The sequence below is a fragment of the Myceligenerans cantabricum genome, assembly GCF_054777735.1.
Map to the genome: position 1 here is coordinate 288358 of NZ_BAAHAJ010000011.1, position 57671 is coordinate 346028.

Sequence of the window (57671 nt, forward strand, 5' to 3'; positions counted from 1 at the left end):
TGGTCATCCGCTCCTGCACCTGCGGGCGCCGGGCGAACACCTCGACGAGCCGTGCGAGCTTGCTCAGTCCCGTGATGGCACCGTTCGCGTTGGGGATGTACCCCACGTGGGCGACGCCGTGGAACGGCACCAGGTGGTGCTCGCACGTCGAGTAGACCTCGATGTCCTTGACCAGGATCATCTCCTCGTGCCCGAGGTCGAACGTCGTCGTGAGCACGTCCTCCGCCTCCTGGCGCAGGCCCGAGAAGGTCTCCGCGTACGCACGGGCGACGCGCGCCGGGGTGTCCTTCAGGCCCTCGCGGTCCGGGTCCTCGCCCACGGCGAGCAGCAGCTCCCGGACCGCGGCCTCGGCGCGGACGGCGTCGTACGGCGGGACGTCCGCCGCCCGGCGCACGCCGTCCGTCGCCGACGGGGCCGAACGCTTGCTCACTGGGGCGCCACCGGGTCGTCCGGATCCTGCGCGCGGCCGGTCGTGAGAGCTTCGGTCGTACCGTTCAGCGTCACCTTCGCGACCGGGCCGGTCACCGGGCCTCGCGTGTGCACGGTGCGCTGCTCGCTGGAGAGCCAGACGGTTCGCGCGTCGCGCTTCACGACCGGCGCGAAGATCTCCTCGAGCTCCTTCTGGTTCAGCGTCTCCGTCTCCAGGAGGCGCAGCACGAGGTCGTCCAGCACCTCGCGGTACTGGGTGAGCACCTCCCACGCCTCGTCGTGCGCGGACTCGATGAGCTTGCGCACCTCCTCGTCGACGACGCCGGCCACGGCCTCCGAGTAGTCGCGCTGGTGGCCGTAGTCACGACCGAGGAACGGCTCGCCGCTGCCGGTGCCGAGCTTGATCGCGCCGACGCGCTCGCTCATGCCGTACTCGGTGACCATCTTGCGCGCGGTCGCGGACGCCTTCTCGATGTCGTTGCCGGCACCCGTGGTGGGGTCATGGAAGACGATCTCCTCGGCCACGCGGCCGCCCATCGCGTAGGCGAGCTGGTCCAGCAGCTCGTTACGGGTCGTGGAGTACTTGTCCTCCAGCGGCATGACCATCGTGTAGCCGAGGGCCCGGCCGCGCGGCAGGATCGTCACCTTGGTCACCGGGTCGGTGTACCGCATGGCGGCCGCGACCAGCGCGTGCCCGCCCTCGTGGTACGCCGTGATCTTCTGTTCCTTGTCGTTCATCACGCGCGTGCGCTTCTGCGGGCCGGCGATCACACGGTCGATGGCCTCGTCCAGGGCACGGTCGTCGATGAGCTGGGCGCCGCTGCGCGCGGTGAGCAGCGCCGCCTCGTTGAGCACGTTGGCCAGGTCGGCGCCGGTGAAGCCCGGGGTCCGGCGGGCCACCGCGTTGAGGTCGACCTCGTCGACCATCGGCTTGCCCGCCGCGTGCACCGTCAGGATGGCCTCGCGGCCCTTCAGGTCCGGGGCCTCGACCGCGACCTGCCGGTCGAAGCGGCCCGGGCGCAGCAGGGCCGGGTCCAGGATGTCGGGCCGGTTCGTCGCCGCGATGAGGATGACGTTCGTCTTGACGTCGAAGCCGTCCATCTCGACCAGCATCTGGTTGAGGGTCTGCTCGCGCTCGTCGTGCCCGCCGCCCATGCCGGCGCCGCGGTGACGGCCGACGGCGTCGATCTCGTCCACGAAGATGATCGCCGGGGAGTTCTGCTTCGCCTGCTCGAACAGGTCGCGCACGCGGGAGGCACCCACGCCGACGAACATCTCGACGAAGTCCGAGCCGGAGATCGAGTAGAACGGCACGCCCGCCTCGCCGGCGACGGCGCGCGCGATGAGGGTCTTGCCGGTTCCGGGGGGCCCGTAGAGCAGCACGCCCTTGGGGATCTTCGCGCCGACGGCCTGGAACTTCGCGGGCTCCTGCAGGAACTCCTTGATCTCCTGGAGCTCCTCCACCGCCTCGTCCGAGCCCGCCACGTCGGTGAACGTGACCTGCGGCGTGTCCTTGCTGACCAGCTTGGCCTTCGACTTGCCGAAGCCCATGACGCGGTTGCCGCCGCCCTGCATGCGGGACAGCAGGAACCAGAACAGCAGGCCGATCACCAGGAACGGGATGAGCACCGAGAACATGGAGCCCCAGAAGCTCGGCTGCGGCACCTCGGAGTCGTACCCGAGCTCCGGGTCCGAGGCCTTGACGGCCTCGGTGATCTCCTCGCCCTGCGGCTCGACGTAGAAGAACTCGACACTCTTGCCGTGCTCGACCTCTTCCTGGTCCTCGCCCTCCTCGGCCGTGAAGTCCTCGGAGAGCTCGAGCTCGACCCGTTGCTCGCCGTCGACGACGAGCGCCTTGGTGACGGTGTTCCCGTCCAGCAGCTCCAGGCCCTGCTCCGTGGTGATCCGTGAGACGCGCGGCTGCAGCAGGGATGTCAGTGCCAGCGAGAGCACGACAAGGGCCAGGACCACCCAGATGATCGGCCCGCTCAGAAACTTCTTGATGTTCATCGGTAGACGGGGCGGGGCCCCGCATCCCTCCGCTCGAGGCAAGTGTTGTCGTTCGAAACTACACGGAAACCCTGAGGGCTTCCGAAGCGTTTCGCCCAGAGCGCGGCGCGCTCCGTTCGTCGCGGCGCCGCTTTCCCCCCGACCCCTGCGAAGGGGCCGGTCCCCCCGGAGTCAGCCGCCACAGTACTCACGTTCTCGGCTTTCCCGGCGTGCTCTCGTCAGCCGCCGTAGACGTGCGGCGCCAGAGTGGCAACGAACGGCAGGTTCCGATAGTTCTCGGCGTAGTCGAGACCGAAACCCACCACGAATTCGTTCGGGATGTCGTACCCCAGGTACTTCACCTCGACGTCGGTCTTCGCGGCGCCGGGCTTGCGCAGCATCGAGGCGATCTCCACGGACGCCGGCCCGCGCGACTTCAGGTTCGAGACCAGCCAGGACAGTGTCAGGCCGGAGTCGATGATGTCCTCGACGATGAGCACGTTCCGTCCGCTCAGGTCGGAGTCCAGATCCTTGAGGATGCGGACGACGCCGGAGGACTTCGTCCCCGACCCGTAGCTCGACACCGCCATCCAGTCCATCTCGATGGGGTGGTGCAGGCGCCGTGACAGGTCCGCCATCACCATGACCGCGCCCTTCAGAACGCCGACGAGGAGCAGGTCCCTGCCCGCGTAGTCCTCGTCGATCTTCGCTGCCATCTCGTCCAGTTTCTTACCGAGCTCCTCCTCCGTCAGGAGGATCTTCTCGAGGTCGGTACCGACGTCGGACTGGTCCACTGCTCACTCCAGGGTTCGGGATCCGTGCACGCTGTGGGCGCAGGAAAAGCCTGCCACACGCGCGCTCCACCCGTGCCCCACCCGGGAGGTGGGCGGGTCCTTGTCCACTCCACGAGACGACGAGCGCGTCGAGCGCGTCGACGTGGCGCGCGGTGGTGGGCGCGGTGGTGACCTCGTGCGCCGCCAGCCGCAGCGCCCGACGCCGCAAGGCCGCGGGCGCGGCGGCGAGCACAGTGACGTCGAGCACAACGGTGCCGCCGTCGCCGTCGGGGTCCGGAGCCGTCGGACGGGCCCGGCCCAGGAGGTCCGCCGCCAGCGTGTCCAGCGCGTCCGTGTCGTCGCGCAGCTGGGCCGCGCTGCGGACCAGGGCCTCCGCGGCCCCGGGACCGAGCACGTCCTCCAGCACGGGCAGCACGATCCCGCGCACCCGCGACCGCAGCGGTGCGCCGGCCGCAGCGGGACCCGGCACGAGGTTGGTCGGATCCGTCCAGTAGTCCAGGCCCGACGCCGCGCACACCGCCTCGGTGTCGGCTCTCCGCAGCCCGAGGAACGGACGCCGGTACCGCCCCCGTGCGGCCGGCATCCCCGCCAGCGACCGCGCCCCCGCGCCGCGCGCGAGCCCGAGCAGCACCTGCTCCGCCTGGTCGTCGAGGGTGTGCCCGAGCAGCACGAGGTCGGCCCCGGTCTCGCCCGCCGCCGCGTCCAGCGTCGCGTACCGCGCGTCCCGCGCCGCGGCCTCGAGACCGCCCCGGAATCCCCCGGCCGACCCGGCGCCGCCGTCGTCCGCCGTCCTCCGGCGCACCAGCACCCGGCGCACGAGCACGGGGTCCAGGCCGAGGCCGCGGCACTGCCCGGCGGCACGCGCGGCGACGTCGTCGGACCCGTGCTGGAGACCGTGGTCGACGACGACGGCCCCGGCCCGCACCCCGTGCGCCCTGGCCCGCACCGACCGCCCCACCCGGGGCGCCTCGTGGGCCAGCGCTGCCGCGAGCGCCAGGCTGTCGGCCCCTCCGGAGCAGGCCACGAGGACGGTCGACCCGGCCGGCAGCCCGGCCAGCACGTCCCGCACGGCGGCCCGGGCCCGCCGCAGCGCAGGGTCGATCTGTGCCATGCGATCAGCCCACCGGGCCGAGGGCGAGCCGGCGAGGGGTGCGGCGGGCGGCGCGGGCGGGCATCGGGGTCACCCGTGGACGCGCCGGACCCAGGCTCGGGGATCCTGGATCTCGCGGGCGTCTGGAAGGTTGGCCCGTCCGGCCCAGACCGCGTTGAGGCCGTCGCGCCCGACGGTCCGTTCCACGGCCCGGACGAAGGCCGCGCCGTCACGGTACTGGGCGAGCTTGGCGTCCATGCCGAGCAGCCGTCGGAGGACGACGTCGAAGGCGGGCTTGTCCGCGCCGTCGCGCCGGCGTTCGAACCGGGCGCGGATCCGGCGCACGGACGGCACGACGGACGGGCCGACGGCGTCCATCATCACGTCCGCGTGCCCTTCGAGCAGGGCCATGACCGCGGTGATGTCGGCGAGCGCGTCCTTCTGGGCGGGGGTGAGGAAGCCGTCGACGAGCGTGTCGCCGCGGCCGCGCAGCGCGTCGAGGACGGCCGAGCCGATCGTCTTGATCTTGTGGTCGATCCGGGCCTTGGCCAGCTCGGCCGACGTGCGTGTCAGCTCGCTGACGAGGCCGCGGGTCCGCGTCCGGAGGTGGTCGGCGAGCCAGGGTGCGACGGCGAACTGCCAGGCGTGCGTCTGCTCGTGCAGGCACACCCAGAGGCGGAAGTCCTGGGCGGGGACGCCCATGGCGGTCTCGGCCTGGAGGATGTTCGGCGCCACGAGCAGGAGCCGGCCGGGGCCGCCGCCGGGCACGTAGGGGTCGAACTGGCCGAGGACGCGGCCGCTGAGCAGCGCGAGCACTGCTCCCACCTCGGCGGCGCCGGCGGCCTGGACGGCGGGCCCGAGGCCACGCGGGACGACGTCCTCGATCCCGTCGACCAGCGTGGCCATGGACTGCGTGTTCGCCCGCGCCCAGGAGGCGCGGTCCACGACGACGACCTCGGCAGGGGCAGGGCCGGGCGTGAGGCGCGTGACCTCGTGCACGTGCTCGACGGCGGTGTCGGCGGCCGCACGCAGCCCGCCGACCAGGTCGTGGAGTCGCTGATGCGGGGCGATCGGGCCGGGTGGGGCGAGGCGGGCGGCGATGCGTGCCGCTGTCGGCCAGTCGACGGCGGAGACGGACGTCGTCATGGCCGGTGCGGACGACATGAGCAGGGCGGGGCGCGGCCCGAGGCGCGAGGCGCGCACCGGGACCAGCAGCTGCGGAGGCGGCGCGATGTGCTTCACCGGTCCACCGTAGGTGATGCCTGACACCGGTGGACGCCCCCGCCCGGTCACTCCGGCGCGGAGTAGCTCGCGAGGGAGTCGACGAAGTCGTCGTAGACCGGGATCGCGTCCTCGGCGTTGCCGGGGATGGAGTCCGCGAGCACCACGAAGACGAGCTGGCGCTGGTCCGCGGTGACGACGGTCCCGGAGAGCGCGCGGGTCTTGCTCAGGCTGCCCGTCTTCGCCCGGACCAGGCCGCGGGCGGCGCTGTCGCCCGTGAACCGGTCGTACAGGGTCCCGTTCAGCCCGCCCACCGGCATGCCGACGGCGACGTCGCGGAGCGAGGAGTGCCGGGGGTCGATGGTGAGGCCGACGACGTCGGCGAGCTGCCGCGCACTGAGGCGCGAGCCGTCGCCGAGGCCGGAGCAGTCGTTGAGCCGTGCCCCGTCGAGGTCGACGCCGAGCGCCTCGACGGCCGTCATCACGGACTCGGTCGCGGCCTCGGTGGAGCCGGGCGCACCCGCCTCGACGGCGACGAGCCGGCCGACCACCTCGGTCATCGTGTTGTTGGAGGTGTGCAGGAAGAACTCGGTGATCTCGGCGACGGGCGCCGACTCGACCGCGCCGATCGTCTCGGCGCCCTCCGGGGCGTCGGCCCGGGCGATCTGCGCCACCTCGACCCCGCGCTCGCCCAGCCGGTCGGCGAAGATCTCGGCGGCGCGCCGCGCCGGGTCCTCGACCCAGGGCCCGCTGGCGCTGTAGACGTCCCCGGCGAGGCCGATGTTCACCCCGACCGGGGCGGCCTCTCCGATGTAGGCCTTGTTCGCGTTCGCGACGGCGGGCGCGATGCCGGGTCCGCTGAACAGGCTGTCGTCGAGCGCGAGCCGCACCTTGCTGGTGCCGTCGACGTCGAGCTCGGCCGCCACCTGGTCGGCGAGGTCGCCGAGGCCGGCGCGCCCGTTGATCTCGTCCGGGCTGCCCGCACCGGGGGCGAGCATCATGTCGCCGCCGCCGACGAGCGTGATGGTGTCCTCGTCCCGCACGACGGTGGTGGACAGGGTCCGGTCGGCCAGGGGCGACGACAGCGCCGCGACGGCGGTGAGCACCTTCTGCGTCGAGGCAGGGGTCATGGGCCGGTCCTCGGAGTCGGCGCCGAGCGTGTCGCCGGTGATGGCGTCCGTGACGACGACGCCGACCCGCGAGCCGAGCCGCTTGTTCCGGACGAGGGCGCCCATCCGGTCCTCGACGTCGTCGACGGCGGGGGCAGGGGCGGACGGCGGGAGCGCCGGGAAGACCGGCTCGGGCGGCGGCGCCTCGACCGCGCCGGGCGCCGTCGGGAACGGCTCGGCCTCGGGCCAGGGTTCGGCGGTGGTGAGCATGCCGGGGACGACGTCGAGCGCGTCGAACGCGAGATATCCACCGAGCAGGGCCAGAAGGACGACGACGGCTGTGCCCGGCCGCGCTGACCTGGTCATCGACTTCCCTTCGCCGTCACGTCGAACCCACGACCAAGTCTAGTGGAAGCAAAGCCCGCGCTGGTCCAGGATGCCTGGGGGCATTATGCCGAATCCGGCGAGTGGGACTCGCCACATGTTCGCCACCTGGACCCGTCGGTGCACCTCCACCGTGGCAGACTGGACGCGCGAGGCACCGCTGCCGCGCGAACCAGCCGCACCGGGGCGCGATGCCTGGGGCGATCCCTTTCGACGAAGTGGAGCACGAGGCGTGGAGTTCGACGTCACGATCGAGATCCCCAAGGGTCAGCGGAACAAGTACGAGGTGGATCACGAGACCGGGCGCATCCGCCTCGACCGCATGCTCTTCACCTCCACGCGCTACCCCGACGACTACGGCTTCATCGAAGGCACCCTCGGCGAGGACGGCGACCCGCTCGACGCGCTCGTCCTCCTGGAGGAGCCGACCTTCCCCGGCTGCCTGATCAAGTGCCGCGCCCTGGGCATGTTCCGCATGCGCGACGAGGCAGGCGGCGACGACAAGGTCCTGTGCGTGCCGACGGGTGACCAGCGCGCCGCCTGGCGCCAGGACATCGACGACGTCTCGGACTTCCACCGCCTGGAGATCCAGCACTTCTTCGAGGTCTACAAGGACCTGGAGCCGGGCAAGTCCGTCGAGGGCGCCCACTGGACGGGCCGCACCGAGGCCGAGGCCGAGATCGAGCGCTCGTTCCAGCGCGCCAAGGACTCCGGCTACTACAAGCACTGAGGCCGACGATCGGTCACGGCCGGCCTGCGGAGGGCATCGCTCCCGCGAGACGCAGGTCCGTCTCCCGGAGGGCGACCCCCGGCATCACGGCCTCGATCATGCGGCCGTCGCCCGTGTACATCGCCACGTGGTAGATGCTCTGCGGGTCGGACGGGTCCGAGCCGTAGAAGATCAGGTCGCCCGGCCGCAGCTCGGCGTAGTCGATCTTGCCGACGGCGACGTACTGGGACCGCGACGTGCGCGTGATCCACTCACCGGCGTACAGCCACGCCTCGGACGTCAGGCCGGAGCAGTCGTAGGCGGTCGGCCCCTCCGCCCCCAGCTCGTACGGCGCGCCGATCTTGGTGCGCGCCCAGCCGACCGCCACCTGGCCCTGCTCGGCCGAGCCTGCCCCGGGGGCGGGAGGCTCCGGCGCGGGGCCGGGGTTCGGCGGAGGTTCCGGCGCGGGTGCGGGCCCCGGGGCTGGGCCGGGCGCCGGTTCGGCGGGGGCCTGGGCGGCGGAGTCGCCGCCGGAGGAGTCACTGTCTGAGGAGTCACTGCCGCCGGAGGACTCGCCGTCGCCGGAGGGCTCGCCGTCACCCGAGGCACCGTCGTCCGCTCCCTCTTCCTCCGCCTCGGCCCGCGCCGCGTCGAGCGCCGCCCGCGCCTCGGCCTCCTTCTCCGCCTGCTCGGCGGCGGCCCGCGCCGCGTCGCGCTCCCGCTCGATACGGACGCTCGAGTCGCGCAGGTCCGCGAGCCGCTCGATCAGCACCGTCCGGTCGCGCTCGGCCGCCTCGGTCCGTTCCACGAGGTCCGCCGCGGCCGCCTGCGCCGCCTCGAACGCCGCCTCGGCCGCCGCCTGCGCCTCGGCGCGCTGCTCGCGCGCCGCCGACCACCGGGCGTCCGCGGACTCCGACGCCGCCCGGGCGTCCGAGTACCCCGCCAGCGCGGTGGCGAGCTTGCGGCGCACGGCCCGCTCGGCAGCGTCCCGACCGATCAGGTCGTCCACGTTCTCGGCGTCGAGCACGACCTCCAGCGGGCCCAGTGCGCCGTCGGCACCTCCCCCGCGCTGGGTCGCCCGGTAGACCTCGGCGAGCCCCGCACGGGCGCCGGCCTCGGCGTCGCCCGCACGCCGCGCTGCCTGTCGCGCGGCGCGGACCTCCGCCTCGGCGACGTCGAGCGCCAGCACCGCGTCCTCGTGGTCTGCCGCCGCCATCTGTACCCGGACCTGCGCCGAAGCGAGCTCCTCGCGGAGGCCGGCCAACGCGGCCTCGGCCTCGGCGACGTCGAGCTCGCCGGCCCGGACCGCCTCGCGCGCCTCGGACGCCTCCTGCGCAGTCGGGCCGTCGGGCAGGTCGGTCTCGTCGCCCGACGCGACCGGGCCCCACGGCAGAACCATCGCGAGCACGAGCACGAGCACCGCGAGGACGCGCCACCCCAGGTGCCCGACCCGGCCCCGGCCCTCGCTCGTACGGACCCACCACGCCATGACTCCCCGGACGCCACCGAGGGTCCCCATCGTCTGATCCGCGGCCATGCTTCCCCCCCCTGGCTCGGTCACACAGGACGCGGCGCCCGACCACTGCGCACATCTTGTGCACGACGGCGTGTCGTCTTGCACACGCCCGACTCAACGATCAGGTTCACCCGACTTCTCCGATCCCGCACGCCGAACCGCCAGGTTCCCGCGTCTCGAATCCTGGTCTCACCATGCGGTTACGCCTTTCTTCGGCGGTCGGGGACGCGGTACCGTGCGCGGCATGACTCGTCGAATGTGCAGCTGACACCAGCGCACCCCGGACGCTTGCGGGCGTGTGCGCACGCATCCCGCCCCCGCACGAGAGCCGCAGGAGAGTCCATGTCGATCGAGGCACACCACTTCCTCCCCGCCGTACCCGGCCCTGAGATCGACGTGCCGTTCCCGCCGCACGCGACCGGGCTGAGCGCCCCGGTGGCCCCGCCGCGCCCGCCCGGCCAGATGCCGGTCCCGGCGAGCGGCGCCTGGCGCGAGGGCGACCAGCCCGGCCGGCGGCAGTTCGCCGACCTCGGCGCCTTCGACCTGGAGGCCGGCGGGCGGCTGCCCGCCGTGCGCGTCTCCTACGAGACGTGGGGCGAGCTGGCGCCGGACTGCTCCAACGCGGTGCTCGTGCTGCACGCGCTCACCGGCGACAGCCACGTGACGGGCGACGCCGGCCCCGGGCACGCCACCGCCGGCTGGTGGCAGGACCTCGTCGGTCCCGGCCTGCCCATCGACACCGACCGGTACTTCGTCGTCGCGCCGAACGCGCTCGGCGGGTGCCAGGGAACCACCGGCCCGGCGTCGACGGCGCCCGACGGGCAGCCCTGGGGCGGCCGCTTCCCCTTCGTCACCACCCGCGACCAGGTCGCGGTCGAGATCGCGTTGGCCCGCGAGCTCGGGATCGACGGCTGGCAGCTCGTGGCCGGCGGATCGATGGGCGGCCTGCGCGCCCTCGAGTGGGCGGTGCAGGGCCCGGAGGCCGGGATCGACGTGCGGAACGTCGCCGCCGTCGCGACGACGGCGCAGGTGGGCGGGGACCAGATCGCCTGGTCTCACCCGCAGCTCGCAGCGATCCGCGCGGACGCGGGCTTCCGCGAGGGCGACTACTACGACGCGCCGGACGACACCGGGCCGCACCGCGGACTGGCCATCGCGCGGCAGATCGCGCACGCCACCTACCGGACCTCGTCCGAGCTCGACACGCGCTTCGGCCGCCTCCCGCAGGGCGGTGAGGACCCGTTCGACGGCGGCCGGTTCGCCGTCCAGTCCTACCTGGACCACCACGGGGACAAGCTCGCGCGGCGCTTCGACGCGAACTCGTACCTGGTGCTGACGGGGTCGATGAACTCCCACGACCTGGGCCGGGACCGGGGCGGCGTGGAGCTCGCCCTGTCGGGGATCACCGCGCGGACGCTCGTCGTCGCCGTCGACTCCGACCGGCTCTTCCCGCCCGGGCAGTCCGCCCGCCTGGTCCGCGGCATCCCGAACGCCGACCCGCTCCGGATCATCACCAGCGACTACGGCCACGACGGGTTTCTCGTGGAGGGTGACCAGCTCGCCCCGATCGTCGCGGAGTTCCTCGCGGGGTGAGTCCGGACGCCGGGCCGATGTCGGTGTCCCGGCCTAGATTGTGATCGTCACCGCACTTACGACGAGGAGACGATCATGGCCAGGCTCAATCCCTACCTCAGCTTCACGACCCAGGCCCGCGAAGCCCTCGAGTTCTACCGGTCCGCGCTCGGGGGCGACGTCGAGATCACACCCTTCGGCGACATGCCCCTGCCGGACCTTCCCGACGGTGCCGAGGACCTCGTGATGCACGGCTCGCTGGCCACCGACCAGGGCCTCACGATCATGGCCGCGGACTCGCCGGAGGGCATGATGCCTTACGAGGCGCCGAGCGCCGGTGTCCAGGTCGCCCTCACCGGCTACTCCACCGACCACGACTACATCGCCGCCGCGCACGCGCAGCTCTCCGAGGGCGCCAGCGACGTCCTGCCGTTCGAGAAGGCGCCGTGGGGCGACTTCTACGGCCAGCTCAAGGACAAGTTCGGCGTGTCCTGGATGTTCGACTGCGGCACCCCCGAGAGCGAGGCCGCGGCAGCCCAGCAGGGCTGACAGGGCTCGCCCTGGCCACTGGAGCAGCGACTCGCGCGACGCAACCGCTCCGGCGTACCGGGACGACAGATAGGTTGGCCGCATGCTTGCCGCGTTCGCGAAGTCCTTCTCGTCCGATGCGCCGCTCACCGGGCTGGAGGTGGGGGACGCACCGGAGCCCGCGCAGCGGGAGCACTGGACCACCGTCGATGTGCGTGCGGCGAGCGTCAACCACCATGATGTCTGGTCGCTGCGCGGTGTCGGGCTGCGTGCGGAACAGCTCCCGATGATCCTCGGCACGGACGCGGCGGGCGTCGCGCCCGACGGTACCGAGGTGATCGTGCACGGCGTGATCGGGGCGGACGGGCACGGCGTCGGGCCGCGGGAACGGCGCACGCTGCTCAGCGAGCACCACCCGGGCACGCTCGCGGAGCGGGTCGCCGTCCCGACGGCGAACCTGGTCCCCAAGCCGGCGGAGCTGTCCTTCGAGGAGGCCGCGTGCCTCCCGACGTCCTGGCTGACCGCCTACACCATGCTGTTCACCGCGGGCGGCCTCGCCCCGGGCGACAGCGTCCTGGTCCAGGGCGCCGGCGGCGGCGTGTCCACCGCCGCCGTGCTGCTCGGCGCGGCGGCCGGCCTCGAGGTGTTCGTGACCTCCCGCTCCGAGGAGAAGCGCCAACGAGCGCTGCCCCTCGGTGCTGCGGCGGCGCTGGCTCCGGGCGAGCGCCTGCCGAAGCGGGTCGACGTCGTGCTGGAGTCCGTCGGGCAGGCGACGTGGCAGCACTCGGTGCGCTCTGTCCGGCCCGGCGGCACGATCGTGGTGTGCGGGGCGACGTCGGGCGACGCAGAGCCCGCGGAGCTGACCCGCATCTTCTTCCAGGAGATCCGCGTGCAGGGCGTCACGATGGGACCGCGTGACGACCTGGCCGCCCTGGCGAACTTCGTGACCCACGCGGACGTCCGCCCGCTCATCGACGGCGTCCACTCCCTCACGCACGCGGCCGACGCCTTGTCCAGGCTGGTCGAGGGTACCCAGTTCGGCAAGCTCGTCCTCACCCCGTGAGGCCATGACCCCGTGCCCCCGCGGGGGCACGGGACGGGCGGGACGAGCCGGGCGCAGGCCGACCCGCACCGTGCACTCGTCGGTCGTGCACCCAGCAGTGCGGCGGGCCGCCCCGGGCCGGGGCGGTCAGACGAAGCGTTGCTGGAACGCCTCCGTGAGGCTCGGGCCCTGCTCGCCCACCCGCCAGACGGTCCAGCCGTCCGCCGTGTAGGAGCCGGACGCCGCCGTCGCCGCCGTGTCCGGGTGGCGGTACTGGCCGCCGTCGGCGAGCTCGATCACGCCGTTCGGGTGCAGGACGCCTTCGTAGTGCTGGTTGCGGCGGGGACGGGACCAGACGATCCGGGTGGGCGCGCCGAAGCTGCGGGCCAGCGCCTCCAGGTCCGGGTCCTCCTCCTCGTCGAACAGCCCTGGGGTGTTCGACCGGATGGACTCGTCCGTCGGGACGGGCGGGACCTGTGCCTCGGGCGCCTGCCCCGGGAACGCGGGCTGCGCACCGGGCATCCCGTAGTCCGCCTGCGCGGGCCCGCCCGGCTGCGGCGCGCCGAAGCTCGGGTCCGCGGACCAGTCGTACACGGCGTCCGGTTGCTGGGCGACGGCGTACGCCGGGTCCTGCGTGTACCCGGCATAAGCCGGGTCCTGCGTGTACCCGGCGCCCTGGCCGTCGCCCCAGGCCTCGTTCTCGGGCCAGGCCTGGCTGTCGATGACGGGAGGCTCGAACGGGACCGACTCGACCGGGCCGAACGACCCGCTCGGGTGCCCCTCGTGGAGCGACATCGCTGAGAACATCGACTCCTGGGCGGGTGGGTCCGCCGGCTCCGGAAACGGAGTGGGGCCCGACCCCCCGGGGTATGCCGAGGGTGCGGAGTCCGCTCTGCCGGGGAACGTGGAAGGGGCGGACGTGTCCGGGAACCCGGCACGTTCGGACGGGGCAGAGAACGCGGACGGATCCGCGGCACCCCGGAACACCGACGGTTCGGACGGGGCCGACAGCACGGACGGCTCCTCCGGAGCCGCGTATGCCGCGAACCCGGAGTCCTGCCGCGCCGTCGGTGGCTGCCAGAGCTCCTCCGCGGGCGCCGGGCCGGGCCCAGGTGCGACGCCGGCGGACCTCTCGGGCGGCAGCGGCACCGGGGCATGATCGGTGAACGACCCGCGCACGCTCGTCGGCGTGTGGTCCGCGAAGGCCGGCGGCGGGTCCCCGGCCGCCGGAGTCTGCGGCGCGCCGGGCTGACCGTCGGGCGCCGAGGCGAACCGGTCCGTCCGCGAGCGCCGCCTGACGGGCGTCTGCGCCGGCTTCTGGACCCGGGGCACCGTGTCCGACGACGGGTGCGACGGCTCCGGCGACGGGTGCGGCGCGGTCGCCTCGCCTGACGGCGTGGCCGACCGGCCGGGCATCGGGGCCGCCGCTGACCGGCCACCCGCCTGTCCTGGGCGCTCCGCGGAGGGGCCGGGGCGCTCCGTGGAGAGCGGCGCCGGCGTCGGCCCGCTCGCCTGCGTGGAGGCCTCACGCTCCGCGATCGCGCGACGGGCGGACCGGCTCTGCGGCAGGGCGCGGTCGCTGCCCGAGCCCGTCGCTGCCTCCGTGGCCGGCGGCTGTTCACCGCCCCGGGACAGCGATCTGCGCAGGCCCCTGGCGGCGTTCCCGGCCCGGCCGTCCGCGGGCTGCGGCTCCGCGCGCGGGGGCCGGTCCGCGGAGGCAGGCGCGGGGTTCCGCGCGCCGCCCGCCCGCGACTCGTGGGCGACGACCGGCATCTTTCCCGTCAGCGCGTACCCGACCTTGACGCCCTCCGCGAAGGAGTTGGAGTCGGCACTCTGGGAGGTGAACATCGGCGCGGACGCGACGTTCTCGGGCGTCACGTGCTCCGGCTCGCCTCCCCGGGAGATCGACCCGCCACGATTCACCTGCCGCGGCGAGGGCAGCCCCGGGGGCAGATGGATGACCAGCGGGGACACGTCGAGGAAACGGCGTCCGTCGTCGGACTTCACGACGTCCATCTTCAGGACCTCCACCGGCATGGTGGGCTGGCGCAGGAAGTCGACGGCGTTGAGGATCTCCTGGGGCGCGTTCTGGCAGATGATGATGAGGCGCGCGCCGCCGCCGCTCTTGGAGCTGCTCGACTGCGTGATGGGGACGGTGTCGTAGAAGTCGGCGACGTCGTGCGCGAAGTTGTGCTGGCCGCCGTGATACCGCGACGCGAGCTCGCCCCGCGTCAGGCGCCCGGCGGCACCGGCGTGGTCGAGGGCCAGCGTCAGCGTCGACTTGTCGAGGTCCCCGACCAGCTCCACCACGACGGGCAGCCCGGAGGCGTCGAGCGCCAGCAGGTGCGGTTCGTCGGGCCCGGTGCCCTGCGCGACCGGGAAGACCTGCTCCCCGAGAAGGCCGTCGATGTGCGACTCCACCACCCGGTGCGCCGAGGTGTGCACGCCCGGTTCACTGCCCGGTCCGCCACCCGAGCCCTGCACGAGGAAGGGCCGCGTGGCGTCGACCTCGAACAGTGGCATAACGATGTTCTCCCGGATCCTCGGCCATGGCCCCGGTGACCATGGTCCGCAAAATCTTACGGCGCGAGCTGTGGTGACCTGAAACACGTCTCGGTGAAGGTCCCGTGACTCTTGTCACCCGTCTACTCCGTGCGTATCTTTTGCCCCATGTTCACGCTCCTCGATGCTATGCCCGTGGTTCCGCGACCGCTCTCGCCGGTCGTGAACCAGCAGGGCCGGCCGGGGAGGCGCGACCAGACCGCGGCCTGATGTGGCCTGCGCTGGCCGCCGGTGTGGTGGCGGGGTTCGCCGTCGCCCTCCCGGTGGGTGCGGTCGCGACGTATCTCGTGGGCCTCGCCGCGCGCACCTCGTGGCGCGTGGGCGCCGCCGGGGCCCTGGGCATCGCGACCGTCGACGGCGGCTATGCCCTGCTCGCCGCACTGTTCGGCACCGCGGTCACGAGCCTGGTCGTGCCCGTCGAGACCCCGCTCCGGATCGCCTCGGCCCTGATCCTGGTCGCACTGGCCCTGCACGGCGCCCGCACGGCGCTGTCGGCGACGCAGCAGCAGGAAGACCCTGCCGGCTCGGCGCACCCCCGCAGACCGCCACGCACGCCCGTGCTCACCCCGGCACGGTCCTTCGCCCGGTTCGTCGCGATCACCGCCGTCAACCCGGCGACGCTCCTGTTCTTCGCCGTGGTCGTCGCCGGAGGCGCGCTGCTGCCCGACGACGGTGCGGGCGCGGGCCTCGCGCTCGAGCCGTCCGGGCTCCGGGTGGCGGTGACGTTCGGGGCCGCGGCCTTCGTGGCCTCCGCGTCCTGGCAGCTGCTGCTCGCCCTCGGCGGCACGCTGCTGGGCCGGACGCTGTCGGGGCCGCGGGGCACGCTGGTCACGGCGCTGGCGTCGTCGGCCCTCATGGTGGTGCTCGCGGTGGTGGCGCTGCTGGGGTGATGATCCCCGCCGGGAGCGGCTCGGACGACGGTCGACCGGCGATCTGCTCCAGGACACTCAGGCTGGGCCTCCCGGCACGCAGCCCGGCGCCGGTCGACCCGGACCCGCCGTGGTGCACCACCGCGGACATCCGCGGGAACAGCCGGTCGTGCGGGGCGCCCTCGATGAAGAGCACGTCGCGCGACGGCGCGGCGCCCGGACGGCGGAAGTCGTTGATCATGCCGCCGTACAGGATGTTCGCGTCCCGGGGCCGCTGAGCTCCGGCATGGGGTCCTGGACGACGGCGAGCATCTCGGAGCCGGCGGGGTGGTGCGTGATCGTGCCGGGACGGCGGCCGGTGGGTGGCGCGTCGCCGGCGGGCACGCCGGCGCCGGGGACGAGGTCGGCGAAGCCGTCCGGGGCTCAGGCGGACGGGAAGCGGGCGTAGCGGCCGACGGCGGCGCGGACGTCGGCCGGGAGCTCGCGCCAGTCGTCGACCGTGTCCAGGTCGACGGCGGTGCCAGGGCGGCTTGTCGTCACGACCTGCAGTCCCAGGCGGGCCGCCTCCGCCTCGTGGGCGGCACGGCTGTCCGGCCCGAACCGGAAGCGGAACCCCCGGCCTGCCACTCCTGCGTCCAGGAGCAGCAGGTTCGTCCCACGGCCCACCCGGTCGGTCGCGACCACGACGTCGGCGGTGCCGGCCCGGCCCACGGCCGCGCGGTCGGCCGGACGTCCTACGGTCGTGCGCGCGGGGTGGGGCCCGCGCGCGTGGTCGGAGTGGCGACCGCTCGGGCCGGCGGCCGACCGCGCGGCCAGGTCCGCGACATCTGCCGGGGTGAGCGCGGGAAGGTCCGCGTGGGCGACCAGCAGGGAACGGCGCGTGTCGCCGCCGGGTCCGGTATCCGCCGCGCCGGCCCCGAGGGACTCCCGGGCCACGTCCAGCGCGGCGTTCAGCCCGGGCCGGTCGACCGGCTGGGACAGGAGCACGAGGTCACCGACGTCGGACAGCTCGCCGAGCGCGGAGCGCGCGAACCCGACGTCCGCCGTGACCACCACGACCTGCTCCACCGCCGGTGTCGCCAGCAAAGTGCCGACCACGTGCTGGGCCAGCACGGTGACGAGGGCGCGGCGGCCGTCGTCGTCCAGCACCGACGCGAGCCGCGACTTCCCGGAGACGCCGTCGCGCAGCGGGACCACGGCGGTCGGCCCGCTCACCCCAGCAGCTCCCGGGCGAGGCGCTCGCGCCCCTCGGCGCCGCCCATGACGGTGTCGGTGACCTGGACCTCGAGGCCGAGGTCGGCGATCGGTCCGGCGAGGTGCGCGTCGCGCTCGTCGATGCACAGGACGTCGGCCAGGCCCACGTAGAGCCGCGCGACACCCAGCGCCGAGACCTCGTGCCCCAGCGACTCCAGGATCTGCGCGGCCGGCCCCTTGATCGCGGCACCGCCCACGATGGGGCTGACGGCGATGCGGCGCGCGGCTGTCCCGGTCAGGGCCTCGCGCACACCGGGCACCGCGAGCAGCGGGTCGATCGACAGGAACGGGTTCGACGGCGCGAGCAGCACCAGCTCGGCCTCGCGCAGCGCGTCGATCACGCCCGGTGCGGGCCGCGCCGCCTCCGCGCCCTCGAAGTGCAGCCCGAGCACCTCGTCGGCGTGCCGGTGCCCCACGAAGTACTCCTGGAAGCCGAGCCGCCCGGACGGGGTGTCGACCAGCGTGGCCAGCGGCTGGTCCGTCGCGGGGAGGATCCGCGGACGCACCCCGAACGACTCCGCGAGCTGCGCCGTCACCTCCGACAGCGACGCTCCGCCACGCATGCGCGCCGTCCGGACGACGTGCGTCGCGAGATCCTTGTCGCCCAGGGTGAACCAGGTGTCCTCGCCGAGCCGGGCGAGCTGCTCGAGCGTCGCGTACGACTCCCCGCGCAGCCCCCAGCCGCGCTCCTCGTCGTTCAGGCCGGCGAGCGTGTACAGCACGGTGTCGAGGTCAGGCGAGATCCACAGGCCGTGCAGCTCGGTGTCGTCGCCGACGTTCACGACGACGGTCAGGGGATGCGGAGGATGCGGGTCCACGGAGCCGGAGACCGCCGCCGGCCCGTCCGGCGACGGTCGCAGCGCCAGGTCGAGACCGTGCGCGAGGCGGGCACCACCGACACCGCCGGCCAGGAGAGTCACTCGTTCCACACCCTGAGCCTATGCGCCGCGGCACCCGCCCGTTCACAACAGGACCGGCTGCCCGCGGACCGGAGCGAAGCCCGGCGTGCCACGATGGGGAAATGACACTCTTCGCGTTCTCCGTCGCTCCGATGACCGGGGGCGAGTCCGTCTCCACCGCCGTGGCCGAAGCGGTCCGCATCGTGCGGGAGTCCGGCCTGCCGAACCGCACCACCTCGATGTTCACCGAGATCGAGGGCGAGTGGGACGAGGTGATGCCCGTCATCAAGGCCGCGACCGATGCCGTCGCCGCCGGTGGCCACCGCACCTCGCTGGTCGTCAAGGCCGACATCCGGCCCGGCGCGGTACCGGGCCAGATCGACAGCAAGGTCGCCCGGGTCGAGGAGAAGCTGACGGCCGACGACGAGTCGCCCGGGCACGGCTGACCCGCCGGAGCCCCCCGCGGCGGGCCGGCCGCGGGACCGGACCGGCACGCCCCTACAGCCGCTCCGCGATCAGTTCCACCAGGGCCTTGCCCTGGACGTCCGCGAGGTGGTCCGCCTGGGTGCGGCAGGAGAAGCCGTCGGCCAGGTAGATGTCGCCCGGACCGGCCTCCCGCAGCGCGGGGAGCAGCGCGTTCTCGGCCACCGCGACCGACACGTCGTAGTGCCCCTGCTGCATGCCGAAGTTCCCGGCGAGCCCGCAGCAGCCCGCGAGCTCGTTGATCTCCGCGCCCGCCGACCGCAGGACCGCCCGGTCCGCCGCGAAGCCCATCACCGAGTACTGGTGGCAGTGCGGCTGCACGACGGCGGTCACCCCGTCCAGCGACGGCATCTCCCAGTCCGGGCTCGGCGCCGGGAGCGGGATGCTCTCCTTCGCACCCTCACCGGTGAGCAGCTCCGCCATGGTCACCGCAGCCCGCGACACGGCCAGCGCCCGCGGGTCGTCGGGGAAGAGGTCCACCAGGTCCGAGCGCAGCACCGCCGTGCACGAGGGCTCCAGCCCGAGGATCGGGATCCCGTTCACCGCGTACGGCCCGAGCACGCGCAGCAGGTTCTCCAGCCGCCGCCGCGCCCCGTCGAGCTGACCGGTCGAGATCCAGGTGAGCCCGCAGCAGGCGCCGTCGTCGGGGATCACGACGTCGTAGCCCATCGCGGTGAGCACCTCGATCGCGGCCTGCGGTACCGACGGCGCCATCGAGTCGCTGAACGAGTCCGCCCAGAGCACCACCTTGGGCTTGGCGGCGAGCCGTGCCGCGGTCTCGGCCTCGTGACCGGGCGTGCCGCCCACCCGCAGGCCGGGTACGCCGGCGGTCGCGCCCCCGCGCCGCCACCACTCGCGGAACGGCACCTCGGCGAACTCCGGCACCTTGCGCCGTGGGTCCATCCCGCCGGCGCGCAGCACCAGCTTCTGCACCCACCGCGGCTTCAGGACCGTGTTGACCAGGCGCGCGAACGGTCCCACGAGCCGCGCCCAGCGCGGCAGCCAGCCGAGCGCGTAGTGGTCGATCGGCCGGAGCCGGCCCTGGTAGGTGCGGTGCAGCACCTCGGACTTGTACTGCGCCATGTCCACGCCTGCCGGGCAGTCGGACGAGCACGCCTTGCAGCTCAGGCACAGGTCGAGGGACTCGTGCACCTCGGGCGCCGCGAGCCCGCCCACGAGGTTCCCGTTGACGGCCTCCTGCAGCACCCGTGCGCGGCCACGGGTGACGTCCTTCTCGTCGCGCGTCGCCTGGTAGCTGGGACACATGAACGATCCGGCGGAACCGCCGGGCTCCGGGACGACGCGGCACTTGCCGACGCCCACGCAGCGGTGCACCGCGGAGGTGAGGTCGTGGTGGTCGTGCGCGAACCCGAAGCCCGTGTACCCGGTGCGGGCCGCCGGGCCGCCGGTCAGCGTGGCGATGATGCCGGTGATCGGCGTGCGTGACGGCGTCGGCCGGGCGGCGGGACGGCGCAGGTCCTGGTCGATCGCGCGGGGCCGCACGACGACCCCGGGGTTCATCAGGTCCTCCGGGTCGAACAGCGCCTTGAACTCCTCCATGAGCCGGATCGCCTCGGGCGAGTAGATCACCGGCAGGAGCTCGGAGCGGGCGCGGCCGTCGCCGTGCTCTCCGGACAGCGAGCCGCCGTACTTGGCGACCAGCTCGGCGGCGTCGGACAGGAACGTGCGCAGGATCGAGCCCGACACCTCCAGCGGGACGTCGATCCGCAGGTGGACGCAACCGTCGCCGAAGTGCCCGTACGGCAGGCCGTCCACGCCGTAGCGGTCCATCAGGGCCTGCAGGTCGCGCAGGTAGGCGCCGAGCTTCTCGGGCGGGACGGCGGAGTCCTCCCAGCCGGGCCACGCCTGCTCGCCGGCGGGCGTGCGGCCGGCCAGGCCCGCGCCGTCGGCCCGGATCTGCCACATGCGGGCCGCGTCGGGACCGGCCGGGAACACGGCCGTCGCCAGGGCCGACGACGCCTCCGCGATCGCCTGCGCCCGTCCGAGCGCCTCGGCCTGCGTCTCGCCGCCGACCTCGATCATCAGCCAGCCGGCGCCCTCGGGCAGGTCGGGGACGGCCTGCGCGCCCTTCGCCCGGCGGACGACGTCGACCAGCCGGGCGTCCAGCCCTTCGATCGCGAGCGGGCGGTAGCCGAGGAGGGCGGGGACGTCGTCGGCGGCGGTCGCCATGTCGGGGTAGCCGAGCACGGCCAGGGTCGGCGCGCCGGGGACCGGCACCAGGTCGAGCGTGGCCTCGAGGACCGTGACGAGGGTGCCCTCCGTGCCGACCAGGGCACGGGCCAGGTGGGAGCCGTTCTCCGGGAGCAGGTGCTCCAGCGAGTAGCCGCTGACCTGGCGGCCGAAGCGGCCGAACTCCGTGCGCAGGAGGGCGAGGTTGTCCCGGACGAGCTCCTTGAGGCCGGGGACGGCCGCGAAGTCCGGGTCGCCGGACCCCGCGACGAAGCGACGCCCGCGGCCGTCGACCACGTCGAGCTCGACGACGTTGTCCGCGGTCCGGCCGTACGCGACGGCGTGCGGGCCGCACGCGTTGTTGCCGATCATGCCGCCGAGAGTGGCGCGGTTCTGCGTGCTCGGGTCGGGGCCGAACCGCAGGCCGTGCGGCTTCGCGGCGGCCTGCAGCGTGGACATGACCGTGCCGGGCTGCACGCGCGCGGTCCGGGCGTCGGGGTCGATGTCGAGGACGTCGCCGAGGTGCCGCGAGAGGTCGAGCACGACGCCGGGGCCGACCGAGTTGCCGGCCACCGACGTCCCGGCGCCCCGGGCGGTGACGGGCACCTCGAGCTCGCGGAGCAGGGTGAGCGCGGCGACGACGTCGTCCGCCGACTCCGGGAAGGCCACCATCTCCGGGACCACCCTGTAGTTCGAGGCGTCCGTGGAGTACTCGGCACGACGACGCGTGGAGTGGTCGACCGTACCGGACACCGCGGTGCGCAGCGCGTCCGCGACGGCCTCACGGGCGACCGCCGCGGCGTCCTGCGCCTCGGCCTCCGCCGCGAGCCGCACCTCCTCCTCGGCGATACGGCCGGCACTCGTGGCGTCGACGTCGGCGGGGGCCTGGGCGCGGCGGGTCTGCGAGGGCACGACGGTGATTCTCGCACCCCGGACAGGCAGTTGGCTGCAAGGAGTGCGCCGTTGCTCCGGCAGGCCGGTCTCGCACGCGGTCGCCCGCGTGCAGGATGTCCCCATGGAGTTCCAGGAGGTCGTCCGCAGGCGGCGCATGCATCGCCGGTTCACCGATCAGCCCGTCCCGTCCGGGGCCGTGGACCGGATGGTGCGCAACGCCGTGCGCGCGCCGAGCGCGGGGTTCAGTCAGGGGTGGGCGTTCGTCGTGCTCGACGAGCCGGCGGACCGGGACCGGTTCTGGGCGGCGGCGGCGCCGTCCGGCGGCGAGCGCTCCGACCGGGACATGTCGGCGTGGCTGGCCGGGATGCGCACCGCGCCCGTGGTCATCCTCGCGCTCGCCTCGAAGGCCGCCTACCTGCGGCGGTACGCCGAGAAGGACAAGGGGTGGGAGGACCTCGACGAGTCCCGCTGGCCGGTCCCGTTCTGGCACGTCGACGTCGGCATGGCGTCGCTGCTCATCCTGCAGACCGCCGTCGACGAGGACCTCGGCGCCTGCTTCTTCGGCGTCCCGCCGAGCGAGTCCCCGGCCGTGCGTGCGGCGCTCGACGTCCCGGAGGAGTACGAGATCACGGGCGCGATCGCCGTCGGCCACCCGCAGGAGGGCGGCGCGGCGGGCTCCCCCACCCGCCGCACCCGCAAGCCCTTGTCGGAGGTGGTCCACCGAGGCCGCTTCGTGCCGGGGTAGCCACCTGCCCGCCCGGTCCACCACCTCGACGGGACCAGGACGGGCCGGTCCCTGGCCGCCGGACCGTGGCGACGGCGCGAGAGCGCCCGCGGCGGCTGAGCCCGGCGGCTCAGGAAGGGCACGGTCAGGACTCGAAGGTGACGTCCAGGGTGATCTCGTCCACACCGGCGAGAGCCTTCGAGACCGGGCAGCCGGTCTTGGCGGCCTCGGCGGCCGCCGTGAAGCCGGCCTCGTCGATGCCCGTGGCGTACCCGCGCACGGTCAGCGCGATGGCCGAGATCCGGAAACCGCCGGCCGGGTCGGGCGTGAACGAGACGTCGGCACCGACCTCGATCTGCTCCGGCGTGGCGCCGGCGTTGCCGAGCTCGCCGGCGAACGCCATCGAGAAGCACGAGGAGTGCGCGGCCGCGATGAGCTCCTCGGGGCTCGTGACGCCTTCGGCGTCGACCCCGGCACGGCGCGGCCAGGACACGTCGAACGTCGCGGCGCCCGACGACGTGAGCTCCACCTGGCCCGACCCCTCCGGGAGGGTGCCGTTCCAGGCGGTGCGGGCAGTACGGACAGACATGAGGGCTCCTTCTGCTCGGTGATCGGTACGGGCGGTCCGCCGGGAACCACCTGGCCGCCGATGGACTCGGTGCCACCGACCAGGTAGTTCCCGGCGCAAGGTCTCCGCCCGAGCAGTCCGAACCTATCTCCGCGATCAGCGTCCCGCGAAGTCCAGCAGGTCGTCCCCGACCGCGACCACCGACCAGGTGCCGCCGTCACCCACCATCTCGTACGCCGGGAGCAGCACGATCGCGCCGTCCGTCAGCGCGTGCTGCGCCAGGCCCAGCCGTGCACCGGTGATCGTCACGTCGCGCACCGGCCAGGCGATCGCGGCGCCGGGATCGAGCGTCGCGGGCGGTCCGCCCGCCGTCGTCCCGTCCGACGACGACGACGACAGGTCCCGCATCGTCCGCACGTCTCCCTGCGCGGCGCCGAACCGCGCGTCACCGAGCCGGTCCACGGCCTCGCGCTCCGAGACCACCGGGTACGTGCCGAGCTCCGTGACCGGGGCCAGGAACCCGTTCAGCGCGGCGAAGCCGGCGTCGGACCCGGTGCCGGACACCGTCGCCGACCACTGCAGCCCCGTCCGGCGCCCGTCGAGCCGGTGGAGCGCGGTGACGCTGGTGCCGTGGCTGCTCGGGTCGGCCTCCAGGTCGTACGCGTCCACGTCGACGTCCAGCGCCTCCATGAGGCGCCGCAGCTCGTCGGTGGCCTCCGCCGCCGACGGTGCTCCGGCGTCGCCCTCCGGGCAGTCCGGCGCCTCGCCGCCCTGGCTGTCGGGCGCCACCGCCGGGTCGCTGCCCGACGTCGAGCCGGACGAGCCGCTGCCGGCCGCCCCGTCCTCCCGGGGCACGGGCAGCTCCTGCGGCAGAGCGGGCTCGACGATGCCGCACCGCCAGGAGTCCGACCCGGGGTCGGTGAACATCACCGAGGTACGCCCGTCGGCGGCGAGGCGCACACCGGCACCGGTCCCGTCCTGCGGGCCGACCACCCACGCGCCGCCCTCCTGCCGGGCGTCTCCGCGCACGCCGAGCGCCCGCGCCGTCCGCTCCGCCATGTCCCGCGTGTACGCCGAGCCTGCGTCGAGGGCGTAGGCCTCGTGCTCGGTCTCCGCGTCGGACAGACCGGCACCCGGGTGGAACACCGTGCGCGACGGCACCGGGGGATACATGAAAGTGCCCACCGCCGTGTCCGGCCCGACCTCCTGCTGCGTCTCGGGCGCGACGCCCGGCGCGCGCTCGGGCTCGCCCGCGGAGTCGTCCATGGTAGTGCCGCCCGTTCCCGCGCCCGGCGTACCGAGCTCGATCGGCGCCGCGGCGGAGTCCGCCTCGGACCCACCCGCACCGAGCGTGAGCTCCAGCCCGTTCGACCCGGCCGCGTACCCACCGCCGCCGACGGCGATGAACCCCGCCACGGCCGCCGCCACCAGGAGCGGCCCCCGCCGACGCGACCGCCGACGGGCGAGCTCGTCCGCCCCGGTCGTGCCGGTGCCGCCCGTCCCGGTGGTGTCCGGCGACGGGCGCCCGCCGGGCGCGCTCGCACTCGCCGCCGTCTCGCCCTGCGCACCCGTGGCGCCTGGCGCGTCCGTGCCGATCAGGGCGTCGATCTTGGCCCGCAGCACTCCGGCGGCCGGCTCGGGCGCATGGTGCGCGGGGTCGGCGGCACGGAGGCGGTCGAAAGCGTCGTCGTTCATCGCAGTCCCTCCGCGCTCCTCGTCGTTGTCCAGGGGTCGGGCTCCGGTTCCGGATCCAGGTGTGGTGCGCCCCGGCTCGTTCTCTTCCTCACCCGGGTATGTGTCGTCACGCGTCATGGGCTTGCTCCTGGGTGAGCCACGCCTCACGGAGGCGGGAGCGGGCACGGGACAGCGCGGCGTCGGCGCCGCCCCGGGAGACGCCCAGGACCTCGGCGAGCGCCGCGCCGTCGAGCCCGTCCCAGGCGACGAGCAGGAGGATCCGCCGGTCGCGGGGGCTGAGCGAGGCGAGAACGGTGCGCACGACGTCGTCGTCGACGGCCAGGGCCTCGGGGTCGACGTCGTCCGGCTCGTCCGGGACGATCGCGACCGGCAGGGCGCGGATCTTGCGGCGGTGGTTCGCGAGGACATATCCCGCGGTGCGGTAGAGCCAGGGCAGCTCGGCGCCGTCGGGCACGTCACCACGGCGACGCCAGGCGGTCGCGAGGACCTCGGCGGCGAGATCCTCCGCGTCGCTGGTGCGCGCACCGCCCGTGGCGGGCAGACGCCGCACGAAGTAGCGGAAGAGCGCCCGGTGGTGCGCGTCGAAGAGCGCGGCGAACCAGGCGTCGTCGTGCGGGGGCGGCCCCGGACGGGGTACGCCGTCCGGGGGCGGCTCTTGAGTGTCTCCCATGCCTTCACTATGTCTGACCTGTCCGTCCCCTTGCACGGGAGCCGCGGCCGGGCCCTCGGCGATGGCGAACCTGCTCGTTTAACGTTATCGAAAACGTTTGCCAGAATCTTCGACCTGTGCTTAGGTAGCGGACAAACCTCTCCATAACGACTGCCAACGACGGCACGCCACGGAAGGACAGGATCAACGATGACCCGACCACTCACCCTGCGCCGCAGGACCTTGACGCGAGCAGCCGGGCTCGGCGCACTCGCTGCCATGGTGCTCACCACCGGCCTGGCGGTCACCTCCGCCCAGGCCGCCGGATCGACGCTCCACGCGGCGGCCGACGAGTCCGGCCGCTACTACGGCACCGCCATCGCGGGCTCCAGGCTCTCCGACTCGCAGTACACGACCATCGCGAACCGTGAGTTCGACATGATCACGGCCGAGAACGAGATGAAGCTGGACGCCACCGAGCCCAACCAGGGGCAGTTCAACTTCTCGGCCGGCGACCAGATCGTCGACTGGGCGCTCAACAACGGCAAGCAGGTGCGCGGCCACACGCTCGCGTGGCACTCCCAGCAGCCGGGCTGGATGCAGAACATGGAGGGCTCCCAGCTCCGCCAGGCGATGCTCAACCACGTCACCCAGGTCGCCACCCACTACCGCGGCAAGATCCACTCCTGGGACGTGGTGAACGAGGCGTTCGCCGACGGCAACAGCGGCGCCCGCCGCAACTCGAACCTGCAGCGCACGGGCAACGACTGGATCGAGGCCGCGTTCCGCGCCGCCCGGGAGGCCGACCCGAACGCCAAGCTCTGCTACAACGACTACAACACGGACGACTGGAACCACGCCAAGACGCAGGGCGTGTACAACATGGTCGCGGACTTCAAGAACCGCGGCGTGCCGATCGACTGCGTCGGTTTCCAGGCCCACTTCAACTCGGGCAACCCGGTGCCGAACAACTACCACGAGACCCTGCAGAACTTCGCCGACCTCGGCGTCGACGTGCAGATCACCGAGCTCGACATCGCCGGCTCGGGCACCTCGCAGGCCGAGCAGTACCGCGGCGTGACCCAGGCCTGCATGGCCGTGGCGCGCTGCAACGGGATCTCCGTGTGGGGCGTGCGGGACACGGACTCGTGGCGCTCCGGCGACACGCCGCTCCTGTTCGACGGCAACGGCAACAAGAAGGCCGCGTACAACTACGTGCTCGACCAGCTCAACAGCGGCGAAGGCAACGACGGCGGTGGTGACGACGGCGGCGGCGACGACGGTGGCGACGACGGCGACGGCACCTGCTCGGTCACCGTCACCGGCGCCGAGACCTGGGGCGACCGGTTCAACACCACCTTCCAGGTGTCCGGCACCGACAACTGGGTCGTCACCATCAACACCAGCTCCGGCCAGAGCCTCCAGAACTCCTGGAACGCCAGCATCGCCGGCACCAGCGGCACCCTGACCGCCACGCCGAACGGCAACGGCAACAACTTCGGCATCACGCTCTACTCCAACGGCAACACCACCAGGCCGACGGCCAGCTGCTCGTCCCGCTGACGAGCGCACGGACCGCCGGGGCAGCATCCCGTCCCTCCCGGACGCTGCCCCGGCACCCGGACGCCACGAACAAGACCGCCGAGGCAGTACGTCACGCGACGTACTGCCTCGGCGGTTTGCTGTTCCTTCCGGTGCGGGCACCGCGGGCGCGGGTCCCGCGGTCACCTCGTCAGCAGGCTCCCAGGTTCTCCCAGGGACCCCACTCGCCGGTGCCCGGGGTGTCGCCCTGGGTCCACCACTTGGCGCGCCAGACGTCACCGCCGTACGCGACCTCGGTACCGCCCGTGTACGCCGCGGTGCTGTCCCAGGCCGCAGGGCAGTCGCCGGTGCCGGGGTCGTCCGTCGGCTGCGGGTCGGGACCGCCGGCGCACGCGCCCAGGTCCGCCCAGACGTCGGCGGCACCCGGGGTCTCCCCCTGCGTCCACCACTTGGCCTTCCACTCGTGGCCCTCGTGCGAGGCGGTGTCGCCGCCCGTGTACACCGTCGACGCGCCCCAGGCTGCCGACGCGCACTCCTCCGTCGGCGGGTCGGTCGGGTCGTCCGTCGGCGGGTCGGTCGGGTCGTCGGTCGGGTCGTCCGTCGGGTCCGGACCCGGGCCGCCCGAGCCGAGCTCCGCCGCCACCGCGGCGGGGAGGTCACCGGACTCGTCGCCCGACAGCTCCCACCACATGGCACCGCTGAGGCCCTGGTCCTTGATCCACCGGGCCTTCTGCGTGACGGACTGCGGGGTGTCGAGGCTCCACCACTGGGTGCCGTCGTACCGCCACGCCGCGCCGACCTCCTCGTCGAAGTACTCGGTGCCGAGGTTCTTCAGGATGTCGTAGTCCTCGTTGCCCGCCTCGTAGGTGCCGGGCGCCGCACCGGTGGCGGAGCCCCACGCCTCGGACTGGCCCGCACCCGTCCAGCCGCGGCCGTACATCGCCAGGCCGAGCGTGAGCTGTGCCGGGTCCACGCCGTTGCCCGTGTACTCCTCGAGGGACTGCTCGATGCTGAACTGCCGGGCCTCCTCACGCGGGTCGGCCGGGTCGTGGTACAGGTTGCCCTGGTGCCCGGTGAGGCTGGGGTCCCAGGCACCGTGCAGGTCGTAGCCCTGGAGGTTGCCGAAGTCGAGCGAGTCGAAGATCTCCGGGTCGTTCCAGCCGCCCGCCGCGACGTCCTCCGGGTTGGCCGGGAGGAACGCCGACAGCTCGTAGTCCTCGCCGCTCTGGGCGCCGTAGGCGTCGAGCTGGCTGCGGAACTCGGCGAGCAGCGCCTTGAAGTTCGCCGCGTCGTTCTCCGGGTCGACGTGGTTGCCCGCGTTGCCGTTCGGCGAGCCGGGCCACTCCCAGTCGATGTCGAACCCGTCGAACACGCCCGCGGCCGCGCCCTCGCCACCGCGACCGTCGATCACGGGCAGGTCGCCCTTGATGTACTGGTCGATGCAGGAGGACACGAAGTTCGCGCGGGACTCCGGCGTGGCGGCCGCCCGCGAGAAGTTCTTCGACCAGGTCCACCCGCCGAGCGAGAGCATCACCTTGAGGTCCGGGTGCTGCGCCTTCAGCTGCTTGAGCTGGTTGAAGGATCCGGCCAGCGGCTGGTCCCAGCTGTCGGCCTCACCGGACACGGAGTTCGCGGCGGTGTAGCCCATGCCGTAGTCGGCCCAGGCGTCGCCGGCGCCGTCGGACCCGTTCGGGCCCTCGCCCTGCGCCTTGTTCGCCTCGAAGCACTCGAGGGTCTCGTGGTGAATGTTGCCGAACGCGTAGTTGATGTGGGTCAGCTCGTCGGCGATCCCCGCGTCGACGATGTCCTTGACCTGGTAGTCACGCCCGTACACGCCCCATTGCGTGAAGTAGGCGACGTTGCGGTAGCCGTCCACGGCTGCTGTGTCGGCCGCCTCCTCCGCGTTCGCGGTGGTCGCCAACGCGGTGAGCGCCCCGGCTCCCGCGACGGCGAGCGCCGTCAGGCTCGCGGCGACGGTGCGCCGCTTCCGTCGTCGGGCGTCCGACGACGCCCGGCTCTGCTGCAGCTCCATCAGGGAGTCTCCTTCGTCCTCGTTCCCGGCCGTGGGCCGGCCGGGTTCTTCGGTTGTCGGTCCTGCTGCTCGTTCTGGTCCTTGCCGGCCGGGCTCCGCGGCCCGGCCGCTCACTGCCCCGCGGTGACGACGGTCGCGCCGCGCGGGTGGTCGTAGGTGGTGGCGTAGTCGGTGCCGTCGATCGTCACGACCACGTTGGAGAACTGCGCCACCGGCAGCGCCCACTTGAGGTTGTTCGTGATCGTCCCGCCTGCGGGGATGCCCCCGGCCGGGACGGTGAACGTCGCCGTGTGGAAGTCCGCGCCGAGCCCGCCGACGTTGGGGCCGGAGCGTCCCGGCGTCGTCGTCGTGCCGAGGCCGGACCAGTCGGTCATCGCGCCGGTATCGGTCGTGGCGTACTGGAAGGTGACGGTCGCTCCGGCCGGGACGGCCGCGTCGGAGCGGTTGTGGAACAGCACCTTCGGCGCGATCGGGTAGTTGTTGTCTCCGAGCGCGAACGCCGTGTACTCGAGGTCGATGTCGAGCGCCTCGGCGGGCATCGGCCCGTTCGCCTTGGTGCTGCCGTACGCCGGCACGTCGGAGAGCTTCGAGTGCAAGAGCTCGGTGAGGGTCGAGCCCATCTCGTACTGCCCCTTGGCGTCGTCGTACCCGTAGTCGCCGGCGAGCTCCCAGATCATCACGCCGCCGAGCCCGGTGTCGGCCACGTAGTCGGCCTTCTCGCCGATGGCCCACTCCGCGTCGCCGGACAGGAACGTGCGCGTCTGGGCGTTCCACCACCACTCGTTCTTGGTGACGTCGTCGGTGAGGTGCTCGTAGCTGCCCTCGACCGTGCCCGGCACGCCGTACGCGTCGGTGTAGTCCCCGACGACGCCGTCGGCCAGGTTCTTCACGTGCCAGATCGGGTTCACGCCGGCGGGAACCGCCGTGCCGGACGGGTCGGTGTCGTACCAGAGGTTGTCGATGCCGTCCGCGCCGTGCCCGCACGCGTTGTTCGTACCGGGCGGGCAGGTGTAGCCCGACGGCGGCACCGCCGTCCCGCCCATGCCCTTCGTCCCGCCGGTCACGTCCTGGAACCCACGCGTGTAGTAGGGCACGCCGAGGTTGATCCGGCCCGCCTGCATGGCGCCGCGGAAGTAGTGCGCGGCCCAGTCGCCGTTGAGGTACCCGATGCCGTCGTAGGCGGTGTAGACGCCGCCCGCCGTGAGCTCGGGGTCCTTGCCGTCGTCGAACAGCGCGGCGTTGCCGCCGACGTACTTGTTCCAGGCCCCGTGCAGGTCGTAGGTCATCATGTTGACGTAGTCGGCGTACTCGGTGATCTGGTACGCCTCCATGCCGCGCAGGAGCCATCCGGACGACGGCGTGGCCGTGGTGAGCAGGTAGTACTCGCCGTCCTCGGCGCCCGCGGCGTCGAGGTGCTCACGGAGCGTCTTCATGAGCGCGACGTAGCCCTCGAAGAGCTGACCGCGCCGGGCGTTCGAGAAGTCGAAGTCCAGCGGGTTGCCGGCGTCGTTGTTCGACGTCGGGTACTCGTAGTCGATGTCGATCCCGTCGAGCTCGTACTCGCGGACGAGGTCCACCACCGACTCGGCGAAGGTGTCCATGCGGTCCTGCGACTCGGTCATCGTGTAGAAGCCGCCCGAGGCGACGCGTTCGCCGTCGCCGTCGAGGTAGCCGCCGGTCTCTGCCCAGCCGCCGACGGCCGGGATCACCTTCACGCCGGGGTTCTGCTCCTTGTACCGGTGCAGCAGGTTGAAGTGCCCGGTGTACGGCAGGTCGGGGTCCATCTCGGCGCCCTCGACGCCCGGCCACGTCATGTCGGTGGCGGGGTTGCCGGCGACGTCCTCGTTGACCGACACCCGGTAGTCCTCGCCGACGTGCGCGAACGCGTAGTTGATGTGGCTCAGGGACTCCCACGGGATGTCGTTCGCCAGGTAGGCGGGCTGGTCGCCGACGCCGGTGCGCCAGCTCGTGAAGTAGCCGATGACGCGGCGGTCGAGACCGTTCGGCAGGATCTCGCGGCCGTCCGTGTCGTAGACGTCGCAGTACGGGGTGTCGACCCCGGCCGTGGGCGCCATGCCGTCGGGACGGCAGGCCTCGTCCGGGCCCCCGCCCGACGGCGGGTCGGTCGGCTCGTCGGTGGGCTCACCGGTCGGCTCGTCGGTAGGGGTGGGCTCACCGCCCCCGCCGCACTCCCCCTGGTCCTCCCAGGGGCCCCACTCGGCAGCGCCGGGGGTCTCGCCCTGGGTCCACCACTTGGCGCGCCAGTTGTGCCCGTCGTGCGAGGCGACGTCGGCACCGACGTACACCTCCGACGACGACCACGGGGTGCTGCACTCGACGGCCGTCGCCTGCGGCTCCGCGGCCGCGGCGGCCATGCCTCCGCCGGCCACGGCCAGCGCCACCGCGATCGCGACGGTCCGCCCGGCGTGACGCCGACGTCGTGGCTGTTCGGTCTCCATTGCCCCTACCTCTCCTCGTCCTCCACAAAAGTAAGGAGAGGTTCCATTTAAAGAATCCGTGATCCCCACAATGGCGGGGGAGGAATCCCGGCCGCCATACGGGAAACCCCGTACAGTTCGGCCGATCAGGCGGTCCGGTAGGCCAGGACCGCGAGCTCCGTGCGGGAACGGACACCGAGCTTGCGGAACACCCGGCCCAGGTGCACCTCGACCGTCCGCACCGACACGTACAGCTGCTCGGCGACCTGACGGTTCGTGCGGCCCTGCGCGACGAGCCGGGCCACGTCGAGCTCCCGTTCCGTGAGCAGCTCGCTCCAGTGCGCGAACCGGTCGGAAACGTTCTCGGCAGCCCGGGCCTCACGCTCCTGGCGCTCGACGTCGAGCCGCGTCACGTTCTCGGCCGTGACGCTCTCGGCCCGCTTCTCGACCGCCCGGTGGTCGCCCGACGACCGCCGGTCGGGCAGGAACGCCACCGCTCCGGACTCCGCGAACAAGGCCCGCGCCGCCATGAGGTGCGCGGCCGCGTCGGAGTCGCGCCCGTGCCGCTCCAGCGCCCGCGCGATCACCACCTCGGTCAGGCCCCGCTCGAACGTCGACGCGACGGTCTGCGACACCTCCACCGCGCGTTCCGCCGCGCGCTGCAGCGCGCTCGGCTCGGCCAGCGCCACCTCGGCCCGCGCCAGGTCGAGCTTGACCCGCAGCGGTGCGGCGCGCGACGCCGGGCCCAGCGCCGCCGACCGCAGCTGCGCCAGGTGCCGCCGGGCCGAGCGCTGCTGGCCGGCGCGGACGAAGAGCTCGGTCGGGTCGGGGGTCGGCAGCCACCAGGCACGCAGCTCCGCGCCGCCCCGCTCCTCGGAGAGCCCGAGGAACGTCGCCGCCTGCACGTCGTGCCCGGCCCGCGCAGCCTCGACGGCCCGGTCGCCGAGCTGGGCCGCGCGGACGACCCCCGCGCTGGCACCCACGGACGAGGCCTCCAGGGCCTCCGTCGTGGAGCTCACGCTGCCGGTGCGCACCAGGTCGATCCGGCGCGCGAGGGCGACCCCGAGCCCGCCGAACGCGAGGGCGACGGGCAGACGGCGCACGGCGTCGTCGAGCACCTCGGCCGCCCGGTCGAGCTCGCCGGAGCGCATGGTGACCAAGGCCTGCACCACCCGCAGGTGCGCCTCGACCAGCGGCGTCGCCCGGCCGGGGCTCTCGAACCAGCAGCCGCCCTGGCGCACCGGGGCGACGTCGGGCAGCACGTCGGCGAGGATGGCCGCGGCCTTGTCCGCGCTCTCGTGCACGACCGCGAGCGCCCGGACCGCGGCGCGCAGCGCGGCGCGATCGTGCCCGGACCCGACCACCTCCGCCAGCCCCGGGTTGGTGTCCCCGTCGCGGAGCGCGAGCGCCACGGTCAGGACAGCGCTGGCATCGTCCGCCTGCCGAGCGAACTCCACGGCGTCGTGGACGTGGCCGCCCAGGAGAGCCGCCCGGCTCGCGACGTCACAGGCCCGCCGGTGCGAGGCGCCGATGCCCTGGCTCGCGGCCTCACGGGCCACCTCGAGCGCGCGGATGGTGTCGCCGCAGGACAGATGCCGCTCCGCGAGCTCGACGAGGCCGTCGGCGAGCAGGGCGTCACCTTCCATCGTGCTCAGCGCCGTGTGCCAGAGAGCCACCTCGACCCGGCCCGAGACGCGCAGGACGTTCGCTATCGCGGCGTGCACCGCGGTGCGGGCGGCCAGGTCGGCGTCGTGGTGCACGATCTGACGGACGCGCTGGTCACGGAACGAGAACCGGCCGCCCACCAGGTGCAGGTGGACTCCGGCGGGCCCCGCGACGAGGTCGTCGATGCCGGCCCGGGCCGCGGCGAGCAGCACCTCGGGCCGGTCGATCACGGCGACCGATGCGGTGAGCAGGATGCGCCGGGTGCCCTCGTCGAGGTCGACGAGGTCCGGATGAGCGGCCCTGGCTGCCGGGACCGCGGGCAGCGGGTCCGGGAGCAGGGAGGCACCGGTCAGGTGCTCGGTGTTGAGTATGTTCTCGAGCTCGGCTCGAGCCTGGCGGTCTCCTTCGACCAGATCGGACAACGTGACCGAGACGTGGGGCGCGACATTGCGCCTCCGCGTCAAGGTCGTGGACTCTTCCGTACGGGCAGATGTGGCGGACGCCATCGGAACGCCTCCCGGTTTTGTTCACGGCAGGAACAAGTATGCACTTCATATATTTCACCCGGGTGAAAGACCTCTCAGGTGCCCGGGCGCAGACATGGTGGCCGAGTGTGTCATGCCTCCAGCAGGATCGTCACGGGCCCGTCGTTGACGAGCTCGACCGTCATGTCCGCTCCGAAGCGGCCGGTGGCCACCTCGAGCCCGCGCCCGCGCAGATCGTCGACGACGGCGTCGACCAGCGGCTCCGCGACCGGACCCGGGGCTGCGGCGCTCCAGGTGGGGCGCCGTCCCTTGCGCGCGTCCCCGTACAGCGTGAACTGGCTGACCACGAGGACGGGCGCGCCGGCGTCGGTGGCGGAGCGCTCGTCGCGCAGGATGCGCAGCTCGGCGATCTTGCGGGCGATGGTGGCGACCTGCTCGGCCCCGTCGTCGTGCGTAGCGCCGACCAGAGCCAGGAGGCCGGGCCGGTCGATCGTACCGACACACTCGCCTTCGACGCTCACGCTGGCGCGCGTCACACGCTGAACCACGGCTCTCATGCACCCGATCCTAGGAGGCACCCCGAGGTGGGGCGGTGGTGGTTATGCGAAGGGCACCGACACGTGGCCTACCGGGTGGCCGCCGCCCAGGACAGGGGTCTCGCCCAGTGCGAGCAGGGCGGGCAGACTCGCGCCCGGCACGTCTCCCGCACCGGCCACGCGGAGCGCGGCGGCCAGGATCGCGGGCCGCGGCCGGGGACCGCCGTCGAGCACCTTGAACGCGACGGCCGAGCCGTCCGGCAGGCCCGCGCCGTAGACGCCGTCGGCCCCGTCCTTCGCGACGAGCCCCGGGACCGCGCGCATCGCGAACGTGGCCTCACGGCCGTCGCCGCCGACCATCTCGGGGTGGGCGTTCATCGCCCGTGCCAGCCGCGCCTCCGGACCGTCGGCCGCGCCGGCGATCCGCCCGAAGGCCCGCGCCAGCCCCGACAACGTGCTGCTGAACAGGGGCGCGCCGCAGCCGTCGACGGTGACGGCGTCCGGCTCGGCACCGGTGAGCGCCACGATCCGCGCGCGGACCGCCACCTGCAACGGGTGGTCGACGTCGAGATAGTCCTCCCGCGACCAGCCGGCCGCCACACAGGTGGCGAGCATCCCCGCGTGCTTGCCGGAGCAGTTCTGCGCGACCGGCGCGGGGCCCGGACCGTCACCCTCCTCGACGTGGTCCGCCATCTGCCATGCGAACGCCGACGGCGCGTGCAGCGGCATGTCGGGCGTGTTCCGCAGGTCGACAGGGGTGAGCCCGGCGCGGCCGAGGATCTCCCGCACGCCCGCACGGTGGAAGGGCTCGCCGTTGTGGCTCGCCGCGACCAGCGCGAGCAGGGGGTCCGGCACGTCGAGGCCGTGGTCCAGCATCGCGAGCGCCTGGACCGGCTTGAGCGACGACCGCGGCCAGATCACCACGTCCGGGTCGCCGATCGCGAGCCGCACCGCCCCGTCGGGGCCGAGCACCACGAGGTGGCCGAGGTGGACGGACTCCACGATCCCGCCCCGCAGGACGTGCGCCAGCGGCGCCGCGTCGTCGGCCACGGTGCGAGGGCCGGTGACCGTGCTCGTCCCCGGCGACGGGTGCGGGCCCGCCGCCGGCCCCGCACCCGCGACGTCGTCCGTGGCCGTCCCCGGGTCCGACGACGGCGCCTGGGAGCGCGTCACCATCCGCCGGTGTTCCCGCCCGGGCGCTGCGGGCCGCTGCCCGTGCCGTACCGCAGGAGCCGCGGGCGCACGTCCACCCAGTAGATGGCGGCGGGGACGACGGCGACCAGATTGAGGAAGACCCCGATCATGTTCAGCGCGCCCAGCAGTGCGACGACCCCGGCGAACCCGAGGATCAGCATCCACTTCGTCTTGTCGAGCTTGCCCTCGCTCTTGTAGCCGTGGGAGGGCCGCCGGGCAGCGTCGAGGATCGCGATGACGAGCGCGATGAGGACGCCCCAGCCGATGATCAGCGTCACGAGTCCTTGCGGGGAGAACATCACGCACCGAGCCTACGGCAGCACCCTGCCGGGGCAGTACCTCCCACCCCGAGGTGGCACGACCGCACGGGACCACTTCCGGCAGCGCTGCGGCGGAGGTCGCGGCGTGGCCCGGGCCGGCGGCCGGGCAGATCAGTACACGAGGGCCTGGGCGTCCGGGCGCAGGATCTCCTCGACGAAGACCGGGGAGCCGGCGATCCGGATGCCCGGCACGACGCCGTCGGGCCCGATCTCGCGCCGCGCCGCGCACTGCGTGCAGAGCGTGACCGTGCCCGCGCCGAGGATCACGTCCAGCAGGTCGGGCAGCGGAGCGGCGTGCTCCAGCTCCAGCTCGGCGGCCCGGCCGGGCACGGCGAGCCACGACGCCTCGCCCGCGAGCCACAGGCTCACCTCGGCCCCGGCGGCCACCGCCGCCGCGGCGACCGTGAACGCCTGGTTGACGGTCTCGGGCCGGTCGAGACCTGCGGTGGTCTTGATCACGAGCGGACGGTGCGCAGGGGTCATGGTGGTTAGGATCGCACCATGCATGACTACCAGGCGCTCGAAGGCGTGTTCATCGGCCTCCTCGTGGCCGCCGTCCTGACCATCACCTGGTTCGCCGGGTACACGGTCTACAAGCTCTTCTCCGGCCAGCGCTGATGCCCTTCGCCTTCCCCGAAGGCCTCGCGCCCGAGGTGTACCCGCTGGCCTGGCTGGCGGGTACCTGGAGCGGCAGCGGCGTCATCGACCACCCGGCGATCGGCAAGAAGCAGTTCACGCAGGTGCTCACGTTCGACCACGACGGCGGTCCGTACCTCCGCTTCGAGTCGACGCTCCGTGTCGCGGACGGCGCCCCGGCGGACGCCGCCGGCACGCCCGCCGAGGACGTCGTGTGGTCCACCGAGACCGGCTACTGGCGGGTCTCCTCCGACCGCCCGGACGGGCTCGGCGAGGAGCGGCACGCGCTCGAGGTGGTCGTCGCGGACGCCGCGGGCCGCATGACGCTGTACGTCGGCGCCGCGGGCGAGGGCCGCATCGACCTGGCGAGCGACGCGATCGCGCGCACGTCGACGTCGAGCGACGTGCGCGCATCCAAGCGCCTGTACGGCCTGGTCGAGGGCCGCCTGATGTGGGTCGAGGAGCTGGCCGCGTTCGGTGAGCCGCTCCGCTCCTACGCCTCGGGCGAGCTGGACAGGCAATAAGGCATGACCGCGGGAATGCGCGCCCCCGCCCGGGCGCTGTGGAGAAGGTGAACGACGTGACTTCTACGAGCCCCCTGCTGCAACGATCGGGCGCCGTCGCGGCGACCGGACCCGACGAAGGAGTCGCCTGGCACTACGGCGACCCCGTGGCCGAGCAGCGCGCCCTGCAACGCGGCGGCGCCGTCGTCGACCAGTCGCACCTCGGCATCGTGCGCGTCGCCGGACCGGACCGGCTGAGCTGGCTGCACTCGATCACCTCGCAGGACCTCGAGCACCTGCGGCCGCGCCGGTCCACCGAGCTGTTCGTCCTCTCGCCGCAGGGCCACGTGGAGCACGCTGCCGGCGTCGTCGACGACGGCGAGGCCACCTGGCTGATCACCGAGCACGACTCCGCGCCCGGCCTCGCGGCCTGGCTCGAGCGCATGAAGTTCATGATGCGCGTCGAGATCGAGGACCTGACCGGCCGGTACGCCGCGATCGGCGAGGCGGTCGACGCCGAGGGCACCGACGACGAGCCCATCACCTGGAACGACACCTGGCCGCACGTGGTCGGCGGCGGCACGCGGTACGGCCCGCCCGAGGACGAGCACCCCGGGGCGGACCGGGCCTGGCGGCTCGTGCTGGTACCCGCCGAGTCGCTCGCGGACGAGGTCGCGGCCCGTGAGGCGGCGGGCTGGCGGCTCGCCGGCACCTGGGCGACCGAGGCGCTGCGCGTCGAGGCCTGGCGGCCGCGGCTCGGGCGCGAGGTCGACGAGCGGGCGATCCCGCACGAGCTCGACTGGCTGCGCACCGCCGTGCACCTGGCGAAGGGCTGCTACCGGGGGCAGGAGACCATCGCACGCGTGCACAACCTCGGCCGGCCGCCGCGCCGGCTCGCGTTCCTGCACCTGGACGGTTCGGGTCACGTGATCCCCGAGCCCGGCGCCGAGGTGCGCCTGCGGCCCGAGGGCACGGCGGACGAGACCGCCGGCGGCACGCCGGGCAAGGTGGTCGGGCGGTTGACCTCCGTCGCGCGGCACCACGAGCTGGGGCCGGTCGGCCTGGCCGTGCTGAAGCGCAGCGTGCCCGAGGACGCCGGGCTGCTGGTCGTCTCGGAGGCCGGCGGCCAGGTCGTCGAGGTGGCCGCGGCGCAGGAGACCGTGGTCCCCGGCGAGGGCTTCTCGGCAGATCGTCCGGAGTCGCGCGGGAAGCTCACCCCCGGCCTGCGCGGGGGCGACGGACTGCTGTGACGCAGCGACGGCCTTGAGCGCGCTGCCCGGTCCCGCGGACGCCATGGTGCAGCGGGCGCTGCGCCTCCTGCTGCTGCGTACGCGGGTGCGGCAGGGCTGGACGCGGGTGCGGTCCGGGCTCATCCCGATCGGCCAGGCCGCCGCCGCGGCGGGGCTGGCGTTCCTGATCGCCACGCGGCTGCTCGGGCACGAGCAGCCGTTCTTCGCGCCCGTCGCCGCCTGGCTCTGCCTGGGATTCTCGGCGCAGCGCGACCTGCGCCGGGTCGCGGAGATGGCGGTGGGGGTCGCGGTCGGCGTGGGCATGGGAGACCTGATCGTGCACCTCATCGGGTCCGGCTGGTGGCAGCTCACGGTCGTGCTGTTCACCTCCGCGGTGCTGGCGCGCTTCATCGACTCCGGGCCGCTGCTGGTCATGCAGGCCGGGGCGCAGGCGATCATCGTGGTGGGCCTGCCGGCGTTCTCGGGCGGGCCGCTCGGGCGCTGGACGGACGCGCTGGTCGGCGGAGCCGTCGCGCTCCTGGTCGCGGTGCTCGCGCCTGGCGACACTCGGCGCCGGCCCCGGGCGCTCGGCGAGCGAGCGCTGACCGAGCTGGGCGAAACCCTGGAAGGGCTCGCCCGCGGGATGCGCGAGCGCGACGCCTCCGACGCGCGCGCCGCCCTCGTGCGCGGCCGGGCGTCCGAACCGGTGCTGGAGGAGTGGCAGACCGCCGCCCGCAGCGCCAGTGACCTGGCCCGCATGAGCGTGGGCCGCCGCCACCGGGAAGAGCTGGGCCGCCTCGAGGAGCAGGCGGTGCTCACCGACCGGGCGATGCGGTCCGTGCGCGTGCTCGCGCGGCGCACGGCGGCCGTCGTGGGCGCGGAGGAGCCGCACGACCTGAACCCCGTCGCCGACCGCGTCGAACGGTTCGCCGCGGGCGTCCGGCTGCTCGCGTCCGACGTCGGCCGTGGCGGCTCGGGCGAGCACGCGCGGAACGTGCTGGCGGACGCGACGGCGCTGGCCGACCCGCACGCCGTCGGCTCCGGGGACTGGCAGGTGCAGTCGCTGGTGATGCTGCTGCGCTCGCCGCTCGTGGACATCCTGGAGGCGGCGGGCGCCGGCCCGGAAGAAGCGCGCGAGACCCTCCCGGAGCTGTAGGCGGGTGCCGTTCCGGCGCTGGACTGCTACGACGTCGAGCCGCGCCCTACGCGGCGCGGTCTACAGGATCACCAGCCGCCCGACCACGAACACGAACATTCCGGTCACGGCGACCGGCACCGTCGCCGCCGCGAGACCGGCGAGCCTGCCGCGCAGCGCCGGCAGCCGTTCGAGCAGCAGGTGCAGGCCACCGACCACGATGCCTGCCACGGCGCCCGTCCAGGCCCCGCTGACGGTGTCCATGCCTGACAGCACCGTCGCCACCCCGGCCCCCGTCACGACCGCCGCCACGACCGCCATCGCGAGCGCCCGCCACCCCTTCAGGGGCAGCGCCGCCGATGCGGCGGCGATGGCCAGCGCGAACGCGGCGGTCGCCACGAGCATCGCCCCGGCCTCGGTCCGCGCGACGGCCACCCAGCCGGCGGCGCACACGGCGACGACGATCCCGGTCACCGTCCCCGTCAACGACTCCGTGAGGTGCCGGCGCCCGTCGCGGCGCATCATCTCGGACAGGAACGCCAGCACGATCGACACGGCGAGAATCGTGGGCAGGTGCCGCAGCACGGGCTCGCTCACCGTGTACCAGGTGGCCGCCGTCGCGCCGAGACCGGCGAGCAGGACCACGAGCAGGGAGCCGCCCGGCGCGGGGAGGCGCAGCATCCGGGGCCAGCCGAGCGAGACCAGCACGACCAGGAGCCCGGCCATGGCGGCGAGGGCCAGCGGGCGGGGCTCGACGTACGCTGCGGCGGCCACGGCCGCGGCGAGCACGGCGGTCGTCACGGCACGGGATGACACAGACACGGTCCAGAGTGTTCCAGATCGCCGGGCCCGGAAGGACGCAACACCCGCTTCACCACCCGGTCACAGGGCACGACCCGCACGATCGTGTCCAAGAAAAGGGCGTGTAACATGCACGCAACAAGCAACAAGGCAGACTTCCGCAGAGCCTGACCGGCGAGAGGAGGTACGTCGATGGCAGAGCTGTTGATCCTCACACCCGCCAACGGCGGATCGGCTGACGTGCTCCCAGCCCTGGGGCTCCTGTCGCATCGTGCCCGTGTGCTGCCGATGGAGCCGTCCGCCCTCGTGGACGCTCCGGACGCCGATGTCGTTCTGCTGGACGCGCGCCGTGACCTCGTCGCGGCCCGCACCACCTGCCGTCTGCTGCACGCCACGGGGCTCACGGTCCCGCTCGTGCTGGTCCTCACCGAGGGCGGCCTGACGGTCGTCACGCACGAGTGGGGTACCGACGACCTGCTGCTGGAGACCGCGTCCCCGGCCGAGGTCGAGGCACGCCTGCGCCTCGTCATCGAACGGTCGGCGCACGGCCCGGCCGAGGAGTCGCAGCAGGAGATCGCCGCGGGAGAGCTGGCGATCGACGCCGGCGGCTACACCGCGCGGCTGCGCGGCCGTCCGATCGATCTGACCTACAAGGAGTTCGAGCTCCTCAAGTACCTGGTGCAGCACCCCGGCCGCGTCTTCACGCGCGCCCAGCTCCTCCAGGAGGTCTGGGGCTACGACTACTACGGCGGGACCCGCACGGTGGACGTCCACGTGCGGCGCCTGCGCGCCAAGCTCGGTCCGGAGCACGAGCAGCTCATCGGCACCGTGCGCAACGTCGGCTACCGGTTCGACCCGCCCAAGGAGCGCACGCCCGAACCCGAGGACGAGCCTGCGGCGGCCGAGCCGCCCGCCGAGGACCCCGCCACGACCACAAGCATCGACGACGGCCCCGCCACCACGACCACTGCCACCACCACGGATCCGACCGCGGAGACGAAGCCCGCCCCGGCGGCCGGACGCCCCGCACCGCGCACAACCCCGCAGTCCGGCCGGTGAGCAGTCGGAAACACGGTGGACCTCGCGGCCCGCGCGGGGACGTCGGTCCTCGCGGCCGCGAGGTGAGCGCGGTGCCGCGCCCGCAGGTCCGTCGCTGAGCGCAGCGCCTCCCCCGCGGGCCTGCGGGGCCCACGAGGGCTCACCCCGCGGGCCCGCCGTTCTGCGCGTAGGTTCGGAGGGTGACCACGGCGTCCCGGGTTCCGGCCGCTCCACCGAGCGATATCGACGTCGCGCTGCCCGAAGGACCGTGGCGGCACGAGATGGTCGCCTCGGGCGGGTCGCGGTTCCATGTCGCGCTCGCCGGCCCTGCGGACCGCCTCGCGCCGCTGGTCGTGCTCCTGCACGGGTTCCCGCAGTTCTGGTGGGCGTGGCGGCACCAGATCCCCGCGCTGGCCGAGGCCGGATACCGGGTGGCCGCGATGGACGTGCGGGGCTCGGGCGCGTCGGACAAGCCGCCGGGCGGGTACGACGTCCTGGCCCGCGCGGCCGACGTCGCCGGCGTGGTCCGGTCGCTCGGGCGCGATCGGGCGGTGGTGGCCGGGCACGGCACGGGCGGTGTGCTGGCCTGGGCTGTGGCGGCGCTGCATCCGGAGGTCGTGGCGGGCGTCGCGGCGCTGGGGGCGCCGCACCCCGCGCGCGTCGTCGTCCCCGGGCGGGCCGCGCTCACGCCCGTCGCGCTGCGGCATCTCGCCTTCTACCAGCTCCCTACGCTCCCGGAGCGAGGGCTGACCGAGGGAGGCCTCGTCGCCCGTGTCCTCGCGCACGGCGCAGCGGTCCCGTTCGCTCGTGACGACGTCGGCCTCTACCGCGACGTCGTCCGCATCCCGTTCGCGGCGCACTCCGCGATGGAGGCGCTCCGGTGGGCGGTGCGCTCGGCGTCGCGCGCGTCCGGGCACCGGCTGCGCGGGGCCGTGCGGCGCCCGCTGAGCGTCCCGGCGCTCCAGGTCCACGGGGCCCTGGACGGCCTGGTGCGGCCGGAGACCGCCGACCTCGACGCGGCCCGCCTGGTGCGGGACTACCGGTACGACGTCGTCCCCGGCGCGGGGCACTTCCTCCCGGAGGAGGCCCCGGCGGAGGTCACGGAGATCCTCCTGGCCTGGCTGGCAGACGTCCGCCTCGCCTGACGCCCCCGCCCGACGCCCTCGCCCGGCAGCGCCGGGCGGGCAGAAACGCCTCGGCCGGCGCTCCGCTCCCGGTGGTGATCAGCGCGGCCCCGAGGTGCGGACCAGCCGGGCCGCGGCGACCGGGTCCTGCTCGCCGGTGCCCGACGACGGGCACCAGCGGGCCACCGGACAGGCACCGCAGGCCGGCCGCTTCGCGTGGCAGACCCGCCTGCCGTGCCACACCAGGTGGTGGCTGAGCATCGTCCAGTCCTTGCGCGGGAAGAGCTCCCCGACCGCGTGCTCGACCTTCACCGGGTCCTCCTCGGTGGTGAGGCCGAGGCGTCGCGCCAGCCGCCCGAAGTGCGTGTCGACCGTGATCCCGGGGACCCCGAACGCGTTGCCCAGCACCACGTTGGCCGTCTTGCGCCCCACGCCCGGCAGGGTCACCAGGTCCGTCAGACGCCCCGGGACCTCGCCGCCGAACCGCTCGACCAGCGCCGCGCCGAGCCCCATGACCGCCTTCGCCTTCGACCGGAAGAACCCGAGCGGCCGGAGCATCTCCTCCAGCTCGTCGGGGTCGGCCCCGGCGTACGCGGCGGCGTCCGGGTATCTCGCGAACAGCTCGGGCGTCGCGGCATTGACCCGCACGTCGGTGGTCTGCGCGCTCAGGACGGTGGCGACCAGCAGCTCCAGCGGCGTGGTGAAGTCCAGCTCGGCGCGCGCGTCCGGGTAGGTCTCGGCGAGCACCCGGTCGATGCGCCGTGCCCGGCGCACGAGGGTGAGCCGGCTCTCCCCGGTCGGGGTGCTGTCCGGCAGGCTGGCGGTGTCCGACGACGTCACGCCCGCCAGACTAGCGCCCGACGGCCCTCATCCGCGGACGCGAAGTTTGCGAAAATTTCCGTGGGGTTGCAGGAACTGTCGTGCCAGGTTCACGGCATAGGCTGGACGACGCTACGACGTCGTATCGGGAGAGCACAGAATGCCGAAGACCCATCACCTCCGCGTCTACAAGAGCGCGGAGAACCTCGAACGCTCCGGGCAGCTGGCCTGGAAGCTGGCCGAGCTCGCGACCGACCCGGTCGCGCCGACGCCCGAGGTCGTCGACATGGTCATCAACCGCGTCATCGACAACACGGCCGTCGCGGCGGCCAGCCTGACCCGGGGGCCCGCCGTCGCGGCCCGGGCCCAGGCCGTCGCCCACCCCTACAGCCCGGGGTCGACCGTGTTCGGCCTGCCGGCGGACCGCAGCCACAGCCCCGAGTGGGCTGCCTGGGCGAACGGTGTCGCCGTGCGCGAGCTCGACTTCCACGACACGTTCCTGGCCGCCGAGTACTCCCACCCGGGCGACAACATCCCGCCGGTCCTCGCCGTCGCGCAGCACGCCGGCGCGGACGGCGCCGCCCTGCTGCGCGGCATCGTCACCGGCTACGAGATCCAGGTGGACCTGGTCAAGGCGATCAGCCTGCACAAGCACAAGATCGACCACGTCGCGCACCTGGGCCCGAGTGCCGCCGCCGGCATCGGCACGATGCTGGGCCTCGACACCGAGACCGTGTTCCAGGCGATCGGCCAGGCTTTGCACACCACGACGGCCACCCGCCAGTCCCGCAAGGGCCAGATCTCCACCTGGAAGGCGCACGCGCCCGCGTTCGCGGGCAAGCTGGCCGTCGAGGCGGTCGACCGGGCGATGCGCGGCCAGACCTCTCCCGAGCCGATCTACGAGGGTGAGGACGGCGTGGTCGCGTGGCTGCTGGACGGCCCGGACGCGAGGTACGACGTCGTCCTGCCGGCCGCGGGCGAGCCCCGCACCGGAATCCTCGACACTTACACCAAGGAGCACTCGGCCGAGTACCAGGCGCAGGCGATCATCGACCTGGCCCGCGCGCTCGGCAACGAGCGGCCCGACCTGCGCGACCCGGCGAGCATCGCCTCGATCGTGCTGCACACGAGCCACCACACGCACCACGTGATCGGCTCCGGCGCGAACGACCCGCAGAAGTACGACCCGACCGCGTCCCGCGAGACGCTGGACCACTCCGTCCCGTACATCTTCACGGTCGCGCTGCAGGACGGCGGCTGGCACCACGTGGACTCGTACGCGCCGGAGCGCGCGCAGCGGGCCGACACCGTCGCGCTGTGGCACAAGGTCACCACCACCGAGGACCCGGAGTGGACGCGCCGCTACCACTCCACCGACCCGGCCGAGAAGGCGTTCGGCGGCCGCGTGGAGATCACCACGACGTCGGGCGAGACCGTGACCCGCGAGATCGCCGTCGCCGACGCGCACCCGCTCGGCGCCCGGCCGTTCGCCCGCGAGAACTACGTGGCCAAGTTCCGCACCCTGGCCGAGGGTGTCCTGGTGGAGGCCGAGGTCGCGCGCTTCCTCGACCTGGCCGAACGTCTGCCGGAGCTCACGCCGGCCGAGGTCCGCGAGCTGACGATCGTCGCCCGTCCGGGCCTGCTCGACGACACCGAGGCCCCGCGCGGCCTGTTCGACCTCGCCGGGACCCCGATGGCGGAGGCCACGACCGGTCCCGTACGCGGCGCGGAGGCGAGCTGATGCTGTTCAGCCGCGTCACGCCCGCCGCCAAGCGCCGCGCCTTGCGCGAGGCGCTCGCCTCGGGCGAGATCCTGCGCCTTCCCGGCGCGTTCAACCCCCTGTCCGCGCGCCTGATCGAGGACAAGGGGTTCGACGGCGTGTACGTGTCCGGCGCCGTCCTGTCCGCGGATCTCGGGCTGCCTGACATCGGGCTCACCACCCTGTCCGAGGTGTCCGGGCGGGCGGGCCAGATCGCCCGGGTCACCGACCTGCCCACGCTGGTCGACGCGGACACCGGGTTCGGCGAGCCGATGAACGTCGCACGCACGGTGCAGACGATGGAGGACGCCGGCGTCGCAGGGATGCACCTCGAGGACCAGGTGAACCCCAAGCGCTGCGGCCACCTGGACGGCAAGGAGGTCGTGGAGCTCAGCGAGGCGGTGCGCCGCGTGCGGGCCGCCGTCGACGGCCGCCGCGACCCCGGCTTCCTCCTCATGGCCCGCACCGACGTGCGCGGCACCGAGCCGGGCGAGCGCGGGCTGAGGCTCGCGATCGACCGGGCCAAGGCTCTGGCCGACGCCGGTGCCGACGCGATCTTCCCCGAGGCCATGCAGGACCTGTCCGAGTTCGAGGCCGTGGCCTCCGCCCTCGACGTGCCGGTGCTCGCGAACATGACCGAGTTCGGCAAGTCGGAGCTGTTCACCGTGCAGCAGCTCGGCGACGCCGGGGCGCGCATCGTGATCTACCCGGTGACCCTGCTGCGGATGGCGATGGGCGCGGCCGAGCGTGCGCTGGAGACACTGAGCGTGCAGGGCACCCAGACCGCCGTCGTCGACGAGATGCAGACGCGGACGCGGCTGTACGAGCTGGTCGACTACGCGGGCTACAACCACTTCGACTCGACGGTCTTCACGTACGAGCCGGGACAGAACAACCAGCACTGACCGCACGCCGGGCGGACCTGCCGGGACCCTGACCGGGGCCCGGCGGCCCGGCCGACGGAGAACCTCACGAAGGAGTGAATGATGACCGCAATCCCCACGAGCGAGATCCGCAAGGGCCTGGCCGGTGTCGTGGCCGACCACAGTGCGATCTCCAAGGTGAACCCCGAGACCAACTCCCTGCTCTACCGCGGGTATCCGGTGCAGGAGCTGGCCGCGCGCACGAGCTTCGAGGAGGTCGCGTACCTGCTCTGGCACGGCGACCTCCCCACGCCCGCGCAGCTCGAGGAGCAGACGTCCGCCGAGCGCGCGGCCCGCGGCCTGCCCGAGAACATCCGGGCGGCGATCCTGGAGCTGCCGGACGACTGCCATCCGATGGACGTGTGCCGCACCGCGGTGTCGATCCTCGGCGCGCACGACCCGCAGGCCGAGGACTCGTCCGTGGAGGCCGAGCTCGGCAAGGCGCTGCGGCTCTGGGCGGTCCTGCCGGCCGTGGTGGCGCTGGACCAGCGCCGACGGCGGGGCCAGGAGTTCGTGCCGCCGCGCGACGACCTGGGCTACTCGGCGAACTTCCTGTGGATGGCGTTCGGCGAGGAGGCGGAACCGGCCGTCGTGAAGGCGTTCGAGGCGTCGATGGTGCTGTACGCGGAGCACTCGTTCAACGCGTCGACGTTCACGGCGCGCGTCATCACCTCCACGCTCGCGGACCTGCACTCGGCCGTGACCGGTGCGATCGGTGCCCTCAAGGGCCCGCTGCACGGCGGCGCGAACGAGGCGGTGCAGGAGACGTTCGAGGAGATCGGTACCGCTGACAAGGCGGTGGCGTGGCTCGACGACGCCCTCGCGACGAAGCGCAAGATCATGGGCTTCGGACACCGGGTGTACAAGAAGGGCGACTCGCGCGTGCCGACCATGCGGGCCGTGCTCGCGCGGATGGTGGAGCACTACGGCACGCCCGAGGTGCTCGACCTGTACGACACGCTCGAGCAGGCGATGGGCGAGCGCAAGAACATCAAGCCCAACCTCGACTACCCGGCCGGCCCGGCCTACCACCTGATGGGCTTCGACACCAACATCTTCACGCCGCTGTTCGTCGCTTCGCGCATCACGGGCTGGACCGCGCACATCATGGAGCAGCGTGCGTCGAACGCCCTGATCCGTCCGGTGTGCGAGTACAACGGGCCGGAGGAGCGGCAGGTCCCCTGACCTGCGCCGTGCCGCCGCACGACACACGACGACACGCGTCGGTCGCGGGATTTCGCGGATCGTGCGGCACACTGGTCACTAGAAACAACACACGGACTTCGGGACGTCGCGCGCGGCGATCACCGCGCGCGAGGTCCCAGTCCCCGAGGAGTGAGGACACCACTGGTGGACGACGAGGTCGTACTCTCAGCACCCCTGTTCGCGGACATGGAGAGCGGTGAGTCCCGCGCGCTCTTCGAGTCGATGGTCCCGGTGGACCTGGTTCGTGGCGACGTCCTCTTTCGCGAGGGCGAACCCGGTGACCGGCTCTACGTCATCGCGTCTGGCAAGATCAAGCTCGGTCGGCGTTCTGCCGACGGCCGCGAGAACCTGTTGTCGATCCTGGGGCCGGGCGAGATGTTCGGCGAGCTGTCGCTCTTCGACCCGGGCCCGCGCACGGCGTCGGCGTCGTCGGTCTCGGACGCGCTGGTGTACGAGCTGCGGCACGACGCGCTGGTGAAGTGGATCGGCGAGCACCCGACCGTCTCGATGCAGCTGCTCGGCGCACTCGCACGGCGCCTGCGCCGCACCAACGAGACGCTGGCGGACCTGGTCTTCTCCGACGTCCCGGGCCGTGTCGCCAAGGCGCTGCTGGACCTCTCGACCCGGTTCGGCGAGCCCAACGACGACGGCGTCCGCGTGGCCCACGACCTCACGCAGGAGGAGCTGGCCCAGCTGGTCGGCGCCTCCCGCGAGACCGTGAACAAGGCCCTGGCGGACTTCGCTACGCGCGGGTGGGTCCGGCGCGAGGGGCGCGCCGTCGTGCTGCTCGACATGGACCGGCTGGAGCGGCGGGCGCGCTGAAAACCGACCGCCGGGCACTCGTGGCGCCAGCCCTCCTGGGCTGGCGCCACAGTTGTTCCCCGCTTGCCCTACCAGACGAGCGCCAACGCCCAAACGGCAGCCAGGATGCTGAATCCGATCGCCGCAGCACGCCATGAGGAGCGCCAGATAGAAATGCCGACCACTACTGGAACAGCCGCAAGCACGAGCCCGATGACCGCAAGCGTGACGGCTGTACCCGGTGCCGAGTCGGTGCAGGTGATGAAACAACCCGATGATTCCGAGGCAACACCGAGGGCGATCGCTGCGACGGGCAGGGCGACCAGCCCAGCGACACCGGCCGCTGCGACGATCGCCCACAGCTTTCGGCGCTTCTCCGGGTCAGGGTGTGCCATGGAGGGCTCCGGATTCATTTGAGTTCCCGGCCGCAGCGTTCGATTCGGGGATACATTGGCTACTTGGGGCATCTGGTTCCAGGAAGAGCACACATGAGAACGCGTCAGCGTATGCGACGACTCCGAGGTCGTTCGGATGGACGCTCGCCATGCTTGTCGGGTCGGCCGGATCACCGTCGCCTTGCTTAGTGAAGACGAGGGAATTTATCCAACGCTCGGATGGGTCAGTGCACGCATGATGCGGTCCGTCAGCTTCAAAGTACTCTTCGACGAACGCAGCACGGATATCGATACTCAATAGATTACGCAGCTCCAGAGCAGAATACTCTAGCTCCTCTCGAAATTTTCTTTGAACTGCCCTCACCGCATCGACCTCGGTCGCGCTCATCAGCGAGCACGGAATTTCCTCAGTAACACCTTCATTGTCGAAGAGCATTGGGTAGGTCCCGAGAACAACCGTCGCATTCGGCGCCCGGGAACTAATGTCGAGGATCACTTCTTCGATCCGTGGGATCGTATGATCGGACACAAAGGCTTGAGCGCCGACGAGGGGCTGCTGACCCGCACACTGCGCCCAGCTATCTGGAGAGGCGTATTTCTCGTAGACGCAGTTCTTGACGATCCCTGCAAAGAGGCCACCGTCGTTGCCCCCAATCGTCAGAAGGACATAATCGGTATCCTCACTGAGGACGCCGGACTGGGTCTGCCGGACTTCACCATACTGAGGCCGTCCCGGCTTCTCGCCAAGCTGTGGCGTAAACCAAGGCACATTCGGCGTGAGACTCCAGTCCTCATCAGCGAGGTCAACAGTTCGAGCCCCGGAACAGGCGACGAACCCCAGTTCAAGTTCTTCACTCCACGAATCGGCAGCCTCGCCAGAGTAGTTTGTCACTCCCGGGATCGCAAGCTTCCGCGCCCACGCATCCGGGCTACGGCGACACGAGTTCTGCCAATCGCTGTCTTCGGTCCCCTTGTATTCTGCCCCAATGTTTGTCTCGGGGTAGTACCCCGCCGAGCCAGATTCGGCAGCGAACCCAGTGCCTTCACCAGCGGCATAAGAGTCGCCGAGGACGGCGACATCGACCGGCTCTTGAGCGAGCGGCTGGAACGCGACAGCATCCCAGGCGACGTCTTGTGTGCCTTCACCGTCGGCGGTGATGTTCGATAACGCCACGCGGGGAGTTCCGGTAACGCGGTATGACCCTAGCGATACCCAGTTGTTGGCCATGCGGCGCTGGTTGATGTAGCGGTCGCGGTCGACGGCGCCGTCTCCATTGAGGTCAATCTCGTAGTGGGCTTGCTGGGTGTGGGCCCCGTGGTCAGGGAGGTGGACGGCGATACGCATCCAGCCGTCGTAGGAGTGTCCGAGCGTCCAGGTTCCTTCGGCTCGGAGCCGCTCACCGGTTCCGCCTTCTTCACCCGTGCGAGTGTGGCTGAAGTAGAAGTGACCTTGCCAGCCGGCGCCGATCTGGTGGATATCTTTCTTGGGTGGGAAGCTGCCATCGGAGGCTTGGTTGAATCGCCAGGTGAAGGTTCCGTCGCTCGACGAACGGGCACACTGCTTCACCGACGGAACCCCGTCGGGTACGTCGTCCACAATCCAGGAGTTGGGCGGAGCGTTGTTCGTCGTTGCCGACCCCGTCTGGGAGCAGTTGGGCGAGTAGGAGCGCTGGTTCTCTTCCTCGTCATAGGCGTTGCTGTGCGGGTTGGTCTGGGTGCCATCCTCGTATGGGTCTTCGTCGCCGCTCCAGACACCCGGGAACCGGATGAAACCGAGCCCACAGGTAGTATTCGCTCCGTCGGCTGGTGCGCAGCCGTCTTTCCAGCTGGCTGGCTCGTGATACCAGCAGTGGTAGTCGTAGATGTCCCCGGATTCGCTGTAGCAGGGCCCCGGAACCTCGGGCGCACCTGGTGGAGTGTAGACGTCCCCGACGTGGCCCTTGTCGCACTCGTTGGTTTCGTCACAGAAAAGGTCCAGCGGCGGCTTCGGGCTCATGGAGTAGTCCCATGTGCCGGATCCGGTATCAACACCTTCCTTGAAGGTGTCATGGGTCCATTGCGCAGGTCGGAAACCTACTGCGGTAGTGCCGACGCCGTCGATGAGTTCGCTGGACCAGGCGGCGAACCCGATACTGCGTTCGGGGTAGGGCCATAGGTTCGGGGTGCGGCCGTCGTCGAACGTGTTCCGGTTCAGGAACGGGTGCCTGTCATACGGGTACTTCGGGTTGGCAGGGTTGTTGTGCCAGCCCAAGCCCCACGCGCCCAGGTTTTCGTCGGCATCGGCTTCGCTGTAGAAGCCGCTGTTGTAGGCCCAGAGAGCGTAGAACCAGTTCTCGACCCTGCGGGGATTTCCGTCGTGGAGGAGCATGCCCGCGTTGTAGGTCTGGTTCCACTTCTCGATCAGGATCGCTGCGCCGGCCTGGATGTTCGCGACGTAATCGACCGCGATCGCGTTCTGCTCGCCCGTATCACGGTTGTCGCCGAGTTCCATGCCGTCGGTGACTTGCATGACCCCGTACCCGCAGTCCACGTCAGCGAAGGCGATGTCCCAAGAATCGGTCACTCCCCAGTAGTTCCCGATCAACGGATTGCCCGTGACACCGGGCACAGCGCTACGAGCAGCCTGCTGCATGTTCGACTCGCTCATCGCGATTCCCAGGAGGATCTGCGGCGGGATATCGGCCACCGTGCCTGGTCCGGCGAGGGCGGGCAGCGGGACGAGATCGCTGGGGACGTACTGGGGCATATCTACTCGGGTACGCCATTGGTCACGCCCTTCAGGGTAGAACGCATGATCCAGGGTTCCTTGGACTAGTTGATCCACCGCCCACTCCACCTGCCGCGGACGCGGCTGCATCGCCTGCAACCGCGGGTCGCCACGCGTGACCGCACATCCCCGTTCCGGACCATCCACCAGCTCCTCGGACACCATGCCCGCGGTGGCTGATGTGCCGAGCGCCGGGGACAACTCGCTCCCCGTGGCGAGGGCTACTTCTTCCTGAGGCGTCCGCCTGGCCCCCTCAACGGTTTGCGTGTCCGTAGCGTCAGCATCCAGGACCACACCCAGGTCCCTGCTTGCCTCTCTGGCCGGGACCTGCATCGTCAGACGTGCCTGGCGTGGCAGTTCCGGATCAGCAATCCGACTGTGCCGCATGGAGCCAGACTCCCCTTCCGCAGGCTTGAACATGCGAGAACTGCTCTGATCGTTCCACCCGACCTTACTGAGAAAGACCTTCCCACGGGTGGATCCGTTCACGCGCACGCCGGAAGCGACCTGCGGTCGGCGGGTCATCCCCGGCGGCATATCACCGAGCACTTCGCTGTCACCGACCAGGGTGCCTTTGCTGTGCGCCAAGGGTTCCAGCCCCATTCCGTGCAAGGGGCCGCGCGCAAACACCCGGGCACGTTCAAGTTCCGTGTCAGGAGTCGACCTGAGCTGGTCCCTCGACAGACGCGACGCTGCCACCAGATCCTCCTCCGAGCCGGGTACATCATCGGCAGTCCGAGCGCCAGAAGGCGGAGCGCTATCGACATTCGTCGAAGGCATCGGCCGCCGCGGAGAGGCCGCGACATGCCGGCCGCCCTGCGGGCGTGGGGCGGCCATGAAACTCAGGCCACCTTGGCGATCGAGCGTCAATGAGTACGGCGTCGATCCAGCCGCTGCGAGCGGCACCACGTCGCCCTCCGAACCGATGCGCGAGATATACGAGCCGGTGGCCGCCACCGAGACGCTGCTGGACAGCGGGATTGCAGAGGTGATCTGTCCCGTCAACGTCACCTGGTGATCGATCCGACCTCGATCGGCATCAACCGTGACCAAGTGCGTGTCACCACGATCGTCAGCAGCCCGAGCAGCGGTGATCACCGCCCGATCATCCGCCCCACAGCCCGGATTGAAGTACGCCAGAGAAGCCGTTACAGCCAGCTTGGTCGCCTCACCCGAAGCCAGATCCACGATCGCAGCCAGTCCCCCGCGGTCGAACAGGTCAGGGTCGTTCACGAACGACCGCGGCGCATACACCACTACCGCGTACCGGCCCGAGGACGTCACACACGCATTGCCGACCCACTCGTCGGTCTCGATGCCCGGCTCGGACAGCGTGACGGTCACCCCCCACTCGTACCCCGACGACGCCGACGCCGTCAGCACATGAAACCCGTGATGGTCGCCCACCGTCGCCCACGCCACGTCGTCCGACGACGCCCAGCCCCGCGGCAACACCTCGGCACGCTCTGCCTCCGGCACCGCACGCAGGAGTTCCTCGACCTGTACTGGCTCTGACTCGCCAGCCGCCTGACCCTGTCCGGAGGTGCCAGGCGCGTCGTCGGCTGCCGTAGCGGGAGTGAGGCCTGCGGCCACCAGCGCGAGGGTCGCCAGCGCACCAGCCACTCCCCCGATGGCCCGTCGTCGCGGAGTCCAGGGGGCCGGCCACGCCACTCGGCCCCGGGATGGCAAAGGATTGGGAGAGCGCATGTCGGCACCTACCCTGGTCTGGGTAACAAACACGGACAAGCCCGGACGCTAGCCGAGCTTCATCGCACCAGACAGGCATGACCGACACATTTTATGGATCATGAAAAACCTGCGAAGTCACCCTGACCACTTCGACCAGCTCAGCCATACACCAGACCATCTGGCCGAACGATCGTTGATTTCACCCGCGAAGCGCCTTGCCTACCGAATGGTCGCTCTGTGACGATTTGAGCACACAGATCCGTGGCGGATTCGTCAAGTCCGCGCCAAGACGGCAAGGAGCCATGGTGCCCACCATCCCTCAACTCCGCTCATTGATCGCGGTGAACGAGCACGGCACGACGACGGGAGCAGCTCGGGCCGAGAACTGCGCGCCAAGCACGATCAGCACCCACACCAAGCGCCTCGAACGCTTCCTCCGAGCACCCTTGTTTACACGAGCGAACGGCACGTTCACCGCCACGGACGTCGGTCGCGAAGTAGTCCGGCATGCTCAAGCCATCCTTCGCGCCTACGACTCGATCAAGGCACTGCGCGACCCAGACCGGACCAAACAACCAAACTGAGGGACTCAGTTTGACAGGCTCGACCCTCCCCACGCGTCCTTCGTTGCGACGCCGATGAGGAAGTGGGGAGGCGTCCGCGGACGCCTCCCCACTTCCTCGCTCTGAGCCCGTCAGGTCTACCGGGACATCATCACACCACGTCGCCGAACCTCGCTAATGATCAACGACCTACCGCGTCCAGGCGGTCTGCCTAAAACCAGAACATTGTTCAGCTGCCGTACCGCTGAAGGAAGCGCTACACCACTTAATGTATTTCCCTCTGTGAGCCATGTTCGTCCAACCGGTACCGCAGCCGATCCCTTGGTAGACAGACCCAAGGTAGTGCTTGCTGGAGTCGTACCAGTTCAGCTTGACGGCGCTATTGCAATAGTAGCCGCCCGCCGGACTCGACCCGCGCACCCAGTAGGCCTTGCAAGTGGTCGACCAACGTAGTTCGACGACCGTTCCCGAACCGGCGCCCTGAGTGGCCGTGAACGACGAGATCGTGCGGTTATCCGTGCAGTTCTGCCCGGTCGGCGACTTTAGGTGACACGAACTGCCTACGCATCCTGCCGCATAAGCCAGATCCGTGGTTGACACGGCCTGAAGTGGAATTCCGATCCCAAACGCCAGCACGAACGCCAACAGCGTTCGCACCACCGCAGTCGATCGAATACTAGATGGCATCGACGCACCTCCTCTTGGGTAGAATCAACCTATCCAAGGACGCCATCCGCTATCAAGAGATCTCGGACTTTGTTCGCAGATCGAGAATTTCTAGGCGGCGAACTACAGGCATCTTCCTCATCGCGTGCAGGCCACGATGAGCGATCTTCGCCTGCGACGACGCTTCAGCTCGCCGTGGCCGTGAGGGTGAGGAGGGTGGCTTCCGGGCGGCAGGCGAAGCGGAGCTGCCAGTACGGGGAAGTGCCTGCACCGGCGGAGACATGGAGCCAGGTCGAGCCCTCGCCGCCGTCCTCGTCCGGACGCGGGCCCGGCCAGCCGTGCAGGCCGTACGCGCGACCACGGTCCAGGTCGCAGTTCGTCACCAGGGCGCCGACGCCCGGCAGGCAGAGCTGCCCGCCGTGGGTATGGCCGGCGAAGACGAAGTCCACGCCGTCGTCCCGGAGCTGGTTCAGGACGCGCTGATAGGGCGCGTGAACGACGCCGACGCGCAGCAGCGGGTCCTGGGCCGACGGCTCGGTGTCCGCGGCGTGCGCGCCGATGCGCGGCTCCGGCATGACATCACGGTCCAGGTGCGGGTCGTCCATACCCACCAGGTCGAGCACTCGGCCGTCACGCAGCGTGATCGCGTCCCGGCGGTTCGTCAGGTCCGCCCAGCCGGCCTCGCGGAACGACTTGGCCAGGGACTCCGTGGGCAGCGGGACGAGGTCGTCGCGCTGCTCGCGGGCGTCCGGCAAGAGGTAGCGCGCCGGGTTCTTGAACGCGGGTGCGAAGTAGTCGTTCGAGCCCATCACGAACGCGCCCGGCACCTCCATGAGCGGCCCCAGGACGTCGAGCAGCGGCGCGAGGGAGCGCAGGTGCCCGAAGTTGTCACCCGTGTTGACGACGACGTCGGGCGCCAGGTCCGCGAGCGACCGCACCCACTCCTGCTTCGTGCGCTGCGACGGCGTCAGGTGCAGGTCGCTGAGGTGCAGCACCCGGACCGGGCGCTGCCCGGGCGGCAGGACCGGCACCGTGGCGCGGCGCACCGTGAACAGCTTGGACTCCAGGTGCGCGTACGCGATCCCCGCGGCGGCGGTACCACCGATCGCGGCGAGCGTGGTCAGTGCCGTGTGAGCGGCCATGGGTCAGCCGTTCCCCTCGTTGCCGCCACCGCCGTTGCCGCCGTTGCCGCCACCACCGTTGCCGCCACCACCGTCGTTGCCGCCGCCGTCGCCGTCGCCGCCGGAGTCGTCGTCACCCTTGGGCGGGGCAGGCGCCTGGCCGACCAGGTTCGGGTCCGCGGGCGGGAAGTTCACCACGGGCATGCCCTTCATCGCCTCGGTCATGTAGATGTCCCAGGCGGGAAGTGCGAGCGAGCTGCCGTACAGCCAGGGATACGACTGCCCCGGCTTCTCGTAGTTGTACTTTCCACCGTTCACCAGGATGTTCTGGTGCGGCTCGTCACCCCGGGCCTTGCCCACCCACACCGAGGTGGAGAGGTTGGGCGTGTACCCCGTGAACCAGCTCTGATACCCGTAGCTCGTGGTTCCCGTCTTGCCGGCAACAGGACGTGTCGCGGCGAACTTGTCCTTGGCCGTCCAGCCCGTGCCCCACGGCTCCCCGGTGAACACCTTGGTCATGGCGAAGGCCACCGTGTTGGCGACGTTCGGCTCGAGCGTCTCCTTGCAGCCTGCCTGGGGCACGGGCAGCTCCTTGCCGCCACGCGTCTCCACCGAGGCGATCGCGATCGGCTTGCAGTACGTGCCGCCGGAGGCGAACGTGGAGTAGGCCGCTGCCTGGTAGATCGGTGTTGTCGGCTGGGTGCCGAGGGCCATCGGCGCGACCACTTCGATGTCTCGGGGTGTCGCTTCGCCCTGGATGGGACGTCCACCGTCGGCATAGCCCTGCAGCGTGGGCCGGTAGCCGACGTCGTAGGCGGACTTGCGGATCCCGCAGAGACTGAGCTGCTGCGACATCCGCGCATAGACGGTGTTGACCGACTGGTAGGTGGCCTGCGCCACCGTCATCGAGCTGCTCGAAGCACCCTCCGCGTTGCTCACGCTCCAGGCCTCTCCCCCGAGCGATGCGCCTTCGCAGTCCGCGGAGAACGCGCTCTGGGGAAACGAGACGTTGGTCGCCGGGAGGACATCGTTCAGCTGGTGCCCGGTACGTAGCCACTCCGTGAGCACGAAGGGCTTGAAGTTCGATCCAGGCTGGAACCCCGTCGACCCGCCATGCAGGTAGTCCGCCGAATAGTTCACCGCCGTATGCAGCGGCTCGGGCTCCTCGCCCGCGTCGTACGGCTTGTTCTGCGCCATCGCGAGAATTTGCCCGGTCCCCGGTTCCACGGAGGTGACCGCCGCATCCAGGCCGGTCGGATCGGTGGTCGGTACGACCTCGTTGATGGTCCGTGCCGCCGCCTTCTGCTTCTTCATGTCGAGCGTCGTCACGATGTCGAGGCCGCCCTGGTAGAGCAGGTTGTAGCGGTCGTCCCGGGTCTTGCCGAACTTCTCGCTCAGCAGGAACTCCTTGATGACATAGTCGCAGAAGAACGCCGACCCCGCGGGCGCCTCCTCACAGCCGAGCTGCAGCTTGCGCGGGTTGAGCGTGTCCTCGATCGGTGTTTCCTTCGCCTTCTCGTACTCCTTCTTGCTGATGTAGTTGAGCCCGTACATCTTGTTCAGGACGATGTTGCGGCGATCCTGGTTCGTGTCCGGGTTCGCCAACGGGTCGAAGCGGCTCGGTTCCTTCGTGATCCCGGCGATCGTGGCGGCCTCGACGATGCTGAGCTCGGACGCGTTCTTGCTGAAGTAGCGCTGCGCCGCCACCTGGACCCCGTAGACGCTCACCCCGAACTGCGCGACGTTCAGGTATCCGTTGAGGATCTCGTCCTTGCTCATCCTCTTCTCGATCGCGATCGAGAGCTTGGCCTCGCGGATCTTGCGCTGGATGGAGTCCTCGCGAGCGTCGAGGATGCCGAACGGGTCGTCCTCCTTGAGCGCTTCCTCGATGAGCGAGTTCTTCACGTACTGCTGCGTCAGCGTCGACGCGCCCTGCTGCGCGGCTCCGGAGGCGTTGCTCACGGCGGCGCGGGCGATGCCCTGCGGGTCCACGCCGTTGTGGTCGTAGAAGCGCTCGTCCTCGATGGCGACCGCCGCGTGCTGCATGGGCTCCGAGATCTTGTCGAGCGGCACCACGATGCGGTTCTGCTCGTAGACGGAGGCCAGCAGCGTCTTCCCGTCGCTCGCGAAGATGCGGGACTGCTCCGAGAGCGGCGTGAGCTCCAGCTCGTCGGGCACCTCGTCGAACAGCTCCACGCCGGCGTCCACGGCCGTGTCCGTCCCGGCGGCCAGAGGAATCAGCATCCCGGCACCGATGAGTCCGCCGGCACCGGCGGTGAGGACGAAGGCGAGGAGCAGGGCGATCAGCTGCGTCGCGGGGATCTTGCGCGTGATCCGCCGCTGCTCGGAGTTCAAAGGATGGGCCGACGACATGCGCCCAGGGTAGTGGGAGACGCTGAGAATGCGGCCTTCTCAGGGCGCTGCCGTGTGCGGGTCGTGTGTACGGTGCGGGCCCGGTGTCCGGGCTACGATCGGCGGCATGGCTACTACGTGGGAGTACTCGACGATCCCCCTCCTGATCCACAACACCAAGGCCGTGCTCGACCAGTGGGGCTCCGACGGCTGGGAGCTCGTGCAGGTCGTCCCCGGTCCGGACGGCACCGGGCTCGTCGCCTACCTCAAGCGCCCGACGGGCGAGCAGTGACCGGCGTCACCACGCCCGAGCAGCGGCTCGCCGCTCTCGGCATCAGCCTGCCCGCCGTCGTCCCGCCCGTCGCGTCGTACGTCCCCGCAGTCAGCACGGGCCAGTACGTGTACACGTCGGGCCAGCTCCCGATGGCCGACGGCGCCCTCCTCGCGGCCGGCAAGGTCGGCGACGGCGACGGCCTGGTCGACCCGGCGCTGGCCAAGGACCTGGCACGCACCTGCGCGCTGAACGCCCTGGCCGCCGTCCGCTCCCTCACGGGGAGCCTCGACTCTGTGGCGCGCGTGGTGAAGGTGGTCGGCTTCGTCGCGAGCGATCCCTCGTTCACCGCCCAGCCGGCCGTGATCAACGGCGCCAGCGACCTCCTCGGCGAGGTCTTCGGGGACCCGCACGCCCGCTCGGCGGTCGGCGTCGCCGTCCTTCCCCTGGACGCGCCGGTCGAGGTCGAGATCGTCGTCGAGCTCGCCTGA

General features: G+C 71.9%; 47 protein-coding genes and 1 pseudogene (1 of these 48 running past the window's edge). 20 read left to right on the forward strand and 28 right to left on the reverse strand.

The window, feature by feature from the left end:
* The 6 genes from folE to ACYU96_RS15930 form a co-directional block, all read right to left on the reverse strand.
* Positions 1–430 carry the 5' portion of a GTP cyclohydrolase I FolE gene (gene folE, locus ACYU96_RS15905; protein WP_460755535.1) on the reverse strand. 194 nt of this gene lie to the left of the window's left edge, so the window shows 430 of its 624 coding nt (coding positions 1–430); its start codon is at positions 428–430; the stop codon falls past the left edge of the window.
* A complete protein-coding gene (gene ftsH, locus ACYU96_RS15910; RefSeq protein WP_460755538.1) occupies positions 427–2439 on the reverse strand; it encodes an ATP-dependent zinc metalloprotease FtsH in 2013 nt (670 codons plus the stop codon). The genes folE and ftsH overlap by 4 nt, the downstream gene beginning before the upstream one ends.
* A gap of 218 nt (positions 2440–2657) precedes the next feature.
* Positions 2658–3212, reverse strand: a complete 555-nt coding sequence (hpt, locus tag ACYU96_RS15915) for a hypoxanthine phosphoribosyltransferase (protein WP_460755541.1) — start codon at positions 3210–3212, stop codon at positions 2658–2660.
* A complete protein-coding gene (gene tilS / locus ACYU96_RS15920) occupies positions 3148–4323 on the reverse strand; it encodes a tRNA lysidine(34) synthetase TilS (RefSeq protein ID WP_460755542.1) in 1176 nt (391 codons plus the stop codon). Before tilS ends, hpt begins: the two co-directional genes overlap by 65 nt.
* Before the next feature lie 69 nt (positions 4324–4392).
* Positions 4393–5544 (reverse strand): zinc-dependent metalloprotease, encoded by a 1152-nt coding sequence (locus ACYU96_RS15925; protein WP_460755545.1) that lies wholly within the window; start codon positions 5542–5544, stop codon positions 4393–4395.
* A 47-nt stretch (positions 5545–5591) separates the two neighbouring features.
* Positions 5592–6998: a D-alanyl-D-alanine carboxypeptidase/D-alanyl-D-alanine-endopeptidase gene (locus ACYU96_RS15930; RefSeq protein WP_460755547.1), complete on the reverse strand. Its 1407-nt coding sequence runs from the start codon at positions 6996–6998 to the stop codon at positions 5592–5594.
* A 250-nt stretch (positions 6999–7248) separates the two neighbouring features.
* On the opposite strand from ACYU96_RS15930, the gene ACYU96_RS15935 reads away from it, so the two are divergent.
* On the forward strand, positions 7249–7746 hold the full coding sequence (locus ACYU96_RS15935) for an inorganic diphosphatase (RefSeq protein ID WP_460755550.1): 498 nt from the start codon (positions 7249–7251) through the stop codon (positions 7744–7746).
* A gap of 13 nt (positions 7747–7759) precedes the next feature.
* Here the strand turns inward: ACYU96_RS15935 and ACYU96_RS15940 are convergent, their stop codons facing one another.
* Positions 7760–9262 (reverse strand): C40 family peptidase, encoded by a 1503-nt coding sequence (locus tag ACYU96_RS15940; protein ID WP_460755552.1) that lies wholly within the window; start codon positions 9260–9262, stop codon positions 7760–7762.
* A gap of 321 nt (positions 9263–9583) precedes the next feature.
* Between ACYU96_RS15940 and metX the strand changes: the two genes are divergently transcribed.
* From metX to ACYU96_RS15955, 3 genes are all read left to right on the forward strand, one after another.
* A complete protein-coding gene (gene metX, locus ACYU96_RS15945) occupies positions 9584–10834 on the forward strand; it encodes a homoserine O-acetyltransferase MetX (RefSeq protein WP_460755555.1) in 1251 nt (416 codons plus the stop codon).
* A gap of 75 nt (positions 10835–10909) precedes the next feature.
* The gene (locus tag ACYU96_RS15950) at positions 10910–11362 is read left to right on the forward strand and encodes a VOC family protein (protein ID WP_460755558.1); all 453 of its coding nucleotides are present in this window, start codon (positions 10910–10912) and stop codon (positions 11360–11362) included.
* 82 nt (positions 11363–11444) lie between these two features.
* Positions 11445–12404, forward strand: a complete 960-nt coding sequence (locus tag ACYU96_RS15955) for a zinc-binding dehydrogenase (RefSeq protein ID WP_460755560.1) — start codon at positions 11445–11447, stop codon at positions 12402–12404.
* A 126-nt stretch (positions 12405–12530) separates the two neighbouring features.
* Here ACYU96_RS15955 and ACYU96_RS15960 read toward each other — a convergent pair whose 3' ends face one another.
* Positions 12531–14906 carry a restriction system modified-DNA reader domain-containing protein gene (locus tag ACYU96_RS15960; RefSeq protein ID WP_460755563.1) on the reverse strand — a complete coding sequence of 792 codons (2376 nt, stop codon included), beginning with the start codon at positions 14904–14906 and terminating at the stop codon, positions 12531–12533.
* Between the two features lie 248 nt (positions 14907–15154).
* Between ACYU96_RS15960 and ACYU96_RS15965 the strand changes: the two genes are divergently transcribed.
* Complete coding sequence (locus ACYU96_RS15965; protein WP_460755566.1) at positions 15155–15835, forward strand: LysE family transporter; 681 nt, start codon at positions 15155–15157, stop codon at positions 15833–15835.
* On the opposite strand, the gene ACYU96_RS15970 is transcribed toward ACYU96_RS15965, so the two are convergent.
* From ACYU96_RS15970 to cofD, 3 genes are all read right to left on the reverse strand, one after another.
* Positions 15798–16055 carry a glycosyltransferase gene (locus ACYU96_RS15970; RefSeq protein WP_460755568.1) on the reverse strand — a complete coding sequence of 86 codons (258 nt, stop codon included), beginning with the start codon at positions 16053–16055 and terminating at the stop codon, positions 15798–15800. The two genes, ACYU96_RS15965 and ACYU96_RS15970, sit on opposite strands and share 38 nt — an antisense overlap.
* Before the next feature lie 182 nt (positions 16056–16237).
* A complete protein-coding gene (locus ACYU96_RS15975; RefSeq protein WP_460755571.1) occupies positions 16238–17029 on the reverse strand; it encodes a 2-phospho-L-lactate guanylyltransferase in 792 nt (263 codons plus the stop codon).
* Positions 17026–17997 (reverse strand): 2-phospho-L-lactate transferase, encoded by a 972-nt coding sequence (cofD, locus tag ACYU96_RS15980; RefSeq protein WP_460755573.1) that lies wholly within the window; start codon positions 17995–17997, stop codon positions 17026–17028. The genes ACYU96_RS15975 and cofD overlap by 4 nt, the downstream gene beginning before the upstream one ends.
* 92 nt (positions 17998–18089) lie before the next feature.
* Here cofD and ACYU96_RS15985 point away from each other — a divergent pair, with 92 nt between their 5' ends.
* Entirely contained in the window at positions 18090–18413 is a 324-nt protein-coding gene (locus ACYU96_RS15985; RefSeq protein WP_460755576.1) for a thiamine-binding protein, read from the forward strand.
* Between the two features lie 52 nt (positions 18414–18465).
* Here ACYU96_RS15985 and ACYU96_RS15990 read toward each other — a convergent pair whose 3' ends face one another.
* Positions 18466–21552: an FAD-binding and (Fe-S)-binding domain-containing protein gene (locus ACYU96_RS15990; protein WP_460755579.1), complete on the reverse strand. Its 3087-nt coding sequence runs from the start codon at positions 21550–21552 to the stop codon at positions 18466–18468.
* A 103-nt stretch (positions 21553–21655) separates the two neighbouring features.
* Between ACYU96_RS15990 and ACYU96_RS15995 the strand changes: the two genes are divergently transcribed.
* Positions 21656–22279 (forward strand): nitroreductase family protein, encoded by a 624-nt coding sequence (locus tag ACYU96_RS15995; RefSeq protein ID WP_460755581.1) that lies wholly within the window; start codon positions 21656–21658, stop codon positions 22277–22279.
* A gap of 124 nt (positions 22280–22403) precedes the next feature.
* Here the strand turns inward: ACYU96_RS15995 and ACYU96_RS16000 are convergent, their stop codons facing one another.
* The 3 genes from ACYU96_RS16000 to ACYU96_RS16010 form a co-directional block, all read right to left on the reverse strand.
* Complete coding sequence (locus ACYU96_RS16000) at positions 22404–22847, reverse strand: OsmC family peroxiredoxin (RefSeq protein ID WP_460755584.1); 444 nt, start codon at positions 22845–22847, stop codon at positions 22404–22406.
* A 135-nt stretch (positions 22848–22982) separates the two neighbouring features.
* The gene (locus ACYU96_RS16005; RefSeq protein ID WP_460755586.1) at positions 22983–24521 is read right to left on the reverse strand and encodes a hypothetical protein; all 1539 of its coding nucleotides are present in this window, start codon (positions 24519–24521) and stop codon (positions 22983–22985) included.
* 106 nt (positions 24522–24627) lie between these two features.
* Complete coding sequence (locus ACYU96_RS16010) at positions 24628–25191, reverse strand: RNA polymerase sigma factor (protein ID WP_460755589.1); 564 nt, start codon at positions 25189–25191, stop codon at positions 24628–24630.
* A 189-nt stretch (positions 25192–25380) separates the two neighbouring features.
* Here ACYU96_RS16010 and ACYU96_RS16015 point away from each other — a divergent pair, with 189 nt between their 5' ends.
* On the forward strand, positions 25381–26733 hold the full coding sequence (locus ACYU96_RS16015; RefSeq protein WP_460755592.1) for an endo-1,4-beta-xylanase: 1353 nt from the start codon (positions 25381–25383) through the stop codon (positions 26731–26733).
* A gap of 169 nt (positions 26734–26902) precedes the next feature.
* On the opposite strand, the gene ACYU96_RS16020 is transcribed toward ACYU96_RS16015, so the two are convergent.
* The 7 genes from ACYU96_RS16020 to ACYU96_RS16050 form a co-directional block, all read right to left on the reverse strand.
* Positions 26903–28744, reverse strand: coding sequence for a glycosyl hydrolase family 18 protein (locus ACYU96_RS16020; RefSeq protein WP_460755595.1), 1842 nt, complete (start codon positions 28742–28744; stop codon positions 26903–26905).
* A 110-nt stretch (positions 28745–28854) separates the two neighbouring features.
* Positions 28855–31203 (reverse strand): glycosyl hydrolase family 18 protein, encoded by a 2349-nt coding sequence (locus ACYU96_RS16025; RefSeq protein WP_460755597.1) that lies wholly within the window; start codon positions 31201–31203, stop codon positions 28855–28857.
* A 125-nt stretch (positions 31204–31328) separates the two neighbouring features.
* Positions 31329–33311: a LuxR C-terminal-related transcriptional regulator gene (locus ACYU96_RS16030; RefSeq protein ID WP_460755600.1), complete on the reverse strand. Its 1983-nt coding sequence runs from the start codon at positions 33309–33311 to the stop codon at positions 31329–31331.
* A 152-nt stretch (positions 33312–33463) separates the two neighbouring features.
* Positions 33464–33889: a D-aminoacyl-tRNA deacylase gene (dtd, locus tag ACYU96_RS16035; protein ID WP_460755603.1), complete on the reverse strand. Its 426-nt coding sequence runs from the start codon at positions 33887–33889 to the stop codon at positions 33464–33466.
* Between the two features lie 42 nt (positions 33890–33931).
* The gene (locus ACYU96_RS16040) at positions 33932–35044 is read right to left on the reverse strand and encodes an asparaginase (protein ID WP_460755606.1); all 1113 of its coding nucleotides are present in this window, start codon (positions 35042–35044) and stop codon (positions 33932–33934) included.
* The gene (locus tag ACYU96_RS16045) at positions 35038–35361 is read right to left on the reverse strand and encodes a DUF2516 family protein (RefSeq protein WP_460755897.1); all 324 of its coding nucleotides are present in this window, start codon (positions 35359–35361) and stop codon (positions 35038–35040) included. Before ACYU96_RS16045 ends, ACYU96_RS16040 begins: the two co-directional genes overlap by 7 nt.
* Positions 35362–35493: 132 nt before the next feature.
* On the reverse strand, positions 35494–35865 hold the full coding sequence (locus ACYU96_RS16050; protein WP_460755609.1) for a DsrE family protein: 372 nt from the start codon (positions 35863–35865) through the stop codon (positions 35494–35496).
* A gap of 134 nt (positions 35866–35999) precedes the next feature.
* Between ACYU96_RS16050 and ACYU96_RS16055 the strand changes: the two genes are divergently transcribed.
* From ACYU96_RS16055 to ACYU96_RS16065, 3 genes are read left to right on the forward strand one after another with little or no spacing between them, the layout of a single operon-like run.
* Positions 36000–36542 (forward strand): heme-binding beta-barrel domain-containing protein, encoded by a 543-nt coding sequence (locus tag ACYU96_RS16055; protein WP_460755612.1) that lies wholly within the window; start codon positions 36000–36002, stop codon positions 36540–36542.
* 56 nt (positions 36543–36598) lie between these two features.
* Positions 36599–37771, forward strand: a complete 1173-nt coding sequence (gene ygfZ, locus ACYU96_RS16060) for a CAF17-like 4Fe-4S cluster assembly/insertion protein YgfZ (RefSeq protein WP_460755615.1) — start codon at positions 36599–36601, stop codon at positions 37769–37771.
* A 13-nt stretch (positions 37772–37784) separates the two neighbouring features.
* Complete coding sequence (locus ACYU96_RS16065; protein WP_460755618.1) at positions 37785–38906, forward strand: FUSC family protein; 1122 nt, start codon at positions 37785–37787, stop codon at positions 38904–38906.
* Between the two features lie 60 nt (positions 38907–38966).
* Here ACYU96_RS16065 and ACYU96_RS16070 read toward each other — a convergent pair whose 3' ends face one another.
* Positions 38967–39707 (reverse strand): hypothetical protein, encoded by a 741-nt coding sequence (locus ACYU96_RS16070; protein WP_460755621.1) that lies wholly within the window; start codon positions 39705–39707, stop codon positions 38967–38969.
* A 171-nt stretch (positions 39708–39878) separates the two neighbouring features.
* On the opposite strand from ACYU96_RS16070, the pseudogene ACYU96_RS16075 reads away from it, so the two are divergent.
* Both ACYU96_RS16075 and ACYU96_RS16080 read left to right on the forward strand, forming a co-directional pair.
* Positions 39879–40586 (forward strand): annotated as a pseudogene (locus ACYU96_RS16075) (winged helix-turn-helix transcriptional regulator); the annotation flags it as partial.
* A 338-nt stretch (positions 40587–40924) separates the two neighbouring features.
* The gene (locus tag ACYU96_RS16080; RefSeq protein ID WP_460755623.1) at positions 40925–41869 is read left to right on the forward strand and encodes an alpha/beta fold hydrolase; all 945 of its coding nucleotides are present in this window, start codon (positions 40925–40927) and stop codon (positions 41867–41869) included.
* 78 nt (positions 41870–41947) lie between these two features.
* On the opposite strand, the gene nth is transcribed toward ACYU96_RS16080, so the two are convergent.
* Positions 41948–42688: an endonuclease III gene (gene nth, locus ACYU96_RS16085; RefSeq protein WP_460755626.1), complete on the reverse strand. Its 741-nt coding sequence runs from the start codon at positions 42686–42688 to the stop codon at positions 41948–41950.
* A gap of 139 nt (positions 42689–42827) precedes the next feature.
* Between nth and ACYU96_RS16090 the strand changes: the two genes are divergently transcribed.
* The 4 genes from ACYU96_RS16090 (at position 42828) to ACYU96_RS16105 (ending at position 47377) form a co-directional block, all read left to right on the forward strand.
* Positions 42828–44408, forward strand: a complete 1581-nt coding sequence (locus ACYU96_RS16090; RefSeq protein WP_460755629.1) for an MmgE/PrpD family protein — start codon at positions 42828–42830, stop codon at positions 44406–44408.
* Positions 44408–45331: a methylisocitrate lyase gene (gene prpB, locus ACYU96_RS16095; RefSeq protein ID WP_460755631.1), complete on the forward strand. Its 924-nt coding sequence runs from the start codon at positions 44408–44410 to the stop codon at positions 45329–45331. Before ACYU96_RS16090 ends, prpB begins: the two co-directional genes overlap by 1 nt.
* Before the next feature lie 90 nt (positions 45332–45421).
* A complete protein-coding gene (locus ACYU96_RS16100) occupies positions 45422–46534 on the forward strand; it encodes a bifunctional 2-methylcitrate synthase/citrate synthase (protein ID WP_460755900.1) in 1113 nt (370 codons plus the stop codon).
* 165 nt (positions 46535–46699) lie between these two features.
* The gene (locus ACYU96_RS16105) at positions 46700–47377 is read left to right on the forward strand and encodes a Crp/Fnr family transcriptional regulator (RefSeq protein ID WP_307816059.1); all 678 of its coding nucleotides are present in this window, start codon (positions 46700–46702) and stop codon (positions 47375–47377) included.
* Positions 47378–47445: 68 nt separating this feature from the next.
* Here the strand turns inward: ACYU96_RS16105 and ACYU96_RS16110 are convergent, their stop codons facing one another.
* Together ACYU96_RS16110 and ACYU96_RS16115 are read right to left on the reverse strand one after the other, a co-directional pair.
* Positions 47446–47751, reverse strand: coding sequence for a hypothetical protein (locus tag ACYU96_RS16110; protein WP_460755634.1), 306 nt, complete (start codon positions 47749–47751; stop codon positions 47446–47448).
* Positions 47738–52111 carry a golvesin C-terminal-like domain-containing protein gene (locus ACYU96_RS16115; RefSeq protein ID WP_460755637.1) on the reverse strand — a complete coding sequence of 1458 codons (4374 nt, stop codon included), beginning with the start codon at positions 52109–52111 and terminating at the stop codon, positions 47738–47740. The genes ACYU96_RS16110 and ACYU96_RS16115 overlap by 14 nt, the downstream gene beginning before the upstream one ends.
* 398 nt (positions 52112–52509) lie before the next feature.
* On the opposite strand from ACYU96_RS16115, the gene ACYU96_RS16120 reads away from it, so the two are divergent.
* Positions 52510–52791, forward strand: a complete 282-nt coding sequence (locus ACYU96_RS16120) for a LysR family transcriptional regulator (protein WP_460755640.1) — start codon at positions 52510–52512, stop codon at positions 52789–52791.
* 830 nt (positions 52792–53621) lie between these two features.
* Here the strand turns inward: ACYU96_RS16120 and ACYU96_RS16125 are convergent.
* On the reverse strand, positions 53622–54578 hold the full coding sequence (locus ACYU96_RS16125; protein WP_460755642.1) for a metallophosphoesterase: 957 nt from the start codon (positions 54576–54578) through the stop codon (positions 53622–53624).
* Between the two features lie 3 nt (positions 54579–54581).
* Entirely contained in the window at positions 54582–56930 is a 2349-nt protein-coding gene (locus ACYU96_RS16130) for a transglycosylase domain-containing protein (RefSeq protein ID WP_460755645.1), read from the reverse strand.
* A 106-nt stretch (positions 56931–57036) separates the two neighbouring features.
* Here ACYU96_RS16130 and ACYU96_RS16135 point away from each other — a divergent pair, with 106 nt between their 5' ends.
* Together ACYU96_RS16135 and ACYU96_RS16140 are read left to right on the forward strand one after the other, a co-directional pair.
* The gene (locus ACYU96_RS16135) at positions 57037–57201 is read left to right on the forward strand and encodes a DUF4177 domain-containing protein (protein ID WP_170176929.1); all 165 of its coding nucleotides are present in this window, start codon (positions 57037–57039) and stop codon (positions 57199–57201) included.
* Positions 57198–57671, forward strand: a complete 474-nt coding sequence (locus ACYU96_RS16140) for a RidA family protein (protein WP_460755649.1) — start codon at positions 57198–57200, stop codon at positions 57669–57671. The genes ACYU96_RS16135 and ACYU96_RS16140 overlap by 4 nt, the downstream gene beginning before the upstream one ends.

Bases quoted from the DNA above. Each gene is read 5' to 3' on its own strand.
- ftsH (WP_460755538.1), bottom strand. From the start codon at position 2,439: ATGAACATCAAGAAGTTTCTGAGCGGGCCGATCATCTGGGTGGTCCTG.
- tilS (WP_460755542.1), bottom strand. From the start codon at position 4,323: ATGGCACAGATCGACCCTGCGCTGCGGCGGGCCCGGGCCGCCGTGCGG.
- ACYU96_RS15930 (WP_460755547.1), bottom strand. From the start codon at position 6,998: ATGACCAGGTCAGCGCGGCCGGGCACAGCCGTCGTCGTCCTTCTGGCC.
- ACYU96_RS15940 (WP_460755552.1), bottom strand. From the start codon at position 9,262: ATGGCCGCGGATCAGACGATGGGGACCCTCGGTGGCGTCCGGGGAGTC.
- metX (WP_460755555.1), top strand. From the start codon at position 9,584: ATGTCGATCGAGGCACACCACTTCCTCCCCGCCGTACCCGGCCCTGAG.
- ACYU96_RS15950 (WP_460755558.1), top strand. From the start codon at position 10,910: ATGGCCAGGCTCAATCCCTACCTCAGCTTCACGACCCAGGCCCGCGAA.
- ACYU96_RS15955 (WP_460755560.1), top strand. From the start codon at position 11,445: ATGCTTGCCGCGTTCGCGAAGTCCTTCTCGTCCGATGCGCCGCTCACC.
- ACYU96_RS15960 (WP_460755563.1), bottom strand. From the start codon at position 14,906: ATGCCACTGTTCGAGGTCGACGCCACGCGGCCCTTCCTCGTGCAGGGC.
- ACYU96_RS15965 (WP_460755566.1), top strand. From the start codon at position 15,155: ATGTGGCCTGCGCTGGCCGCCGGTGTGGTGGCGGGGTTCGCCGTCGCC.
- ACYU96_RS15970 (WP_460755568.1), bottom strand. From the start codon at position 16,055: ATGATCAACGACTTCCGCCGTCCGGGCGCCGCGCCGTCGCGCGACGTG.
- ACYU96_RS15985 (WP_460755576.1), top strand. From the start codon at position 18,090: ATGACACTCTTCGCGTTCTCCGTCGCTCCGATGACCGGGGGCGAGTCC.
- ACYU96_RS15995 (WP_460755581.1), top strand. From the start codon at position 21,656: ATGGAGTTCCAGGAGGTCGTCCGCAGGCGGCGCATGCATCGCCGGTTC.
- ACYU96_RS16000 (WP_460755584.1), bottom strand. From the start codon at position 22,847: ATGTCTGTCCGTACTGCCCGCACCGCCTGGAACGGCACCCTCCCGGAG.
- ACYU96_RS16005 (WP_460755586.1), bottom strand. From the start codon at position 24,521: ATGAACGACGACGCTTTCGACCGCCTCCGTGCCGCCGACCCCGCGCAC.
- ACYU96_RS16010 (WP_460755589.1), bottom strand. From the start codon at position 25,191: ATGGGAGACACTCAAGAGCCGCCCCCGGACGGCGTACCCCGTCCGGGG.
- ACYU96_RS16015 (WP_460755592.1), top strand. From the start codon at position 25,381: ATGACCCGACCACTCACCCTGCGCCGCAGGACCTTGACGCGAGCAGCC.
- ACYU96_RS16020 (WP_460755595.1), bottom strand. From the start codon at position 28,744: ATGGAGCTGCAGCAGAGCCGGGCGTCGTCGGACGCCCGACGACGGAAG.
- ACYU96_RS16025 (WP_460755597.1), bottom strand. From the start codon at position 31,203: ATGGAGACCGAACAGCCACGACGTCGGCGTCACGCCGGGCGGACCGTC.
- dtd (WP_460755603.1), bottom strand. From the start codon at position 33,889: ATGAGAGCCGTGGTTCAGCGTGTGACGCGCGCCAGCGTGAGCGTCGAA.
- ACYU96_RS16040 (WP_460755606.1), bottom strand. From the start codon at position 35,044: ATGGTGACGCGCTCCCAGGCGCCGTCGTCGGACCCGGGGACGGCCACG.
- ACYU96_RS16045 (WP_460755897.1), bottom strand. From the start codon at position 35,361: ATGTTCTCCCCGCAAGGACTCGTGACGCTGATCATCGGCTGGGGCGTC.
- ACYU96_RS16050 (WP_460755609.1), bottom strand. From the start codon at position 35,865: ATGACCCCTGCGCACCGTCCGCTCGTGATCAAGACCACCGCAGGTCTC.
- ACYU96_RS16055 (WP_460755612.1), top strand. From the start codon at position 36,000: ATGCCCTTCGCCTTCCCCGAAGGCCTCGCGCCCGAGGTGTACCCGCTG.
- ACYU96_RS16090 (WP_460755629.1), top strand. From the start codon at position 42,828: ATGCCGAAGACCCATCACCTCCGCGTCTACAAGAGCGCGGAGAACCTC.
- prpB (WP_460755631.1), top strand. From the start codon at position 44,408: ATGCTGTTCAGCCGCGTCACGCCCGCCGCCAAGCGCCGCGCCTTGCGC.
- ACYU96_RS16110 (WP_460755634.1), bottom strand. From the start codon at position 47,751: ATGGCACACCCTGACCCGGAGAAGCGCCGAAAGCTGTGGGCGATCGTC.
- ACYU96_RS16120 (WP_460755640.1), top strand. From the start codon at position 52,510: ATGGTGCCCACCATCCCTCAACTCCGCTCATTGATCGCGGTGAACGAG.
- ACYU96_RS16125 (WP_460755642.1), bottom strand. From the start codon at position 54,578: ATGGCCGCTCACACGGCACTGACCACGCTCGCCGCGATCGGTGGTACC.
- ACYU96_RS16130 (WP_460755645.1), bottom strand. From the start codon at position 56,930: ATGTCGTCGGCCCATCCTTTGAACTCCGAGCAGCGGCGGATCACGCGC.
- ACYU96_RS16135 (WP_170176929.1), top strand. From the start codon at position 57,037: ATGGCTACTACGTGGGAGTACTCGACGATCCCCCTCCTGATCCACAAC.